This window comes from Pandoraea aquatica, from assembly GCF_902459565.1.
GTDB lineage: Bacteria > Pseudomonadota > Gammaproteobacteria > Burkholderiales > Burkholderiaceae > Pandoraea > Pandoraea aquatica.
Genome location: NZ_CABPSN010000006.1, coordinates 1 through 57671, shown reverse-complemented (window position 1 = coordinate 57671; position 57671 = coordinate 1). Strand labels below are relative to the sequence as shown.

39 protein-coding genes and 2 pseudogenes (1 of these 41 running past the window's edge) are annotated in these 57671 nt (G+C 64.5%); 16 read left to right on the top strand and 25 right to left on the bottom strand.

Annotated elements, in window-relative coordinates; all coding sequences use genetic code 11:
- The 8 genes and pseudogenes from dxs to PAQ31011_RS26765 form a co-directional block, all read right to left on the bottom strand.
- Positions 1-1684 carry the 5' portion of a 1-deoxy-D-xylulose-5-phosphate synthase gene (gene dxs, locus PAQ31011_RS19250; RefSeq protein WP_150577339.1) on the bottom strand. 221 nt of this gene lie to the left of the window's left edge, so the window shows 1684 of its 1905 coding nt (coding positions 1-1684); the start codon lies at positions 1682-1684; its stop codon lies beyond the left edge, outside the window.
- A 21-nt stretch (positions 1685-1705) separates the two neighbouring features.
- Positions 1706-2779 carry a 2-aminoethylphosphonate aminotransferase gene (locus tag PAQ31011_RS19245; RefSeq protein WP_150577338.1) on the bottom strand — a complete coding sequence of 358 codons (1074 nt, stop codon included), beginning with the start codon at positions 2777-2779 and terminating at the stop codon, positions 1706-1708.
- Positions 2780-2817: 38 nt separating this feature from the next.
- Positions 2818-4005 (bottom strand): phosphonopyruvate decarboxylase, encoded by a 1188-nt coding sequence (gene aepY, locus PAQ31011_RS19240; protein WP_150577337.1) that lies wholly within the window; start codon positions 4003-4005, stop codon positions 2818-2820.
- Positions 3998-5707, bottom strand: coding sequence for a phosphoenolpyruvate mutase (gene aepX, locus PAQ31011_RS19235; protein WP_150577336.1), 1710 nt, complete (start codon positions 5705-5707; stop codon positions 3998-4000). The genes aepY and aepX overlap by 8 nt, the downstream gene beginning before the upstream one ends.
- The gene (locus PAQ31011_RS19230; protein ID WP_039399729.1) at positions 5704-6468 is read right to left on the bottom strand and encodes a phosphocholine cytidylyltransferase family protein; all 765 of its coding nucleotides are present in this window, start codon (positions 6466-6468) and stop codon (positions 5704-5706) included. Before PAQ31011_RS19230 ends, aepX begins: the two co-directional genes overlap by 4 nt.
- 15 nt (positions 6469-6483) lie before the next feature.
- Complete coding sequence (locus PAQ31011_RS19225; protein WP_150577335.1) at positions 6484-7506, bottom strand: flippase-like domain-containing protein; 1023 nt, start codon at positions 7504-7506, stop codon at positions 6484-6486.
- Complete coding sequence (locus PAQ31011_RS26770) at positions 7507-8319, bottom strand: HalD/BesD family halogenase (protein ID WP_425495124.1); 813 nt, start codon at positions 8317-8319, stop codon at positions 7507-7509.
- Positions 8296-9012: pseudogene (locus tag PAQ31011_RS26765) on the bottom strand (CDP-alcohol phosphatidyltransferase family protein); the annotation flags it as partial. The gene PAQ31011_RS26770 and the pseudogene PAQ31011_RS26765, both read right to left, overlap by 24 nt.
- Before the next feature lie 390 nt (positions 9013-9402).
- Between PAQ31011_RS26765 and PAQ31011_RS19210 the strand changes: the two are divergent.
- Positions 9403-10158 carry an SDR family oxidoreductase gene (locus PAQ31011_RS19210; RefSeq protein ID WP_150577334.1) on the top strand — a complete coding sequence of 252 codons (756 nt, stop codon included), beginning with the start codon at positions 9403-9405 and terminating at the stop codon, positions 10156-10158.
- A gap of 109 nt (positions 10159-10267) precedes the next feature.
- Here the strand turns inward: PAQ31011_RS19210 and PAQ31011_RS19205 are convergent, their stop codons facing one another.
- From PAQ31011_RS19205 to PAQ31011_RS19180, 6 genes are all read right to left on the bottom strand, one after another.
- Positions 10268-10615 (bottom strand): hypothetical protein, encoded by a 348-nt coding sequence (locus PAQ31011_RS19205; protein ID WP_150577333.1) that lies wholly within the window; start codon positions 10613-10615, stop codon positions 10268-10270.
- Between the two features lie 211 nt (positions 10616-10826).
- Complete coding sequence (locus PAQ31011_RS19200; RefSeq protein WP_150577332.1) at positions 10827-11666, bottom strand: siderophore-interacting protein; 840 nt, start codon at positions 11664-11666, stop codon at positions 10827-10829.
- Entirely contained in the window at positions 11666-12262 is a 597-nt protein-coding gene (locus tag PAQ31011_RS19195; protein WP_246179666.1) for a PadR family transcriptional regulator, read from the bottom strand. The genes PAQ31011_RS19200 and PAQ31011_RS19195 overlap by 1 nt, the downstream gene beginning before the upstream one ends.
- Positions 12263-12588: 326 nt before the next feature.
- Positions 12589-13386, bottom strand: a complete 798-nt coding sequence (locus PAQ31011_RS19190) for a transporter substrate-binding domain-containing protein (protein ID WP_150577503.1) — start codon at positions 13384-13386, stop codon at positions 12589-12591.
- Positions 13387-13896: 510 nt separating this feature from the next.
- Positions 13897-14355 carry an HU family DNA-binding protein gene (locus PAQ31011_RS19185; RefSeq protein WP_150577330.1) on the bottom strand — a complete coding sequence of 153 codons (459 nt, stop codon included), beginning with the start codon at positions 14353-14355 and terminating at the stop codon, positions 13897-13899.
- Between the two features lie 346 nt (positions 14356-14701).
- Positions 14702-15778 carry a hypothetical protein gene (locus tag PAQ31011_RS19180; protein WP_150577329.1) on the bottom strand — a complete coding sequence of 359 codons (1077 nt, stop codon included), beginning with the start codon at positions 15776-15778 and terminating at the stop codon, positions 14702-14704.
- A gap of 403 nt (positions 15779-16181) precedes the next feature.
- Here PAQ31011_RS19180 and PAQ31011_RS19175 point away from each other — a divergent pair, with 403 nt between their 5' ends.
- Positions 16182-17438 (top strand): sugar MFS transporter, encoded by a 1257-nt coding sequence (locus tag PAQ31011_RS19175; RefSeq protein ID WP_150577328.1) that lies wholly within the window; start codon positions 16182-16184, stop codon positions 17436-17438.
- Here the strand turns inward: PAQ31011_RS19175 and pagP are convergent.
- Positions 17414-18022 (bottom strand): lipid IV(A) palmitoyltransferase PagP, encoded by a 609-nt coding sequence (pagP, locus tag PAQ31011_RS19170; protein WP_174990197.1) that lies wholly within the window; start codon positions 18020-18022, stop codon positions 17414-17416. The genes PAQ31011_RS19175 and pagP overlap by 25 nt on opposite strands.
- 948 nt (positions 18023-18970) lie before the next feature.
- Here pagP and PAQ31011_RS19165 point away from each other — a divergent pair.
- Entirely contained in the window at positions 18971-19915 is a 945-nt protein-coding gene (locus tag PAQ31011_RS19165; protein WP_150577326.1) for an acetaldehyde dehydrogenase (acetylating), read from the top strand.
- Positions 19916-19949: 34 nt separating this feature from the next.
- Positions 19950-20969, top strand: coding sequence for a 4-hydroxy-2-oxovalerate aldolase (dmpG, locus tag PAQ31011_RS19160; protein WP_150577325.1), 1020 nt, complete (start codon positions 19950-19952; stop codon positions 20967-20969).
- A 102-nt stretch (positions 20970-21071) separates the two neighbouring features.
- Here dmpG and PAQ31011_RS19155 read toward each other — a convergent pair whose 3' ends face one another.
- Together PAQ31011_RS19155 and PAQ31011_RS19150 are read right to left on the bottom strand one after the other, a co-directional pair.
- The gene (locus PAQ31011_RS19155) at positions 21072-21866 is read right to left on the bottom strand and encodes an IclR family transcriptional regulator (protein WP_150577324.1); all 795 of its coding nucleotides are present in this window, start codon (positions 21864-21866) and stop codon (positions 21072-21074) included.
- A complete protein-coding gene (locus tag PAQ31011_RS19150; protein WP_150577323.1) occupies positions 21866-22870 on the bottom strand; it encodes a flagellar brake protein in 1005 nt (334 codons plus the stop codon). The genes PAQ31011_RS19155 and PAQ31011_RS19150 overlap by 1 nt, the downstream gene beginning before the upstream one ends.
- A gap of 352 nt (positions 22871-23222) precedes the next feature.
- Between PAQ31011_RS19150 and PAQ31011_RS19145 the strand changes: the two genes are divergently transcribed.
- A complete protein-coding gene (locus PAQ31011_RS19145; RefSeq protein WP_150577322.1) occupies positions 23223-24785 on the top strand; it encodes a hypothetical protein in 1563 nt (520 codons plus the stop codon).
- Positions 24786-24788: 3 nt separating this feature from the next.
- Here the strand turns inward: PAQ31011_RS19145 and PAQ31011_RS19140 are convergent, their stop codons facing one another.
- The 4 genes from PAQ31011_RS19140 to PAQ31011_RS19125 form a co-directional block, all read right to left on the bottom strand.
- A complete protein-coding gene (locus PAQ31011_RS19140; protein ID WP_174990195.1) occupies positions 24789-25763 on the bottom strand; it encodes a Csu type fimbrial protein in 975 nt (324 codons plus the stop codon).
- Entirely contained in the window at positions 25760-28066 is a 2307-nt protein-coding gene (locus PAQ31011_RS19135; RefSeq protein WP_174990194.1) for a fimbria/pilus outer membrane usher protein, read from the bottom strand. The genes PAQ31011_RS19140 and PAQ31011_RS19135 overlap by 4 nt, the downstream gene beginning before the upstream one ends.
- A gap of 136 nt (positions 28067-28202) precedes the next feature.
- Positions 28203-28997 (bottom strand): fimbrial biogenesis chaperone, encoded by a 795-nt coding sequence (locus PAQ31011_RS19130; RefSeq protein ID WP_246179664.1) that lies wholly within the window; start codon positions 28995-28997, stop codon positions 28203-28205.
- Between the two features lie 13 nt (positions 28998-29010).
- Positions 29011-29538: a Csu type fimbrial protein gene (locus PAQ31011_RS19125; RefSeq protein WP_150577319.1), complete on the bottom strand. Its 528-nt coding sequence runs from the start codon at positions 29536-29538 to the stop codon at positions 29011-29013.
- 384 nt (positions 29539-29922) lie between these two features.
- On the opposite strand from PAQ31011_RS19125, the gene PAQ31011_RS19120 reads away from it, so the two are divergent.
- The 4 genes from PAQ31011_RS19120 (at position 29923) to PAQ31011_RS19105 (ending at position 46372) form a co-directional block, all read left to right on the top strand.
- Positions 29923-30624, top strand: a complete 702-nt coding sequence (locus tag PAQ31011_RS19120; protein WP_150577318.1) for a hypothetical protein — start codon at positions 29923-29925, stop codon at positions 30622-30624.
- Between the two features lie 2 nt (positions 30625-30626).
- The gene (locus PAQ31011_RS19115) at positions 30627-31193 is read left to right on the top strand and encodes an RNA polymerase sigma factor (protein ID WP_150577317.1); all 567 of its coding nucleotides are present in this window, start codon (positions 30627-30629) and stop codon (positions 31191-31193) included.
- Positions 31194-31400: 207 nt separating this feature from the next.
- Positions 31401-32408 carry a FecR family protein gene (locus PAQ31011_RS19110; protein ID WP_150577316.1) on the top strand — a complete coding sequence of 336 codons (1008 nt, stop codon included), beginning with the start codon at positions 31401-31403 and terminating at the stop codon, positions 32406-32408.
- 257 nt (positions 32409-32665) lie between these two features.
- A complete protein-coding gene (locus PAQ31011_RS19105; protein ID WP_174990193.1) occupies positions 32666-46372 on the top strand; it encodes a filamentous haemagglutinin family protein in 13707 nt (4568 codons plus the stop codon).
- A 122-nt stretch (positions 46373-46494) separates the two neighbouring features.
- Here PAQ31011_RS19105 and PAQ31011_RS19100 read toward each other — a convergent pair whose 3' ends face one another.
- The 4 genes from PAQ31011_RS19100 to PAQ31011_RS19085 all read right to left on the bottom strand — a co-directional run bounded on the left by PAQ31011_RS19100 (position 46495) and on the right by PAQ31011_RS19085 (position 52125).
- Positions 46495-48927: a TonB-dependent receptor gene (locus PAQ31011_RS19100; RefSeq protein WP_425495123.1), complete on the bottom strand. Its 2433-nt coding sequence runs from the start codon at positions 48925-48927 to the stop codon at positions 46495-46497.
- A 169-nt stretch (positions 48928-49096) separates the two neighbouring features.
- Positions 49097-50140, bottom strand: coding sequence for a FecR family protein (locus PAQ31011_RS19095; RefSeq protein WP_150577314.1), 1044 nt, complete (start codon positions 50138-50140; stop codon positions 49097-49099).
- Between the two features lie 45 nt (positions 50141-50185).
- Positions 50186-50683 carry a sigma-70 family RNA polymerase sigma factor gene (locus PAQ31011_RS19090; RefSeq protein WP_150577313.1) on the bottom strand — a complete coding sequence of 166 codons (498 nt, stop codon included), beginning with the start codon at positions 50681-50683 and terminating at the stop codon, positions 50186-50188.
- Between the two features lie 239 nt (positions 50684-50922).
- Positions 50923-52125 carry an ammonium transporter gene (locus tag PAQ31011_RS19085; RefSeq protein WP_150577312.1) on the bottom strand — a complete coding sequence of 401 codons (1203 nt, stop codon included), beginning with the start codon at positions 52123-52125 and terminating at the stop codon, positions 50923-50925.
- On the opposite strand from PAQ31011_RS19085, the gene PAQ31011_RS19080 reads away from it, so the two are divergent.
- From PAQ31011_RS19080 to PAQ31011_RS19050, 7 genes and pseudogenes are all read left to right on the top strand, one after another.
- Positions 52124-52429, top strand: coding sequence for a hypothetical protein (locus PAQ31011_RS19080; protein WP_150577311.1), 306 nt, complete (start codon positions 52124-52126; stop codon positions 52427-52429). The genes PAQ31011_RS19085 and PAQ31011_RS19080 overlap by 2 nt on opposite strands.
- Positions 52419-52718, top strand: a complete 300-nt coding sequence (locus tag PAQ31011_RS19075; RefSeq protein WP_039399708.1) for an antibiotic biosynthesis monooxygenase family protein — start codon at positions 52419-52421, stop codon at positions 52716-52718. Before PAQ31011_RS19080 ends, PAQ31011_RS19075 begins: the two co-directional genes overlap by 11 nt.
- Before the next feature lie 186 nt (positions 52719-52904).
- Complete coding sequence (locus PAQ31011_RS19070; protein ID WP_150577310.1) at positions 52905-53636, top strand: FadR/GntR family transcriptional regulator; 732 nt, start codon at positions 52905-52907, stop codon at positions 53634-53636.
- A gap of 65 nt (positions 53637-53701) precedes the next feature.
- The gene (locus PAQ31011_RS19065) at positions 53702-55114 is read left to right on the top strand and encodes an FAD-binding oxidoreductase (RefSeq protein WP_150577309.1); all 1413 of its coding nucleotides are present in this window, start codon (positions 53702-53704) and stop codon (positions 55112-55114) included.
- Between the two features lie 64 nt (positions 55115-55178).
- Positions 55179-56069: an amidohydrolase family protein gene (locus PAQ31011_RS19060; protein ID WP_150577308.1), complete on the top strand. Its 891-nt coding sequence runs from the start codon at positions 55179-55181 to the stop codon at positions 56067-56069.
- A 77-nt stretch (positions 56070-56146) separates the two neighbouring features.
- Entirely contained in the window at positions 56147-57376 is a 1230-nt protein-coding gene (locus PAQ31011_RS19055; protein WP_150577307.1) for an MFS transporter, read from the top strand.
- Between the two features lie 134 nt (positions 57377-57510).
- Positions 57511-57671 (top strand): annotated as a pseudogene (locus PAQ31011_RS19050) (electron transfer flavoprotein subunit beta/FixA family protein); the annotation flags it as partial.

The following is a 57671-nucleotide window of genomic DNA, read 5'->3' as shown; positions in this document are numbered from 1 at the left end:
CTTCGAGCGTCACCACGAGGTCGTGCGTACGCGCCATCTCCAGTACCGTCGCTTCGTCCAGCGGTTTGACGAAGCGCATGTTCACCACGCTCGCATCGAAGGCGTCCGCCACCTGTTCGGCCAGCGCGACCATCGACCCGAAGGCCAGAATCGCGACGCGCTTGCCTGCGGGCGCAGCGCTCTGACGTCGCACCTGAGCACGGCCGACCGGCAGCGTGGACAGACCCGCTTCGGTCTTCACACCGGGGCCGGTGCCGCGCGGATAACGCACCGCGCTGGGTCCGTCGATACCCAACGCCGTCTGCAACATCTGACGGCATTCGTTCTCGTCGGCCGGGGCCATCACGACCATATTCGGGATGCAGCGCAGATAGGCGATGTCGTACGCACCCGCGTGGGTCGCACCGTCCGCACCGACCAGACCGCCACGGTCGATTGCGAAGAGGACCGGCAGATTCTGCAAGGCGACGTCGTGGATCAACTGGTCGTAGCCGCGTTGCAGGAACGTCGAGTAGATCGCGACGACGGGGCGCAGGCCTTCCGTCGCCAGCCCGCCCGCGAACGTGACGGCGTGCTGCTCGGCAATGCCGACGTCGTAGTAACGCTCCGGAAAGCGCTTTTCGAACTCGACGAGGCCGGAGCCTTCGCGCATGGCGGGTGTCACGCCGACAACGCGCTTGTCTGCCGCTGCCGCATCGCACAGCCATTCCCCGAACACCTGCGTGTAGGTCTTGGCCGAGACGGTGCCCGGTGCGGCCGGACGAATGCCTTCGCTCGGATTGAATTTGCCCGGCCCGTGGTACAGCACGGGATCGGCTTCGGCCAGCTTGTAGCCACGGCCCTTGCGCGTCACCACGTGCAGGAACTGCGGCCCCTTGAGGGCTTTGATGTTCTCGAGCGCGGGGATCAGCGCGTCGAGATCGTGGCCGTCGATGGGGCCGAGATAGTTGAAGCCGAATTCCTCGAACATCGTGCCCGTGGGCGAGACGATGGCCTTGGCGTGTTCTTCGAGCTTGTGGGCGAGTTCGCGCATCGGCGCGGGCGCGTTGCGCAGCAGATTGCGCACGCTTTCCTTGCCGGCCGAGTAGAACTGACCGGACATCAGACGCGTGAGGTACTGATTGAGCGCGCCGACCGGCGGCGAGATCGACATATCGTTGTCGTTGAGCACGACGAGAAACGGCAGATCGTCGTAGACGCCGGCATTGTTCAGCGCTTCGAAGGCTTCGCCCGCCGTCATCGCGCCATCGCCGATCACGGCAATGGCGTGACGCTTTTCACCCTTGACCTTGCTCGCCAGCGCCATGCCCAGCGCTGCCGAAATCGATGTGCTCGAATGCGCCGTGCCGAACGTGTCGTACGGCGATTCGTCGCGCTTCGGAAAGCCCGACAGCCCTTGCCACTGACGCAGCGTCGGCATGGCTTCGCGTCGGCCGGTCAGGATCTTGTGCGGGTAGGTCTGATGACCCACGTCCCACACGATCCGGTCGTTCGGCGTGTCGAAGACATAATGCAGGGCGATCGTCAGTTCGACGGTGCCCAGATTCGACGACAGGTGCCCGCCGGTGCGCGAGACGTTCTCGAGCACGCAGGCGCGCAGTTCGTCGGCCACGCGGCGCAATTCAGGACGCGAGAGCGCGCGCAGTTCGGCAGGGGAGTGGAGGCTGGCTAGCAAATCTGTCATGGCTGAACGTCTGTCCCCGGCTTACTTCACCAGCCGGGCGAAGGAGGCCAGCAGGCGATCGATATCGGCCGCCGTGAGGTTGCCCATCGTCGAGATACGGAACAGTTCCTTCGACAGACCGCCCTGACCGGCATAGATGACGAAGCCGTCGGCCTTGAGCCAGTCGTGCAGACGCGGATAGTCGACACCGGCCGGAAGCTTGTACGCGCGCAGCACCACCGACGATTCGCCCGGCGGCAGCACGCTGTCGATGCCCAGCGCGGCCAGACCGGCGCGCGCTTGCTCGGCGAGCGCACCGTAGTGCGCGTGACGCTTTTCCCAGCCACCGGCGTCTTCCAGTTCACGCAGGGCTTCGACGAGCGCGTAGTAGGCCTGCACGGACGGCGTGAACGGCGTGTTGCGCTCGGCTTGCAGCTTGGCGAGGCGCGCGATGTCCAGATAGTAGGTACGGGCGAACGCCTTCGCGAGGGCGGCCTTGCGCACGAGCACGAACGACACGCCCGGCACGCCGTGCACGCACTTGTTCGCGGTCGCGGCCACGGCGACGATGGCCGAGTCGTTGAAGTCGATGGCTTCGGCGGCGAAGCTGCTCACGCCGTCGACCAGCAGATCGATGCCCCGCTCACGGCACACGCGCGAGAGGCCCGTCAGATCGTTCAGACGGCCGGTGGTCGTCTCGTGGTGAATGATCGCCACGTTCGTGTACGGACGCTCGCCTGCCGCGTCCAGCTTGGCGACGATCTGCGCCAGATCCGGTGCCTGCATCCATTCGAAATGGATGACGTCGTGATCGATGCCGTATTGCTTGGCGATCTGCGAGATGCGCTCGCCGTACACGCCGTTCTCGACGATCAGCAGGCGGCCGCCTTCCGGCACGAGGCCGGCCGTCATGCTCTCGACGGCAGCCGTGCCCGAACCGGTCATCAGCACCGGCGTCCACACGGCCGGGTCGAGGCCGTAGACGGCCGTCAGACGCGCGCGGGCTTCGTCCTGCAAGTCGAAGAATTCAGGCTCGCGGTGGCACAGATCGGGTTGCAGCAGGCTTTTGCGAACACGCTCGGTCAGGGTAACGGGGCCCGGATTCAGTAACAGCATGGCGAAGCTTCCTCGGCAGATATCGTAAGGGGGATCGCTCAGGCCGAAGCCTGTGCGCGTTGTGCAATATGGTCCATCAGTCGCGACTTCACGGCTTCCGGCGTGACCTTCGGACGCGGCAGACCGTCCGGTGTACCGGGGCGCGTCGTCAGACACGCAAAGCGCGGGCCGTCGTTCAGGCTATGGCTGCGGCCGTCGAACAACTGCTCGATGACGTCGAGCGTATCGCCTTCGAGCGCCACGGCATAACCGCTGGCAGCGGCCACGCCGGCGAACGATACCGTCGGCGAGACCGTTGCCTGCGCGCCGGTCGAGTCGTGCGAAGCGTTATCGAGCAGCAAATGGATGAGGTTCGACGGGCCGTAAGCGCCCAGCGTCGCAAATGCCCCCATGCGCATGAGTGCCGCGCCGTCGCCGTCGAGTGCGACCACGCGCAGGTCCGGACGCGCGAGCGCGAGCCCCAGCGCGAGCGTCGTCACGCAACCCATCGAGCCGACCATGTAGAGCTGATTGGCACGGTCGTCGAGGGCGTAGAGTTCGCGTCCGCAGAAGCCGGTCGACGCGAGCACCACGGTGCCTTCGAGCGGCGTGTGCGCGATGACACGGGCGAGGGCGTCGCGACGCGTCGGCATGTCCGACGGCGCAACACTGCGCATGACCGACACCGGTGCCGGCTGTGCGGGACGCGCCGGGCGCTCCGAGGGTTGCAGCGGGAACGGCGCCACGCTGCCCTTTTGCATCACGAGTGCGTAGGGGCGGCCGGTCTCGTCCATATGACGCACCGCACGCTCGAGCGCCGGTGCAATCGCGTCGGGCTCGGTCGGGAACAACTCCCAGGGCACTTCCATCAGGTCGAGCATGGCGGGCGTGATCGGGCCCATGAGCGCGTGTTGCGGCTCATCGGTAATGCCCGGCTGGCCGCGCCACGTCACGATCAGCAACTGCGGCAGACGGAACGTCCACGTGAGCGACGTGAGCGGGCTGACGGCGTTGCCGAGGCCCGAGTTCTGCATCATCGTGACCGAACGCGCACCACGGCCTTCACCGAGCGTCGCACCGGCCGCGATGGCGACCGCGTCGCCTTCGTTGGCCGCCGACAGGTAGTGCAGCGTCGGGTCTTGCAACACGTAGTTGATGAACGGCGTGAGGAACGAACACGGCACGCCGGTGTACCACGTGAAGCCGTGCTTGCGCGCGGCTTCGACGAACTGACCTGCCTCAATCACCTTGCGTCTCCGGAGCGGTGCCGCTGAACGGCGTCTGACCATGGGCGAAATCGGCCGCGCGGCGGAATTCTTCCATGTCGTTCACACCGCGCCAGTGACCGTGCACGTATTGCACTTCGATCTTTGCGCCATCGACCGCCAGCGCGTTGATCAGTTCGGGCATGCCGAGCTGGTCGAAGTCGGCGCGCGTCTGAAGCGCGGCGAAAACGCGTTGGAGTTGCGCGCGGCCTTCGTCGCCACGCACACCGAGCAGACCGATCCAGCGGCCGTTGGGCGTGCGGCCCGCGTCCGAGGCGTCGCCGCTGATCTTCTCGAGCAGCACTTGCTGACCGAACAGGCCACGGTCGTCGCCGGCCGAGCAATACGCGAAGTCGCGCACGCTGGCGTTCGCCGCATTGGCGGTGACGGCTGCGGTGGAGTCGACCACGACGGTAAAGTCGGCATCGCTCTCGACCAGATCGCGCACGATATAGCTGCGGAACAGCAGGTCGCCGTACGACACTACGGTGTCTTGCGCGAAGGCGTTGGCTACGCGTGCGAGCGAAGCCAGTTCGCCCGTTTCGGCATGACGTTCGTTGACGGCGAGTGTGATCCCGGCGGTGTCGATCGCGTCGGCACGATAGCCGCCCACGACCGTAATGTCGTTCACGTTCTGCTTCTTGAAGCCGTCGACCAGCCAGCGCAGCAGCGGCTTGCCCGCGACCGGCAGCATGACCTTCGGACGATCGGTCGTCACGCTTTCCAGGTTCTTGCCACGGCTGGCGGCCAGCACGATGGCCGAGCGCGGTGCGTTGGCGGCGGACAGGTAGCGGTCTTCGGCCTGCGTGTACTCGTCGGCGTCTTGCAGACGGAAGATCTCGTCCACGGTCGCGACGCGGTCTTCGACGTTGATCAGCGTTTCGTTGCGGTGAATCTCGGCGGCCACCGACTGCATGGCCGAGGTCGCGGCGCGCAGCAGATGGTTCGCCCAGATCACGAGGCTGATGTTGGCTTCGCGGAACACGTCGGTCGGCGTGCTGTAGTACTTCGTCGGCACGATCACCAGCGGGCAGCGGTTACCCCACTCGCGCGCGAATTGCACGATTTCATCGGCGCGCTTGAGCTTGCTGTGGATCAGGATGGCGTCCGCGCCGGCCTGATGATAGGCCTCGGCACGGCGCAGGGCTTCTTCCATGCCCCAGCCGGCGATCAGCGCTTCGACACGGGCGACGATCGAGAAATCGTCGTCGGCCTGCGAATCCTTACCGGCCTTGATCTTGCCGCAGAACTCGTCGATGTCGGCCAGGGGCTGACGTTCGCCACCGATGAAGCTGTTGGTCTTCGGGAAGACCTTGTCTTCGATACACACACCCGCGATGCCACGTTGTTCGAGCTTGCGCACGAGACGTCGCATGTTGTTGAAGTTGCCGTAGCCGGTGTCGCCGTCGAGCAGGATCGGCAGATCGCTGGCGTCGGCCATGAATTCGAGGTTGTCGACGACCTGCGTCCAGCTGGCTTCGTTATTGTCGCGAACGCCGAACTGCGCCGAAATGGTCAGACCGGACGCCCAGATGCCCTTGAAACCGGCTTCGCGCACGATACGTGCGGAGATACCGTTGTGGGCTTCCATCAGGAATTCGAGCTGATTGCTGAGCAGCATGGCGCGCAGTTGTGCTGCGCGCGTGGCCGTGGGCGGAAGGGTAAATGCGTCGGGAGCGTTCATTCGGACACCATCGTGAGCGGTTCGAGTTGCGGCAGCACCTGATCGGCGGCGCGCTTCACATCTTCAGGGTAGTCGATTTCGATCCACGGGAAGCCCGTGACATCGGCGGTTTCGAATTGCGCACCGCGCTCCAGCAGCAGATCGCGCACAGCTTCTTCGTGCGGCATCTTGGCGCGGCCCGATTCGACGTAATCGCGCGTGATTTCCGCCAGACGCGTTGCCGTCGCTTCGTTGAAACGGAAGAACCCGACGGACTCGCCGACGGTGTCGTATTCGAGGCCGACCATGACCTGCTTGCGCAGCTCGACCGGCACGCCGTCGCGCAGGCACAGCTTGACCGGCTCGTCGCCGACTTCGAAGTCGCGGTCGATGAGCAGACGGTTGGCGGTCTTGCCTGCGACGAGGGCGTTGAAAATGCGCTGGTCGTAGAGCACGTCCGCATCCATGACGAGCACGTCGCCGCCAGCGGTCATGGCTTCAGCCGTGGTGTGCAGCGTGAGCACGCTACCCAGGTTGAATTCCGGGTTGAGGTAAATCTTGGGACGCGGCGTCCAGTTCAGACGCTCCAGTTCCTCGCTCACTTGCTCGTGATGGAACCCGAGCGCGAGCACGACGTCCGTGATGCCGGCGGCTGCCAGCATGCGAAGGTGACGCTCGAGCAACGACATGCCGTCGAACTTCAGCAGGCACTTGGGCGACTGCTTGTCTTCGGGCTGGAGCAAACGCAGGCCCATGCCTGCTGCGAGAATGATGGCCCGCATGGTCGATATCCTTCTTTAGAGCGGTGCAGTATCCGTGGCGGTGGGCAGCGGCACGCTTTGTTGCGCAGCGCGCTGACGACGCCAGCCACGTTCGGAGAAATGCAGATAGACGAGGCCCGGCACGCCGAGCAGCAGCTCGCGCGTACGTTTGGCCAGCGACAGGGCCAGCGCGGCGTCGGCCGGCAAACCCACGAGCGGGGCGAGCAGCAGATACCCGCCTTCCTGCACGCCGAGTGAACCCGGCACGAAGAAGGCGGCACCGCGAATCGCCTGCCCGAGACTTTCAAGCAGCAGCGCATCGACCCAGCTCACCGGATGCCCGATGAATTGCAGGATCAGCCAGACTTCGACGGTGCCGACGATCCAGCCCACGAGGCTGAGCAGAAAACTGGCGAGCACCTGACGGCGATGACCGTACATGCGCTGCACGATTTCGTCGACGGCATCGGCGCGGTCGAGCAACGACGACCAGTCGCGCTTGGACGACATCTTCGAGAGCATGCGGAATGCCCAGCCGAAGATGCCGCGACGCTGAGCGACATAGAACGCGTAGAGCAGGGCGGAGACGAGCGCGGTGGCGAGCAACATCGGCAGCCACAGGCTGTCGCTGGTGCTCTGCGTCGCGCTGATGCCGAACACGGCCAGTCCCAGCAGGGCGAAGACGATTTGCGCCACGGCTTGCAGCGTGGTGCTGACGGTAATGGCGGCGGCCGCTTCACGACCGGCCATGCCGCGTTGTTTCATTTGACGCACCATCGCGATCGGTCCGCCGATCTGCCCGGCGGGCAGCAGGCTGTTGACCGATTCGCCGACCCAACGCGTGAGCGTGGCGCGCCCGAGCGTGCACGACTTCGACACCAGCACCTGAATGGCGGCGGCGTCGAGCACCAGCGGCACGAGGTGGAAGGCGGCGATGGGCAGCAGGCCCCAGCCGGCAGCGCCCAGCGTGGACATCACCGATCCCGTGCCCTGCCAGATCAGCAGGGCGACGAAAAGGGCGAAACCGAGGGTGAGTGAGACGATGGCGGTCCGGTTCATTTAGCGTTTCGTCCGTCCAAAAATCTGACGAAACACTTGCCGGAAACCGAAGTAGGCCACAGCGTCCTTCATGTTCGAGATGAAACGCTGCCAGGTGCCCATGCGCGGGTCGGTCACATACTCGAACGTGAGCGAGATACGCTCCTCGTTATCGCCGAGCGGCGTGATCCGGTGATGCAGCTTGTCCCCGTCGAAGAACACCAGCGCGCCCGGCGGATACGCCACTGCGCCGTCGACTTGCGTCGCACCGGGATTGCGCGTGTGCAGCCGGTATTCGAGCTTGCAGCTCGATTGGTCCACCACGCCGAGCAGCAGCGTGTAGCGGCGGCCCTTGTAGTAGGACGTGTCATAATGCCAGCCGATGTGGTCGCCCGGACGCGTGTAGTAATACAGTGCATACGCGTGCGGATCTTCTTGCGGCGACGGCAGCAGCTTCTCGCCCGCGAGTCGCTCAAGGAAACCGATCAGGGCAGGCGAGCGATACAGCTCGGCCACGAACGGCGCCAGCTCGTCGAGCGTATGACGGCTCACGCTGCCGCCCTGCTTATGGCCGGGCAGGTAGTTGCGGTTCACGCTCGGCGTGACGGCGCGTGCCGCGGCGATCAGTTGCTCCGTGACCGATTGCGGCAGGAACTTCTCCATATAGACGAAGGCGTCCTGCGACTTGAACTCACGCGTGACGCCATCGAAATCCACGGCATCGAGGGCGCGTTCGATCTCGGCGTCTGCGGCAAATGCGGCGGGTGCCATCGGGGCGACCGGTGCTGCCGGCGCCGCTACCCGACTCGTCTCAGCTTCGGCCTTCACCGGCAGCGGACGGCGCATCACACGCACGTAATCAGCAACGACCAGCAGCGCGAACAGCGGCGCGCCGATGGCCGCGGCGATCAGGAAGCCGCGCGTGCCGTCGAACAGCGTCACGAGCGGCATCAGATACAGCACGTCTTCCGTCTCGAAGCCGCCAACGGAGGCTTGCTTGGTGCCCGCCTTGCCCACGCGCTCCTCAATGCGCATGCGCAGGAAGAAGATGAGGGCGACGGCGAAGCCGGCGATCCAACCGAGTGCAGAAGCCGACAGCGGTACGGGCAGCGGGAAGTGACCCGGGGCCATGGCGTCGACACCCATGCCGATGCCGCCGAACAACAGCACCGTGACGAAGGCGTCGGACGCGAGATCGTAAAAGTGGCCGATCCGGCTCGTCTTGCCGCTGATGCGGGCAAGCTCGCCATCCGTATGGTCGATGAAGTTCGAGAGCACGAGCAGCAGTGCGCCGAGATTGGCCATCGCATAGCCACCCTTGGCGAATGCCCAGGCGCAAGCGAGCCCCACGACCAGACGAACCGTCGTGAGGTGATTCGGCGTTACCGCTGTGTTGACGAGCGGTGTGACCAGCCAGCGCGCGAGGCGGGCGTCGTATTGACGCGGGCGCGGCGGCACGGGACGTGCGGTTTTACTTGTGGCCGACGCAGCAGCAGGCGCCGAAATGATTTTCGGTATCGTTTCCATGAGGGGGGAATATATACCCATAAGACGGTAATGTGCAGTGCACTTAAAACACCTGTACTTACCGCGACAACCTTGGCGATTCAGGGCATTGACGCGCGATAAACCTTGCGCTGCACTGCGGGCTGAGTGTTCCGAAGGGTCTGCAAATACCCCTAATTACTACGTTAGGCGATAGGCGTTCCGAGTTCGCGATTATATTCCGCAATACTCTATTTCGCTTTAGAGCCACCCGGCGTCTATTTGACGCACCAGATTGCGCCGGATCGACGTAATCCCGGCCGTTTCGCCTTGAAAAACGACTTTTGGTCGGTATAGCGGCATTCGGGCGATACGCGGATAATGGCAATCCCGTCGCTTTTTTTGCGGTGTCTTCCGACCGCACTTCTCCCAATGTCCCAAACGATTGCCATTCTTACCGGTGCCTCCCGTGGTCTCGGCGCGTCACTCGCGCGTGGATTGCTCGCCCCCGGCACCCAACTTGTGACGCTGGCACGTCGCACGGACGACGAACTCGCCGCGCTGGCGAGCGCTAAGGGCGTCAAGCTCGAACAGATCGCCGTCGATCTCGCCGACACGACTGCCGCCGCACAGACCGCCGAGCGCATCTTTGCCTCGCTGCCGCGCGACGCCGGCCGTTACCTGCTAATTAATAATGCCGGTACCGTGCACCCGGTCGCCAACTCGGCGGCGCTGAACGACCCGGCCGCCATCGGCGCGGCGTTCGCGCTGAACGTGACGTCGGTCATGCTGCTGACGTCGCGCTTTCTCGCCGCCACGCAAGGGCTGACGGCCAAACGCCAGATCGTGAACATCTCGTCGGGCGCAGGCCGCAATCCGAACGCGGGTTGGGCCGTCTACTGCTCGACGAAGGCGGCACTGGATATGTATACGCGCGTGGTCAATGCCGAGCACCGAGAGCATGGCGTGCAGGCGATTTCGCTGGCCCCGGGCGTGGTCGACACCGGCATGCAGGAGACAATCCGCAGCAGCAGCGTCGAAAGCTTCCCGGCGCTGGCACGTTTTCAGGATCTCAAGGCGAGCGGCAAGCTGTCGTCGCCGGAAGACGTCGCCCGTCGCATTCTGGCCCTGACCGAGCGCGACGACTTCGGTCAGACCGAAATCGACGACATTCGCAACTACGCGTAAAAAACGACATCGGCCAGCGTTTCGGCTGGCCGGTGTCGTTTTCCTGCGCAGTGCGGGTTGACCGGGCGTCATGTGCGTCATGCGCATCACCTATTACGCGGCGGACACCCTATTGCTCGGTACTGGTGATGAAGACGCTGCCGTTGCGCTCCGGCGCGTAGAGAATCAGCGTCGGCGCATGAATATCGAAGGCGCGCTCACAGGCCTCGCTGAACGAGTCGAACTGCACGGCCCACGCACCATTGCGCACATAGCAGTGCGTGATGGTGTCGGTGCGCCGGTCGAACTCCTGCCCGAGAAACACGCCCTGCGTGTAGCACCAGACGACGAACCCGTGAAAGTCCGCCTGCTCCGGCGCGCGAAAGACACGCCAGCGGGCGTCGTCCCGTCCGGCCTGACGCGCCGTCGCGCCCGCCGCCCAACGTTCGAAACCGTCGTGTCGTTTGCGTTGCTCCATGTCGTCGTACCCCCTATGGGTGAACCGCCCTCCGGGTGCCGAAATTCGACATCCCCGGGCGCGTTTTCATAGTCGGAATTTGTTCCTGGCATTTCTATCAGGCAATTCCGAAAGACGGCAGGGAATTTCTCCAAAGGAACGAACGGGAGTACGCAACTAGCGGTGATATTGAACTCGTGGAGCGTATGGCCGAGCCGCGACCGATGCGATCTCAGTCGTCCAGATTTTCGTGGACGGCCGCGTCGCCACGCCGCCAGTAGGCCGCAGCCTTCACCCATTTCGGATTGAGCCCGCGCGCTTCGACCAGGTGACGGCGTACTGCCTTCGCCACGCCAGCTTCAGCCGCCACCCACACGTGCAGATCGCCGGCGGGCAGGCTAGCGACCTCAAGGGCATCGATCAGTGCGGTGCTCTGACCGGCGGGGGCTCCCTCGCGATAGATCCATTCCACGACGACATCCGCTTCGCTCGTGAAACGCAGGCGGTCGGCCGGGCTGTCGATTTCCGCGAAGACGAAGACCATGGCCCCCGCAGGCAACTCGGCCAGACGTCGTGAGATCGCGGGCAGCGCCGTATCGTCGCCGATCAGCACGTAACCGTCGAAGTTCATCGGAATGACGAACGAGCCGCGCGGGCCGCCGACACCGAGCTTGTCGCCCGGTTTGGCCGAGCGTGCCCATTGCGTAGCCGGTCCCGATTCGTGCATCGCGAAATCGATCACGAGCGTTTTCGAGACGGCGTCGTACTGACGCGGCGTGTAATCGCGCATGAGACGCGGGGCATCGCCCGGTGCGGGCTTCGCCATGCCTTCCGGGCCGATCTGCGGCACGGCCAGCTCGCCGGTTTCCGGGTTCGGGAAGAACAGTTTGACGTGATCGTCGAAGCCGGGGCTGTGGAAGCCCTCCAGATCGTCGCCGCCAAGCGTCACGCGCAACATGTGCGGCGTGAGCGTTTCGACGCTGCGCACTTCCAGCAGACGGAAGCGGAGTTCATGGCGCACGCGCTGCGGCGTGCGATCAAGGGTGGCGTTCGGTGCAGCGTTGTCTTGCATCAGAGTCGCTCCAGTTGTTGTGCGGCCGCGTCGAGAATCGCGGCAAACGCGTTGGCCTGTTCGGTCGAGAGCGGCTCGGCGCCCAGACGCAAATGCACGGCATATTTGAAGTTGTGCAGCGCGCGCATGACTTGCGGGGGCATGTCCTCCGAGCGCTCGCGACGCGTGGCCAGCCGTGCCAGCAGTTCGGTGACACCGTCCTCGTTCTCGGCCAGATATTCGCGGCCGGTGTCGGTAATTTCATACGACTTGCGCTGACTGTCGCCGGTGTTTTCCTGCACGCGGATGTAGCCCATTTCTTCAAGCAGCGTGAGCGTCGGGTAGACCACGCCGGCGCTGGGGCTGTAGGTGCCGTTCACACTTTCTTCGATGGCTTTGATCAGCTCGTAGCCGTGACGCGGCTGCTGCGAAATCAGGTGCAGCAGCACGAGACGCAGGCCGCCGTGGCTGAAGAGACGGCCGCCTCCGCGCCCACCACGACCGCCACGCTCACCACGGCCTTCGCCATCGTGTCCGCCAAATCCGTCACCACTGCCGCGCCGTCCATGACGCCCACCGCGTCGTTCGTCGCCAAAATCCATTCTGTCCAGGTCCATAGGGCCTCGGCCCATGAAATCGCCACGTGATCCACGCATGATGCGACTCCTTATCGATGTAGTTAAGACGTGTTTACGATATATCTAAATTGCATCGAAAGCAAAATTATTTTTGTGACTATGTGTCGGGAAATGAACGAAAGCCAAGTGGGATAAGGGGTTTGGCGGTTTTTCGTCAGCGCGTTGCGCAGCGGTGCTGTTCGAAAACTATATCGAAATACCTATTTCGATAGTGGGGGCGACGGCAGAGATGCATCGCCCGTCGCCGGGGATGTCCCGGGCGACAGGCGATGAAAGCGCAGGTGGTGGAGGGCGCGAGGCGGGACTTACTGCAAAGACGGCAGATCCGTCTGAAGCCACTTTCGATAGAGCTTATTCAGTTCGCCGTTGGCGGTATTGCGCGTGACGAAGTCGTTGACGCTGGCGAGCAGCTCCGGCTGATTCGGACGCAGTGCGATGCCCATCGCCTGTTGCAGCAAATTGAACTTTGGCTCGAACTGATCCGGCGCACGCGTATTGATGACGTTCGCGACCGTCACCGAGCAACCGATGGCATCGACCTGACCGGAGAGCAGCGCTTGCATGGCAGCCGCGTCATCGTCGAAGCGGCGGATCTCGGTGCCCGGCGGCGCTGTCTTCGTGACGGCAGTGTCTTGCGTACTCGCGCGCGCTACGCTCACCCGCAGCCCTTTCAGATCGGCGGCAGACTTGATCGATGTGCCTTTCTTGCCGAGCAACAGGATCGTCGCGGCTGCGTAGGGTTTCGAGAACTGCACCTGTTTTGCCCGCTCGGGCGTGATCGCGAGCGACGCGACGAGCACGTCCACCTTTCCCGAGAGCAGATACGGAATCCGGTTCGGCCCCGTCACCGGCACGATGTTGACCTTCACACCGAGATCGTGGGCGAGCAACTTGGCGACGTCGGCATCGTAGCCATCGGGCTGCGCCTGCGCATTGGTCGTGCCATACGGCGGAAAGTCGATCAGCATGCCGACGTTGATCGTGCCCTTCTTCTTGATGTCGGCCATGGTTTGCGCGTGCGCGGGCGTCACGAAAAACGAGGCTGTGCCCGTGAGCAGACTGCCAAGCGTGCCGCCCAGCGAGCCGACAAAACCGGCAGGCATCGCAGCAATCCCGAGTGTGGTGAGGAAATTGCGGCGCGACCTAACGTTGTGAGTGTTGGAAGCGTCGGGAGAATTCGGTTGCGCAGGGTGATTGGCCGGATGCGATGAACGCGATAGCGATGGCTGTGGGCTTGCCGGGTGACGCGAAAACTTGCGGGTCATGAACGGATCTCCTGAGTTCGCGAGGACGTCGTCGGCGAGCGAAGGGGGCGTGTGGTGCCGTGCTTTGTCGCGACGCGTCGTGTCCCGAGCGATGTTAGCGGTCGGTTCCCGATGCGTCCACTCAGCAAAAACCCCAGAGAAAACCCTTCGTGCAAGAGGGCCGATGCATGCTGCGCGCGTTGTTGAGGACGACGAAGTCAGTCGTCGCGGCGCGGTGAGTGTCCGACGAATGTCCGACGTCGGGGCGAAAAAAAACGGTGCCGAATAATCGGCACCGTCTTCCGGGACTACTGTCAGATCCTGTCGATTCGCGCCGCCGTGAAGGTCACGGCAACGCGATGGCAAGATTTACTGAGCGGCGTCCTTGACCTTCTTCAGCGGGCGAACCTTCACGCGCACCGAAGCGGGCTTTGCCGGGAACCAACGCTCTTCACCCGTGAACGGGTCCTTGCCGAAACGCTTCGCCTTGGCGGCGATTTGTTGCGACGTGACCTTGAACAGGCCGTGCAGCGTGAATTCGCCTGCGCCCTTCTTGTGCAGCGCGCTGACGATGGTGGTTTCGAGAGCGGCGAGCACAGCCTTGACGTCCTTGACGGCGACAGCCGAGGTTTCGGCGATGTGTGCTGCGAGCTGGGTCTTGTTGAGTGCTTCCTTGATCGGCGAAACCTTAGCGGCTGCCTTCGGAGCAGCCTTCGGGGCTGCCTTCGGTGCTGCTGCCTTTTTCGCTGCCGGAGCCTTCTTTGCTACCGGAGCAGCTTTCTTCGCCACAGGGGCCTTCTTTGCTGCTGCTTTCTTTGCCGTTGCCATATCGATCCAATCGATGAGAATAAGAAAGTGCCGTCGGAGAACGGCCACCCGAATGATACGTCTTGCTGCGCCGACGATTCTACCTAAGAAATCGCTTTATGCGAGTAGTGCGCGCATTATGTTGCGCGCTTGCCGCACAAGGCTGAGCGGCGAAAATCGCGACATTTCGATTCGCTGCTTTCACGTGCCGGGAATTTCTTCTCGCAACAGTGAATCGGTCGTCCGGTTTTTGCGCGTCTTTCAGCGCATTATTCGACGCGAATTTTTACGTGAATTTTGCGCGGCGTCTGCCGGATGATGCGATGCAAACGCCGCTTCGCGCGAATCTTCAATCGTCCCGAAACCCTCAGAAACGCTGCATTTCGCAGGTTTCGCAGCGGCCGTCGTCGTTGCACCAGGCGTCGGTGAGCGTGGTGCCGTCCGGGCCGAACGTGATGTCGTGCTTCGCGCCATAGCTGCCCGCGAGTTGCAGACGATCGCCCGCGAGCGTGCCCTGCACCGTGGTGTGAACGTTGGGTTCGACGTCGTCGACGCTGCCCGTGACTTGCGAGCCGTTGAGTGCGAGCGCCATCAGACGCGTCATCGGCTTGCCGAAAAGTCCCCACCACGGCGGTGCGTTCTTGCACAGACCGCGCCAGCGTCCCGACGGATTTACCAGGCGCAACGGTGCCGGTGCATTGGTCTGCACGACGACGGTGCCCGGCGGAATCGGCGGCGTCACTAGCGTTGTACCCGCGGGTGCAGGGGCGTTGATCGCCGCCACGTCGCGGGCCACTTCCGGAGAATCGGAAGTCCCGGCAGCGTTCACTGCCTTCAGGCCTGCGGTGTCGCCGATGGTGCTCGGCAGCGGCGTGTCCTGCGGTGCCGTCGCCGCGATGCTCGCATTTTGCGCGGCGGTCGCCGGCGGCGCGTAGGTACTCACTGCCGGTGCTGCGGGGGCCGAAGACACCGGGACGGCCGGCGCGGGCGCGACGCTGTACGTACCCGATGCGCCGTCGACACGTGCCATGTCGGCGCTCAGACCGTCGTTCGGCACGGGCGCTGCTGCGGCGGCACACACGTGGCACGACATGTGCGAAAGACTGTTGCGGGTCAGCGGGCGCGTGCCATACAGACGCTGACTGCCTTGCGTGCCGTCACGCAGAATCGTGACGTAGGGCGTGTCGTCGAGCTGGTAATCGACCTTGGCGCAGGAGGGCGCGTCCGTCATCAGCGTGACGTCGGCGGAAAACACGCCGTTGAGGGCGCGTGTCGGCAGTACCGATACCGACGCCGAACAGTCCGCGATGATCTGCGCGCAGTTACACGCGGCGACCGGCGCACGCGAGGTGCCGGCGGTCTGTGCCTGAGCGTGACCGGCTGCGCCGAGTGCGCCCGCGACGAGCCAACCCGTCGCTAATCCCAAAAACTTGAAACCCCGCATGTTGTTTCCCCAATGTCGCGGCATGTCCTATGCTGCGGATAGTCAATCAAAAGACGTCGGCTGACAATAGCCGAAAGCGGCGAAAAACAAGGAAGAACGGGCCCTGTTCGATGGATGACGAGCGGCCGCGCAACATCGTGGCGTCACGCAAATTTCGGATTCCTCTCGTATCCCGGCATCGATAGTGCGGTCTACACTGCGCAGACTGGCCCCCTTCATGGCGTTTTCAACGTGCTCTGCCGTTGTCCACTGGAGACCCTGCATGCCTGTCGACCGTACGCGCGACCCCGGCGCTTCTGCTCCCGCTTCTGCTTCTGCTGCCGATTCCGCTTCTCATCCCGCTTCCCGCACGTCTTCACCTGCTTCCGGTTCTGCTTTCTCTGTTCCTTCCTCTGTTTCCCCCATGCCTTCCGCGAATCGCGTACTCGCTATGCTCGCGGCGCTCTTCTTCGCAATGGGGCTCATTACGTCGCTGAACGATATTCTGGTGCCGCACTTCAAGGCGGCCTTCGATCTGACGTACCGCGACGCGGCGCTCATCCAATCGAGCTTCTTTGCTGCGTACTTCGTGGTGTCTTACCCGGCGGGGCAATACACCGCCCGCGTGGGCTACCGGCGTGCACTGGCCACGTCGCTCTGGCTGGCAGGCCTCGGCTGCGCGCTGTTTTTCCCGGCAGCGGCGCTCGTCTCCTACCCGTGCTTTCTCGCGGCGCTCTTCGTGCTCGCGAGCGGCATCACGTTGCTTCAGGTTGCCGTGAACGCCTACGTCGAGACCCTCGGCTCGCGTGGCGAAGCGGCCAGCCGTCTCACGCTGGTGCAGGCGTTCAACTCGCTGGGTACGACCGTGGGGCCACCGCTCGCGGCGCTCTGGATACTCGCACCGCAAGCCTCGGTGGCAACCGGTCACGCAGTGGACAGCGTACGTGTCCCGTATGGCCTGCTCGCGGCAGTGCTGGCGCTCGGCGGTGTTGTGCTTTGGCGTCTGACGCTGCCGGAGCAACGCGCGGACACCGCCGCCTCGCCGGGTTTGCTCGGCAACGTTCGTGGCCTGTTGTCGCACCGTCCCTTGCGTTACGGCATCGTGGCGCTATTTCTTTATGTCGGCGCGGAAGTGAGTATCGGAAGTTTTCTGATCGTCTATCTGACGCACACGGGCACGGGCATCGTCGATCACGCGCATGCGAGCCGCTATCTGGCGTTCTACTGGGGCGGCGCGATGGTGGGTCGTTTCGCTGGCGCGTGGTTGCTGCGCAAGGTGTCGCCGGGCAAGCTGCTCGGTCTGTGCGCGCTCTACAACCTGATGCTGATCCTCGCGTCGCTGACGTTGCCGGGCGCGATCGCCATGTGGCTGCTGCTGGCGTGCGGACTGGGCAACGCGATCATGTTCCCGACGATCTTCTCGTTGTCGGTGGGCGGATTGGGGGCGCGTGTGAGCGAAGGCGGTGGCTTGATCTGCATGGCCATCGTGGGCGGCGCGATCCTGCCTTATCTGCAAGGCGCGCTGGCCGATGGCGTTGGGATCGTGTTGTCGTTTCTGGTGCCCGCGCTGGCGTACTGCTACATCGCAGGCTTCGGGGCATGGTGCGCACGCACCATGCCGGAGATGGACGTATCGGGAGACGGGGCGGCTGAAAATCAGCCCGGCTTGCCGAACGTGTAGCGACCGAAGATGAACAGCACGTTGCCGTTGCCCTTGCCGCCGGGAACGTAGGCGGTGGCGACGGCAGCGCGTCCGAGACCGATTTCGGCCAGCGGCAGTGCGGCAGGGAAGGGCACACCGCCGAGCGTGTCCGAGCGCGACATCAGGAAGACGGTATAGCCCAGACCGAATCGTACCGGCCCCGCGTTCGCGATGTTCCAGATACGTCCGTAACCCGCCATCGGCGACCAGTCGTTGTGCGAGTCCTTGAAGGCCATCGCGTAGAGCATGCGTGAGCCGTTCTTGCCGTCGGAGAGTACGCGCCCGTAGCCCAGCCCCCACGGGTTCTCGTTGTACTGCGCGATCTTCTCGCTCGTGTACGCGAAGCGCAGATGATGGGTGTGTAGCGGCACGTACAGTTCGCTCGCCCCTTCGGTGGCGATCTCCCGAAACTCATCGGCAATGGCACCCGTCCACGTCGAGATGACGCCGGGGGATTCGTCTGCCTGTGCGGTGAGCGGCGTGAGTAGTGCGATGACGCCAGCAACGACGCCAGCGACGACGCGGGCGACGACGCGGGCGACGGCGTCACAGCGCGACGTCATCGAAAAGACGCGGGCGAAGCGCGATGGACGTGAAGGGCGCGAGGACTGCGAGGGCTCCGACGCGAGCGAACCCAGCGACGAATGAGGCTGCGAATGGAGCGGCAAATGAAGCGGCGAACTCAGGCTGAGTGCGCGGCGGTGGAGCGTCCGGGGGAGTGGGGCAAGCGATGCGAGTGAAATCGTTGGCGCGAGCCGCCCGGTGAATTGGGGGTTCGTAGTCATGGTTGAGTGAGTTATTGCGAGAGAACGTTTCGGTCGCGAGGCTCGCTGGGCCGAACCTGCGAATATCACCGGATGGTTAATCCAGTGTCTTCCGGAAACTGATCACTAGACCCCGTGGGCCACGCGAAAGTTCTCGCGCATGTGCCCTTTAGATCGATGCGACGTGAATGCCCGCAGCGAAAGCAGGCATTGACCGAACCTGCTGCGCGACAAAGAAGTCCTTTTGCGTCAACGAGATACTGCGGATATCGACGTGTTATTCACCGGGTTGTGAACATTTTCTGTGGATAACGCGGCGACGCACGCGTGTGACGCGAAGGCATCCCACCCGCCGTGGGAGATGTCCCAGCGTGCGCACGTCACGGCGCAGCAAATGCGCGCGACATTTTTTCTCCTTCCGATCAAGCACTTGAGCGAGCTATCCGCGAGTTGTCCACCGCCTTGCAAACAGATTCTGTGGATAACGAGGTGCGCTTGAAACCCGCGCCACGCCTCGTTTTGCAGCAAGTGGCACAACTTTCGCGCGCGGGAAATCTTCCCTGTCGGATCAGTCACTTGCGATGCTTTTCCGCAAGTTATCAACGGGCTTGTGAACAAAAAATGTGGATAAGCCGTCGATTTCATTAATCTCAATATATGAGATCAATGTTTACATATTGACATTTAAGTTGGAGCGGAATTACGATGCGCCTCATACCGGTGGACGGACACGTTCAGGAGACGACAGTGACGGAACGACGCAAACAGAAAGTAGCGATCATTGGCTCGGGCAATATCGGCACCGACCTGATGATCAAGGTGATGCGCAACAGCGAGCATCTCGAAATGGGCGCGATGGTCGGTATCGACCCGGCCTCGGACGGCCTGGCCCGTGCCGAGCGCCTTGGCGTACCCGTGACCGCAGGCGGCATCGACGGCCTGCTGGCCATGCCCGGCTTCGAGGACATTCGCATCGCATTCGATGCCACGTCGGCGAAGGCGCACGCGAATCACAACGAGTTGTTGCAAGCGCGCGGCGTGCAGGTGATCGATCTGACGCCGGCGGCGATTGGCCCCTACGTGATTCCGTCGATCAACCTCGACGCGCATCTCGACGCCCGCAACATCAACATGGTGACGTGCGGTGGTCAGGCCACGATCCCGATGGTCGCAGCGATCTCGCAGGTCGCGAAGGTCCACTACGCGGAAATCGTTGCTTCGATTTCCAGCAAGTCGGCCGGACCGGGCACGCGCGCCAACATCGACGAGTTCACGGAAACGACGTCCAAGGCGATTGAAGTGCTGGGCGGCGCGTCGCGCGGCAAGGCGATCATCGTGCTGAATCCGGCCGAGCCGCCGCTCATCATGCGCGACACGGTGTTCGTGCTGTCGGAGCCGGGCGATCAGGCCGCCATCGAAGCCAGCATTCAGGCGATGGTCGACAAGGTGCACGCCTACGTGCCGGGCTACCGTCTCAAGCAGAAGGTGCAGTTCGAGCTGTTCGACGCGTCGCGTCCGCTCAACGTGCCGGGTCTGGGCAAGCTCACGGGTCTGAAGACCTCGGTATTCCTCGAAGTGGAAGGCGCTGCGCACTATCTGCCGGCCTACGCGGGCAACCTCGACATCATGACCAGCGCTGCGCTGGCATGTGCCGATCGCATCGCCGCCACCCGCCTGGCGCTCGCGGCCTGAACGTCGCTCGCGCTAACAGGAGACACACCTCATCATGACCCAGAAAAAGCTCTATATCTCCGACGTGACGCTGCGTGACGGCAGCCACGCGATTCGTCACCAGTACAGCATTGCCAACGTGAAGGCGATTGCCGCAGCGCTCGATAAGGCCAAGGTCGATTCCATCGAAGTGGCCCACGGCGACGGCCTCGCCGGGTCGAGCTTCAACTACGGCTTCGGCGCGCACACCGATCTCGAATGGATCGCCGCCGTGGCCGAGACCGTCACGCATGCCAAGGTCGCGACGCTGTTGCTGCCGGGCGTGGGCACCGTGCACGACCTGCGCGAAGCCTATGACGCCGGCGCTCGCGTGGTGCGTATCGCCACGCACTGCACGGAGGCAGACGTCTCCCGTCAGCACATTGCCTATGCACGTGAGCTGGGCATGGACACTGTCGGCTTCCTGATGATGAGCCACATGACCACGCCGCAGCATCTGGCCGAGCAGGCCAAGCTGATGGAGTCGTATGGCGCAGAGTGCATCTACGTGGTGGACTCGGGCGGCGCGCTCGGCATGAACGACGTGCGCGATCGTTTCCGTGCGTTCAAGGACGTGCTCAAGCCCGAAACGCTGACCGGCATGCACGCGCACCACAACCTGAGCCTTGGCGTAGCGAACTCCATCGTTGCCGTGGAAGAAGGTTGCGACCGTATCGACGCGAGTCTGGCGGGCATGGGCGCAGGCGCAGGGAATGCCCCGCTGGAAGTGTTCATCGCGGCGGCGTCGCGTCTGGGCTGGAACCACGGTTGCGATCTGTACACGCTGATGGATGCCGCCGACGACATCGTGCGTCCGTTGCAGGATCGCGCGGTGCGCGTGGATCGCGAGACGCTGGCACTCGGCTACGCGGGCGTGTATTCGAGCTTCCTGCGTCACGCGGAAGCCGCCGCGTCGCGTTACGACCTGAAGACCGTCGACATTCTGGTGGAACTGGGCCAGCGTCGTATGGTGGGCGGTCAGGAAGACATGATCGTCGACGTCGCGCTCGACTTGATCAAGCGTCGCGCGGCCTGATCGGTATCACCCAGGCATTACTCATAGCTTTACCTATGTAGTGGCATCTCCGTGCCAGTGCCGGCCCCTCGTCAGACGGGGCCGGTTTTTTTATGTCCGCACTTATCCCCGTGCGTTCCCCGACCAACCCAACTGACGGCTGATCTGCGCCGCCGCGTTCTTCACGCTCGGCACGAGTTCCTGCATGCGCTCGCGGCTCATGTACTTGGTCGTACTCGACACACTGATGGCCGCGACGATGCGCTGGCTCGCGTCGTAGACGGGGGCGGCGACGCAACGGATCTGCGGCGTGTCGTCCTCGAGATCGAAGGCATAGCCCAGACGTGCATAGTCGTGCATACGTGCGAGCCATGCCGCCGTATCGACCGGATGCGACGGCATCTTCGATTGATAGTGCTCAAGCTGTGCCTGCCACTCGGCCTCGTCCTGATCGAGCAACAACGCTTTACCCACGCCCGTGACGCAAATCGGCTTGCGTCCGCCGATGCGCGAGCTGATTTCCACGGCGCGCTGGCCGGGGAGCTTGTCGAGATACATGACTTCCCAGCCGTCGGCGACCGCAAGATGCACCGTGTCTTGCGTCTCGCTCGCGAGTCCTTCGAGCGTCGGGCGCGCAACACGCGGCAGGTCGATCTGACGATAGGCGAGAAAGCCCAGTTCGATGAGCTTGTTGCCGAGCCGATAACCGCGACGCGGCTCGAAACGCAAATACCCGGCGTGTACCAGTGCCGACGCAATGCGATGCGTCGTCGACGAAGTGATGCCGGTGTGCGCCGAGAGCGCGGGCACGGTGTCGATGCCTGCGGCGACCGCTTCCACGATATCGAGACCGCGAAAGAGTGTCTGACTGGCGAGCGTGCGAGGGCGCTCGGCCTCCGATGCCTTCGGCTTGGCCATCAGGCACCTCCGAGCGCAAGCAGGCGCTCGTACACGTAGCACTTGAGCGCGACGTAATGGGACGGTTCGAGCACCGGCAGTTCGATACCGTGCAGATGACCGTCGTCGCCTTGCTGCACGCCGCGAATCGTGCCGGTCGCTTCGATAGGCATATCGATGTCGCCCACGCGCACGCGGAATGCCAACTGCACGTTGTCGCCGGGCGCACCGAGCGGCGTGTCGGCGAGCAGCGAAACGCCTTCGGCGCTCACGTCCTGAAGCAAAGCCAGATGCCGGGCCTCGGCAGCGCTCACGGAGACGACCAGTTTGGCCGGCACGCGTTGCGAGCGGCGCAGCACCTTGCGACGGATTTGTGCCGGTGCCGACAGCACCACGTAATCGAACGGCGAGCGCTCGACGCGCTCGACCGTGCAGACGAAGTGATAGATGTCTTCGCCGGAGAACGTCCACAGTTCGAGGCGTTCGCTGGCCTGCAGCGTCGGTGGGGCGGCGCGACCCGTGGGGGCCGTGACGAACAGCATCTGGTTCGGCGCATGGCCGATCACGCGCGTACGCACCCGCTGCGATCCGGCACCGGGCGGCAACTGAATTTGCAGCCAGTCGCCGGGGCGCAGATTGAGGTCGGTGAGTCCGTACTGCGGCGACGTGGTACCGCCGACCGTCGCCGCGTTGTCAGTGGGTACTTGCGTCGCCAGTGCCGCATCGGTGGGCGCGACGGCCGCCGCGTCGTCCTGCCCGAGCGTGGCCACGCGATGTGGCGCGAACGACGAGAACAGCCAGTCGCGACCGGCCTGCGTCGGCACGATATCGCCTTCAGCCAGCAGCGGCTCGCCGTTGCGGTCGACGATGGCCCAGGGCAGGGCTTCGCCCAGCGGGATCTCGTCGGGCGTCAGTGCGACAAGCGGGAGCCCCTGCGCCACGGAAGCGGGCGAGGCGGCTGCGGAAGTCGAGGCAGGCACCGAAGTCGAAGCGACGGACGGTTGAGCAGATGTGTTGGTAGACATATCGATTCAGCGAAGTGGGCGCTCGCCGGAGCGCCCGGGACGACCGCAGTCGTCAGGTGTGGCGAAAGTCTACCGCGACGCGTTGGCACTTGGCGAGAGGGGACGCGGTTCGTTCCTGCACAAACTGCGTAAGTGGGTGCTCGCTGGGGTGTCGGTCGAGGGCATTGCATGACGCGTAACAGTGCCGGTATTGCGGGGCTTTCCCGCGTATCCGCCCGACAGGACGCCGCGCGTTCGTTGTCGTCTGCCTATAGTCGGCGGTTTGCCGGGGTGACCGGCGACGTTCTGGCAGGGGGATGCGATGTGGTTTCAGCAGAGTTCCGGGGCTAGCGGCTGGGGGGCGGATTGGGGGATGAGAGAGCGCGCCGACGTCTCGATTGAGGCGGCGGGCATGCGCGAGGACAGGGGGTGCCGTCGTGCCGAGCGGGACGACTTCGGCAAGCGTCTCACGCAGGCGTCGAATGCGGCCCGCAATGCGAGGCTAAATGCGCAACTCGATGGACAAGTCGACGGCCATGTCATGTCGCGTCGCGTCGATCCACAGCTGTCAAAGGCATTTGCGCACGCGTGGGCAGGACTCTGGCTGACGACCGGGCCGTGTCAGCACTTCTATCGCAAGGAGTTCGATCTGGCCCACGAACGCGACGCACGTCTCGCACACAACACGCAGCAGGTCGATGCGATGTTGGCACCCACTCACGATGTTCGCAATGGCGTTTCCAGCGCAGCGGATGCGAGCATTGCACGTATCGGTGACGACATCTCTTCATGGCTGGACACCGTCGCCGCGACCGGCCGTAGAGGATGGCACTTTCGCGCGGCACGCGACGCCATGTCGCTCGTCGGCAATCTGTCGTTGCTCGCTGTGATTGCCGCATGTCTGTATCGAGAGCGAGATGCCGACGACGAGGCGTCGCAGGGCACCGCGCGCGGCATGACGACCGCCAACACGCCCTTCGGCGTACCGTGGGCCGACTGGTCGTTGCTCGCCTTCGAAGGGGCGAAGGGGGTACTCACACAGTCGCTCGGTTCCTCGACCCTGATCCGCCATCACGCCGTGGACGAACTTCTCAAACGCATGGACGCCGGTTGTCGTTTGCTCGAAGCGTGTGTGTTGCTACCGGCGAGGCCACAGACATCGTGGCGCGGCACGCTGAGCCACCTGACGCGTGCGCGCGACGTCGCAACGCTCTTCACGTTTGCTAACTCGGCCGTGCCGCCTGCCCGCCTGGGGCTGTGGGTGCCGTCGTGGTTCTCACGGCCATCACCTACCACCGGCGAATATCGCGGCATCCTGCGCGTGGCCGGGCTGATGCTCGACTCCTGCCGTGCAGTGACCAGTCTGCTTGGCACGTGGGCACGCAACGAAGCGTTCACGCTTGATGCACGAACGCTCACGCAACGTTGGGCGGCGCTGTCCCGTCGACTGGCAGACGTCGCACCGGACGACATCGCGACGGTCATCAGCCGCGCCACGCGCGTCACACAACTGGCCCGGCACTGCGACACGCCGCTGCTGGCGAAGATCGCGTCGCATCCAACCTTACGCGAGTGCTTACTTGCCGCTGCGCGAGACTTGTCGGCAAGCCAGATCACTGTGGCATGCAGCGAGTTCGACTTACCGTGTCATGCGTCGTGTGTCGATGGCCTGAGCTACCTGAGCCTGAGTCCCGCGGAGAATCCGTGGGGCCAACGCTGGACAGGCGACGCCTGGGAGAGCGGCGGTGCGACACCGGCCCGCGCTGCGTATCGCTTGTTGCTGCTGTATCAGCATTGGAGCGCAGCGCTGCTGGAGCGAGTCGTCGGCGCGTCATCGAGTCAGAGCGACGGGGAGGCCGTCGTCAAGGTGCGGGGGGACGATGCGTCGTCACACGCGGACGCGACACACGTCGAAATGGAGTCGACGTGGCTTTGAACCTCAGAACTGAATCGTCGCCGTGATGGAGTCTTGATAGGTGTCCGGTGCCGGGGTGGACGGTTGCGGAAGAATGCGGCCGTAGATCGGGATCGGTACCGCGAGCCCCGTGCCGGTGCCGAGATAGGTCGACGTGCCGCCGGTGCCGTCGCCCCACGCGGTGGCATAGCTCGAGTCGGTATAGAGCTGATACGGAATCGTCGCGCCATGGGTCTGACCTTTCAGCGTGCGCGCCCCCACTTGCCCACTGACGCCACTGCTCAGGAGAATCTTATACGCGTCGTTGTTCGTGCACTGCACGGAAAGCGCACCTTGCGCCGTCAACGTATTGCGCAGCGTGGTCGACGGTCCGAACGTGAGGCCTGTCGCGTTGATCGTGCACTTGTTGATGACTGTGACGTTCACGGTAAACCCGTTCGTCGTGCCGGTCGAAAAACCCGACGTGCCGCATGCAGGAGCCACCAGCAAATAGAACTGGTAGGACAGTACGACGGCGCTTCCCGCGTACGTCGCGGAGTAGACGGTGTCGCCGTTGTTCGTGCTCGGCACGGTGGTCTGGTTCGCCGCGATCTGGGTGTAAATGTCGAGGTTCCTGCTGTCCGTGCCGCCAAGGATCGAGTTGCTGAACGTGGTCGACAGGGCGGTGGCCGCCGTCGACCCCCACGGCGTTGCGTATCCGCTGTCGGTGTACATGTTGTACGAAATCGCGTTGCTGCCGTTCACCAGCGTGCGCGGCGACGCCCCCGTAAAGGTCACGCAGATCTTCACGTTCGGCACCAGATTGATAGCGCCCCAGGTACAGGTGACCTTGACCGTGCCCGTCGTCGTCAGTGCGGTGCCTGAGATCGGGCTGAAGGCGGGCAGGGCGATGGTCGGTGCTCCCAGTGAGCAGGTCTGGGCTTGCGCTTCGGGCGCTGCGAACCAGCCCATCAAAAACAGGATCAACGGCAGGATCAAGCGCAGGACGAAGCGTTTCATCGATTTCTCCCCGACGGTCTTGCTGAGGCGGGTTTGCCCTGCGGCGTGCAGACCAGCGGTCCGATGCGCGCCATCGCGCCTTGCACGGCCGGATCGTAGGCAAACGTCGCGACGCATGTGCCGTTGTCCTGCGAAATCACAAGCGAATTGTCGGGCAGCAAGGCGTCGACGAACGTCTGGCCGTCATAGCCGACAATCGTCTGCGCGCCCGTCTCCTGATGGATGACGCGTGCACCGACCTGCAACGGCGCGCCGTCCGGCGTGACCAGCGTAATGAGCGCAGCGCGGTAGCGATGCACGGGGAACGCGACGAGCACCCCGGCCCCGGACTCGGGAATGACCGTGCGCGCGGCGGGCGAGATGCGCATGTCGGCGGGCAGGTCCGTCGGGTCGACGCTCAGACGGTTGATCTGATATCCGTTGAGATCGGGGATGACGAGATTGCCCATGCCGTTGGTGCGTCCGACCGGGAGTTGTTCGCGCAGCACGGGCACGCTGGCGTCGTCGTCCGTCTTGACCAGCGCGAAGCTGTCGTAGATGCGTCGTGCCGGATACAGGCCGCCATCCATGGCGACGACCGCCCCCGACAGTCCGAGACCGACGCGTGTCTGCCCGTCGTACGTCTGCGCTTGTGCCGACGCCTGTCCGTAGCGCCCCAGATACTGAGCTTGTGCCTGACCGATGCGCACACTGTCGTTCACGCCACCGAGCACGTTCCATCCCCATCCGCCGCCGTAGTCGGGCGTGCGCGTGGCTCCGGCGATGGCCTGCGTCGCACCTTGTTGCCGGGCCAGCGACACCGACCCGACGGTATTCGGGCCGAGCGTAAAGCTGAGCATCGCGAACACCCCGTAGCTGCGCCGATTCGCCAGGTCCTGAAACGCCCCGAGGTTGAGCGAGCCCAAGACGCGCACTGGCCAGGAGACGTTGGCCGACAGCACGCGCGACGTCGGGAAGTCGGGGCCGCGCATGCCGATGTAGCTCAACGACAGCGTCCGGTTTTCCCAGAACGGTGTGGAGATGGTGACACGGTCCATGGCCGTCGGCACGCCTGAGCCGCCGAGTGTGGCGAGATCGCGGAAGTCGCCGAGGGTGCGCTGAAACAGCGAATCGAACGAGAACCCGCGCGACAGGTATTGGTAGCCCACGCCGATCTGCGCGCCGTTGCGCTTGCCCGTGGAACCGGACAGCGAACCGCTCACGACCCCGTAGCCGGACATCGACACCAGCGCGCCCACGCCCGCATTCACCAGTCCCGACGAGCCTTCTGCGTGATATTCGGTCGTCAGCCGGTCGGACACGCCATAGCGGTACGCCGCCGAGGCGGCCACGCGATGCTCATAGCCCCACGAACGGAAACCGTAGTCGGTGCGCGGCACGCCTGCTTCGAACGAATAACTCGACAGTCCCCCTGCCAGCATGCGGGTATCGATATAGAGCGGCACGTTGAGCACGCTCTCGCGCCCGAGCGCATCGCGCGTCACAACTGTCGCCTGAAGATTACCGATCAGCCCCGGCGTTTCGCGAATCACGAACGGACCCGCCGGTACGCTGCCGCCGAAGCGCCGGATACCGTCGAGATAGACGTCGACGGACGAGGGGACCGCGGCCGATCCGCCGAGCGTGGGCACGGGGAACGTGACGAGGTCGGGCCGCAGGGCGAAGTTCTTGCGCCATTGCACACCGGCCATGCGAATCGAGCGCGACCACGCCAGTGAGCCGGAGATCGTGTCACCCAGTTGCAGACTCGTCATCTCGACGGGATTATCGTGACGCCAGAACGTGTCGTAGCGCAGATAGGCCTGACTGCCCGAATACGTGTCGAACACGCCCGTCTGACTGAACACGCCGCCCGGATGAAAGTAGCGAAACTCCGTCCAGCTGGAGGCGCGCGTGAACCGGTCGCGCTCGATCAGCGCGTCGTAGTTGAGCACGAAGCCGCGCGACGTCATGGCGTTGGCCGCGCGCGGTGCGACACGGCCGATCTGGAACGGCACGCGCAGCGCGTCGGGCACATCGATATCGATGCTCTGCCGCGCGGCGTCGTAGCGGTATTGCACGCCGCCGATTCGGTCGAGCGGGACTTGTGCGTCACCGGAGACGCTGAGCCGGCTGACGTCGATGCCCAGAGATTGCAGGTCGTCGGCAGCGGCGCTGAAGCGTCCGTCGCGCAGGATGAAGTGTGCGATGGCACCGGTCGCTGCGCCGTTGACGGAGACGTCGAGATAGTAATCGGCGGGCGTGGCGTCGGCGGCGGTTGCGTCGGGCACAGGCGCGAGCGCACCGGCGAATACGCTCGCCAACCTAGCCAGCCTCGCCACCCATAAGGCCAACCGTCGTTTTCGAAGCGAGCGACTTTTCCGCGCACCGCACGGGATGGACGGCACGAAGGATAAAACGAGAGCGGGGGTGAGGGCGTTCGCACGGAGACGCGCGCGCTCACCCGCCGCCATCGATATTGACGACGAAGCGCGTGGGCACCGTGTTGATCGCAGCGTCGAGCGCCAGTGGTGAAGCCGGCGGTTTGCCGACCGGCCACGACACCTTGAACACGCGCCGTTGCCCGGCGAGCGCGTAGCCGAGCAGACCGCTGGTCAGTGGGTGCGACTTCCCCGCAGCGTCGACGAGACTGCTCGCGCCGATCTGCGCGCGGGTGCCGCCGTGGTTTTCGGCTTCGAGGTGCCACGCGCCGTCGATGCTTTTGAGCGTGAATCGCATGTCGGGCTTCGCGGGCGCAGTCGGCGGTGCGACGAACACGGGAATCGAATAGCGCATATGAATGGTGATGCCACTCTGCACGGGCTGGCCGGGTTCGGGCAGTTCGTCGACGAGCAGGCGGTAACTCTGTTCGGCGGCAGGCGGCGTGTTTGCCACCCGCACGAGCCGGATGATCTGCGAACTGCCCGCTTCGATGCGCAGGATCGGCGGGCTGGCCGCAATGGCGTCGGTCGGCGTGAGCTTGTCCTCGCCATCCACCTGCGTCCACGTGTAGACCCGGACCTGACCGTAGACGATCGTGTCTCCCGGATTGCTCAACGTCATGCCGATGGCGTTCTGTTTGGCTGCGAATTCGACATTGACGGGGGAAATCTGAAGCGTGGCGGCCGCAGCGGGCAGACTGACGAACGTCGCGGCAAGAACGAGGAGAAGCGGGGAGCGCAAGGCAATGTGGCGAACCAACTCCGCCGCGCCGGTCATGGCGCGTCGCTCCGCCCCGGGGCGGAAAACGGTCATCGTTGGCGCCCCGCTAGAAGTAAACGGTCGCGGTGATCGACGTCGAATACGTATCGGGACGGGGAATCGCGCCCGCCGATGTCGGCACCTGACCGTAGACGGTCAGCGTCTGCGCACTGCCGTTACCGGTGCCGCTGACCGTATCGACGCCCTGCGACGTTCCCCAGTTGGTGGTGTGCTGCGTGTCTTGAAAGAGCCCGAACCCGACCGTCGCCGTGTTGCCGCTCGTGCCCCCTGCCAGCAAGCGCGCGCTGGTCGTCGAGCCCGTGGTGGTGCCAGCGCTCAGACCGACGTTATACGGCGTGGTATTCGTGCACGTCACCGACAGGGTCGTCGTCGCCGTCTGTGCCGTCGACAGACTTGAGACAGTGCCGAAGTTCATGGGGGTGGACGTGATCGAACAACCCGCCTGAATGATCAGCGTCACAGTGAAGGCGCTGGTGGCGGTGCCGTTGCTGTAGACCGCAGCGACCGCAGGCAGCGGCGGAACAAGCAAGAGGCTTGCCAGAAGGACGGTAATGCGCGCAGCTGGTTTATGCATCGTCGGTTTCTCGAAAAAACGTCGGAAGGACCTAGCGGGCTCAAGGCGATGCAGCTGCCGTTGCCGCATACCACGTTGATACGTAAAGTACGTCGCACTACTTAGGACATAGTGTATATCGCGCGCTTGCCTTTGTGTCATGCGAGTGACGAACCGTCACGGCTTAGCTCTTTTATTTCAAATGACCGTTTAATTTCGGACGACCGGACGCCGTGTGCCTCAGACAGCACTGCTAACTGTCATGCGTCTGTCACGAGCGAACGGTAACTTTCAAGCCGATTCAGGTTCTGTGCTCACCCGAGGGCAACGCGCGCCAGCTCAGGTCGCGCAGGTCCAGCCGGGCCCGCAGGTCCAGCCTTCCCAGCCAACGCCACTCTCGACGACATGACAGGCAGCTTCGCGCCGCTGCGCGCGTTCGCGCTTGCCGGCTTCGTGTTTTGCGGCGGCACGCTCGCCATCGCACAGCCTGCACTACGCAGCGGCGACGCCTTTCTGTCCTTCGATATCCCCGCACAACCCCTGTCCGACGCCTTGCGCGAGTTCGCTCGCGTTACCCGGTTGCCCACGCTATATAGAAGCGAACTGGTCGACGGGCTGGAGTCGTCTCCCGTTCATGGGTTTCTGACGGCGCAAACGGCGCTCGCTCAGTTGCTTGAAAGCACGGGGCTCGTGGCGCAACGCATTGCCAGCGATACGGGACCGGCGTTCGTGTTACGCGCCGCCGACGGCGCAACCTCGGGCGCGGCCGAGCGCGGCGGTCTTGGCAATCTTGCGGGTTATCCGGCGTTCGTTCAGGCGCGTGTCATGTCGGCGCTGTGCGCGAGCGCCGACAGCGCACCCGGCGCGTATCGGGCGCTGCTGCGCTTTGGCGTCAGGCCGGGCGGTGCGCTTGAAAACGTCGAGTTGTTGAGCAGCACGGGCGACGCACGGCGCGACCGTGCCATCGTCGCCAGCTTGCAGCGTGTCGTGCTGGACATCGCACCGCCCGCCGACCTGCATCAACCGCTCACGCTGCTGATCGTGCCGAACGCGGCGCGCACGACTGGCGCGACGACCCCATGCACGACTGAGCGCCGGGATCGCTAGGCATGGCGCACGATTCCCAACCGGCCCTCTCCGAATATCTGATCCGTCACTATGGCGCGCTCAAGCGCCGCGTGACGCATCTGCTCGGCAGCAGCGAGCTGGCCAGCGACGCCTTGCATGACACCTGGCTGCGGGTGAACGCCGAACCGGTGCCGCCGGCGGACGACGCAAGCCACGCCGACGAACCCGGTGAAGCTGCGCCGGCCTTGCCGACGTCGGTGCGCAGCCCTGGCAGCTATCTGGTGCGCATGGCGATCAACATTGCGGTGGACGCCCTGCGTCGCAATAGCCGCGCCTTGCCCCTCGACGAAGTCGACGCGCTCATCGAGCTGGCCGACCCAGCGCCCGGTCCGGCACAGACGGTGCAGGCGCGCATCGAGATGCAGACGATGATGCAGTGGCTTGAGCGCATGCCCGAGCGTCGGCGTGAGATCTTCGTGCTCGTGCACTTCGAGAACCTGCTTCAGTCGGATGTCGCGCAGCGTTTGGGGTGCTCCAAACGCACCGTGGAGTATGAGCTCAAGCATGCGCACGACTACCTGGCGCGCAAACTGGAGCGCGATGCGTGATGGCTCACGAATGGGCGCAAGCCACAGCGCACGTAATGCCGCGTAAGAATTCGATCGGCGAAAAGTTTGCGGATTTCGCGCTCGCCATCCGTCTACCTACTGGCGGACATGGCAAAACCGCGTGCGGGCCTCGTCTGCGGGGCAGGCAGCACGCCCGCACGACGGTGATCGCCCCGGCGCTGTGCACCATCGAATAACAAGACAGACATGACTTCCATACCTGACGACCACGGCAACACCCCGGACGAGCTGCATCGGCAAGCCTGGGTCTGGTTGCGTCTGCTCAAGTCGGACACCGTCAGGCAATGGGACGCCGAGCGATTCAGACATTGGCTCGACGCGAGTCCGGCGCACAAGGCGGCTTTCCATGCTGCTCGCGTGCAGTGGGACAGTTACACGCCCGCGGCGGCGGCGCTCGGCCAGACACTTGGACGACGCACGCCGCCGGTGCGGGTCGCCCGTCGCACCGGCCGCCGCGCGTTTCTCGGCACGATGGTCGCGGGCGGTGCTGCGCTGGCGGTGGCTGCTATCGTTCACCCGCCCGCCGGGCTGTGGCCGTCGCCCGATCAGTGGGGGGCTGACTACAGCACCGCGACCGGTGAACAGCGGGCCATCCGGTTAGCTGGGCTGGCCGGGCAGGTCGACGTCACGCTCAACACCCAGACCCGTATTCGCACGGACGTGTCCGCCAGCGTGCCCGGCATTGAACTGCTGAGCGGGGAAGCAGCCGTGGATCTGCCCTCTGGCCGGGGGAATGGCACGGGCACAGGCTTTAGGGTGGCGGCCGCAGGCGGCACGAGTTCGTCCACGTCGGGACGATTCGAGGTGCGGTATCTCGACGGCCGAGTGTGCGTGACTTGTCTGTCGGGTTCGGTGCGCGTCGACCACCCGATGGGGCAACGCGTGCTGCACGCGGCGCAACAGACGGCGTACGACCGCCATCAACTCGCCGGTGTGACGCTCGCCGACGCCGTCAATGTGTCCGCATGGCGCAATGGCGAACTGGTGTTTCGTCAGACGCGTCTGGCGGTGGTGCTCGACGAGATCAACCGGTATCGTCCGGGCCGCATCGTGCTGATGAACGACAAGGTGCGCAACCAACCCGTGAGCGGCAGTTTCTACATTGCGTCGCTCGATCGCGCCATCGCTCAGCTGCAATACAGCTTCGATCTGCACGCCCGTCAGTTGCCGGGCGGCCTGCTCGTTCTCACCTGATCCGATTGTCTTCCGTGATGTGAATTTCGCGTCGACCGCGTGGTCGGCTCGCGTCGCATTCTCCAAAATGTATTGCCGCACTCGTCTGCAAAAAAATTTTGCGGACTCTATTCACCGGGTTCGTCTTAGCTCGTTACGACGTTTCTGCGACACCGTCACTCGGGTCGTAGTGCGCACAAATCTACGGGAAAAGCCGATTCGCACGCACGGGGGATTTCGCGTTGCGGGGCCGGCGCTGAATGAGGCGAGAGTTCCAGATGGTCACACGCGGACAGACGGGCAAGACGGTTCAGGCACGACATTCGACGCCAGGCGCACGACGTTTGCGTCTCTCGCCCATGACGCACGCCGTTGCACTGGTGCTCGCCACCGGCAACTTCTGGAGCGAAGCACACGCACAACAAGCGTTCAGCAGTGCGTGGTTCGCCGCGCGCGGTGCCGCGCAGACGACTGCGGCACAAACGGGACGTCTGCCGAACGGCATGCCCGTCTCGTCGTTGCAAAACCCGGGCGAGCAGCAGCAACGCGCCAATCAGGCGTTGCAGAACTCCATCGCCAATCTCGCGACCGCAGCGCAGGGCATCGCCGCGATGCAGGCTGCGCAAACGGCGGCGCGTCAGGCCGCTGCCGCGTCTCCTGAAACGATTCCCGACGGTCTTGCCGAAGGCGGCTTGAAGGTCGACACGAACAGTCTTACTGCGGGCTGGATCAACGCGAAGAAGGACATCGCGCAAACACGCGACGCCGCGGGCAACACCAACGTCAAGATCGAACAGACGGGCGAGAAGGCCATTCTGAACTGGGAGACGTTCAACGTCGGGCGTCGCACGACGGTCGAGTTTGCGCAGCAACCGGGTTGGGCGGTGCTTAACCGCGTGAATGATCCGAATGCGCGCCCCAGCCAGATTCAGGGCCAGATCAAGGCGGATGGCACGGTCGTGATCGTCAACCGCAACGGCATTCAGTTCACGGGCACGGCGCAGGTCGACACGCGCAATCTGGTGGCGGCTGCCGTGGGCATGACGAACGACCAGTTCAATCGCGGCATCTACGGCACGGCACTTGCAGGCGCGACGGTGCCGACGTTCGCCAACGATCTGAGCGTCACCGGCTCGGGCTTTTCGCACACTGGAGCTACGGCCAACGTGGTCATCGACGCGGGCGCGCGCATCAGCACACGCAAGCCGCAGTCGGTGACCGAAGGCGGCGGCTACGTGTTGCTGCTCGGCCGTGAGGCGCATAACCGAGGCACCATCGTCACACCCTCGGGCCAGACGGTGATCGCGGGCGGCGACGCGTTCGTCATCCGTCGCGGCATGGGCACCGACGGCAATCCGAATTCCAGCACGCGCGGCAACGAAGTCACGCCGAGCCTCCTCGCGGGATCGACGGCCGGACGCGTCAGCAACAGCGGTTTGATTCAGGCGCCGTTGGGTGACATCTCGCTGGTGGGGCGTCAGGTCGAGCAAAGCGGTGTGCTGGTCACGACGACGTCCGTCAACACGCGCGGCACGATTCACCTGACGGCGAGTGGCGACACGAACGCGCTGGTGCGTGTGGCACCGGGCGCACTGAATGCCATCGTGCTCGATACGTCCGGCGATACCGCGCTCGATGTGCAGCGCGCCAGCTTGCTCGCCGACACGGCGAAGGTGGCCGAATCCGGCTTGTACAACCGTCGCGACCAGTCGCTGGTACAGATCGTCTCGTCGGGCGATGTGCTGCTCGACAGCGACACGCTCACGCTTGCGACGGGCGGGCAGATCAACGTCGCTGCAACGCGACGCATGATTGCCATGGAACGCGCCAAACTTGACGTGTCGGGCGCGGTCGGCGTGCAAGTGGCGATGGCGTCCAACAATCTCGAAGTCAACATTCAGGGCAACGAGCAGCGCGACGCACCCACCAACCGCGACACCCAACGACTGAACAGTCTGACGGTCTTCATCGACCGTCGTTACCTGGTGCGCGTGCCGGCGGGCATGCAAGGCTACTCGACCGATCGCTGGTACACGTCGGGCGGCTTGCTGGAAGTCAGCGGCTATCTCAACACCGCGCAGCACGGCGTTGGCGAATGGGCCGCGCAGGGTGGCACGGTGCAATTGGGCGGCGCACAAGTCGTCACGCGTGCCGGTTCGCTCATCAATCTGGCCGGCGGCACGCTCGACGTGCAGACGGGCATGATCCGGCAAAGCTGGTTGCGCGCAGAAGACGGCCAGTTCTATCGCGTCGACAACGCACCGGGTGACCTGCGCTACCTCGGCGTGTATCGCGGCTTCGAAGTTGCCCACGCGCGCTGGGGCAAGAACACGACCGAGGCGTATGCCACGCCGTTCATCGCGCCGGGCGAGCGGCTGGAGAACGGCTACACCGTGGGGCGAGACGCCGGACGTCTGATCGTCTCCGGACAGTCGGCGGTGCTCGAAGGCGACGTCGATACCACCGTCTACCAAGGCTCGCGTCAGACGCAAGCAGCGGATCGGGGGCTGTATGACGGTTACCTGCAATCGCAACTCGCCGCGCCGCGTGGCGGGCAGTTGATCGTCGGCAAGCTCACGCCGTATTACGACGACACGTCGCTCACCTTGCGCGACAGTCCGAACGCCGTCGTGCGTACGATCGATGTCGGCGATATTCAGGCGTTGGCGGCGTCCATTGCGCTGGATGCCGACATCGATGCGCAACGCGCGGGGAAGATTTCGCTCGACGCCGGCTGGCTCAATCGGCAGCACTTCGGCGGCGTGAAATTGCTCGCGACCGAGCGCGTCGGCCTCTCCCGCGATCTGCGTGTGGTGGATGGCGGCGACATCGGCCTGCATGCGACGCGCGTAGACATCGACGCGAACCTCACCGCGCGAAGCGGCACAATCAACGCCGGCAACATGCTGCGTCGCGTGAACGAGAATCAGGGCGGCGGGTTATGGCAAGACCTGCCGGTCGTCGACACCGCCAGAGTCGCGGGGACGCAATACGTGAAGGTCGCGAGCGGCGCAACGCTCGACGCGCGCGGGCTGTGGAGCCGGGCCATCGACGGTGAGGCGGGCGTTCACGGCATGCCGTATCTCGATGGCGGGTCCGTCGCGCTATCGAGCACGGGCGACGTGATCCTGTCCACGGGCAGCGCTATCGACGTCTCATCCGGGGCCGCGCTGCTGGCCAACGGCACGGTACGCGGCGGCAAGGGCGGCAGCGTGTCGTTGCTCGCGAGCCAGTACGACACGAACGGCACCCGCGTGGGCGCGCTGCATGTCGACGGCGACCTGCGCGCCTTCGGCGTGAACGGCGGCGGCACGCTCAAGATCGACACCGGTAACGGCGTGATCGTCGGTGCCCCGGGGCTGGTCAAAGACGGTTGGCTCGGCGTTGGCGAAACGTCGCCGGTCGCGCTCACGCTCTTGCAGGAGTACGTGATCAAAGCCGGCACGGTCATGTCGACGGACTTCGTGCAGACCGTCTCCACCGTGCGCGCCGGCGAAGTGCTGACGACGCAGCCGGTCTTCACCACGGCAGCACCCGGCGTGCTGTCGGCCCCCTGGACGGTGCCCGCCGGCGTGAACGGCACGGCTTACGTCGTCTACGATCAGTACGGGAACGCGTTCCGCTCAGGCGACGTCGTGCCCGTCGATCGCAAAATCTCCCGCGGCGAGGGGATGATTGCCAGCGGTTATGTCGTGCCCGCGAACGTGTTTCCAGCCGGTTGGACGATAGTGGCTTACGACGTCGTCGCGAAGGCCGGGCAACCGCTTCCTGCGGACGTTCGATTGGAAAAAGGCGCGACGATTCCGGCCGGTCTCTCGCTGGTCGATGCCGTGCGTGTTGCTTCACCTACGTCGCTCGGCACCGGTCTCTTCTCCAGCGGCTTCGCCCGCTACGACGTAAAGGGACAACTCGGCTTGGTGGTTGCGGACAACGTGCGACTTGACGTCGCGATGCCGGTCTTCAACGTCGACGTACAAGCTGCGCGCAACGCCCAAAGCGGCACCGATCCGCGACAGATGCTGTCCGTCTGGCTGCCGCCGGAATGGCAGGCCGACGCCGCGAAGGGCACTGTGTCGCAACGCGGCGGCGCGGACATTGCGCTGTCGGCGGGCGCGTCGTACAAACGCGCAGACTTGCGCCTGGGCAGCGGCTCGCAAATCTCGGTGGACGCCGGTCGCAGCATCACGCTTACCGGCAATCGTCAGATGACGTTGCTTGGCGGCCTGCATGCGGCGTCGGGCACCCTGAGCGTGCTGGCGGGCGAATTCCTCACCGAAGGCTCGAATCTGCCCGAAGGTCGTCTCACACCGACCTCCATGTGGATCGGCGAGAACGCCGTACTCGACGTGGCGGCGCGTCCGTTCGTGGCGCGCTCGGCTGCCGGCACTTACACCGGCAAGGTGGCCGATGGCGGCACGATCCAGATCGGAGCGAAGTATGTGCCCGGTGCGACTAAGTTGGTCGGGGCCGACGCGTTCATCGTCGTGCGTTCGGGGGCGACACTCGACGCTTCCGGCGCCGTCGCCGACATCGACCTGCCGGGGCTGGGCCGCACACGCGTCGCCAGCAACGGCGGCGTGATCTCGCTGGCGTCCGGTCGCGGCCTGTATCTGGACGGCGACATGAAGGCCGAGGCTGGTGGCGCAGGTGCGGCGGGCGGCACGCTGAACGTGGCGCTGGACACGCCGCTCTACGGGCGCGTGGATCGCACCAGCCTCAAGGGGGCCAACGTCGACGATGCGGTACGCGTCGCGCGGGAAATGATCCTCGCGCAAACGCAAGGCCCGAGCGAATTGTCGGACGCATTGCTGCCCGGTCAGATGGGCGGGGCCGGAGGGCTGGTGCTCGGACGCGCGCGTATCGGCGTCGACCGCATCAAGGCCGGTGGCTTCGACAACCTGTCGCTGACGGCCAACGGCATGCTCGATTTCGCGGGGGACGTGAGCCTGTCGATGGGCCAGAGTCTGCGCATCGCGGCAAGCTCACTGGGGCTGGCAAGCGGCGCGGCACCTGCCACGCGCGTGAAACTCGCCGCACCCTACGTGCAAGTCGCGTCGGCGGGGGGCGGTCAGGACGACAACTTCATCCTGCCCAATCCGGTCAACGGTTCGAAGAACGGCGGGCGCGGCATCGGCGTGCTCGGTGTGCCCAAATTCGCCCCTGACGCTCGATTCGACATCGACGCGTCGCTCATCGATCTCACGGGCATCGTCCAGTTCGGCACTGCCGGGACCATCGAGACGAACAGCGGGACACCGGTCAAGGTGGAGCGTCTGGCGTTCGGCAACGTTGTGCTACGCAGCGCCGGGGACATACGTCTGCTTGGCAAGCAGGAACTCTACGTGCCGGGCGACCTGACGCTCGCCGCCGCGCAGATCTATCCGGCGGCGAACGCGAGCGGCAAGTTCGTGGTGGGCCAGTACAGGACGTCGAACGGCGCTATCGAACTCGACCCGAAGCGCGTACTGACGATCGCTCGCACGACCGAGGCGCTGCCCGAGCAGCCCTATTCTCTCTTCGGCAGTCTCATGCTGGTCGCGCCGACGATTCGTCAGGGCGGCGTGTTGCGCGCGCCGATGGGCACGATCACGGTCGGTAGTCAGTTTGGCGGTGAGAGCGTCGGCATGTTTCATCTGCTGCCCGGCAGCGTGACGTCGGTGAGCGCGAACGGTCTCGTGATGCCTTACGGCGGCTCGCTCGACGGGCTCAGCTACATGTACGCGGGCAACGACGTGCAGACCTTCTGGCCGGGCGGTGGCCCGTCCGTCATCGTCACCAGTCACGCCGTCGCGGTGGAAAAGGGGGCCGTGATCGATCTGTCGGGCGGCGGCGAGATTCGCGGCGCGGCGTTCCTGGCCGGACGTGGCGGCTCCGTCGACGTTCGCCTCTCGCCGCTCATGCAAGTCTTGCAGACCGGCAACAAGGGAAGTTTCCGTTTGCCCGCGCTGTCGACCAATCCGGTCTACGCCATCGTGCCGGGGACGCAACCGGCCTACGCCCCGGTGCTCGGCGAGCGCGGTGCAGGCGACCCGCTCATCGGCCAGCGGATCACGATCGGCGCCGGTGTACCCGGATTGCCGGCGGGCACCTACACATTGCTGCCGTCGACGTTTGCCCTGCTGCCGGGCGCGTTCCGCGTCGAATTGCAGACGCAGGCGAGCGTCGACGCTTCGCTCGGTCCGGTCGCCATGCGCAACGGTTCGCTCACCGCACCGGTGACCCTGAGCGTGAACAACACCGGCATTCGCAATGCCGCGCCGACGCAAGCCGTGCTGAGCCCGGCGAGCGTGCTGCGCACATATGCGCAGTACAACGAAATGACCTACGCGGACTATGTCCGTGCGAGTTCGGCGCGCAATGGCGTGTCTCGCTCGCTTGTCGAAGCCGATGCCAAGCGTCTGGATCTGAAATTCCTGAGTGACAGAGAGGCGGGCAAGGTGGTCGATGTGCCCGCGTTGCGCTTCGACGGACTGATGGCGGGCGCCGCGGCCAAGGACGGTTACGGCAGCAGTCTGCTGATTTCCTCGCTAGGTGAGCGCGTGGAGATACTCGGGCCACGCGCGACGCCGACCGTGGGCGACCGGACGCTCATCTCACTCAACGCCACCGATCTGAACGCCGTCGGTGCGGCGCGTATCGGGATCGGCGGGTTGCCGGAGGTGACGACGAGCGCCAGCAGCCTGTTGGCGTCGGCCATGAGAGCGTCGATCAACGGTGCGCTCAAGTATGTGGTGCTACGCGGCGGCGCGATGCTGCGCGCCAGCGAAGTCTTCATTTCGTCGAACTCGCCGCAGGACGGCATTCGTATCGAGCAGGGCAGCGGCATCAGCACGCTCGGCTACGGCAAGCCGATGTGGGATTCCACGCTCGGCTATGTCTACGCGCCCGGCTCGAAGGCCGTACTGGCCGTCTCCAATGGTCGATTGACGATGTTGGCACCCGAGGCGGGCAGTCCGACCGAGGGGGCGGGCGCCATCGATCTGGGCGTGTGCGCGCCGGGCGCGACCTGTTCGGGCGAGACGCTGCTGCTCTCCGAAGGCAGTATCGCCGTGTCGACGGACAAACGTTTCACGATCACCGATGCGGTGCGCTACGGCGCGCGTCAGTTGGCGCTGACGGTCGGCCGGGTGAACGTCGGCAGTCAGGCGTCGCTCGACGCACTCGCCGCCAAGGGACGACTGGCCGACGGGCTGACGCTCGACCAATCCATGCTGAGCCGCCTGCTGCGTGGCGATACCGCGTACGGCACGCCCGCGCTCGAGAGTCTGTCGCTCGTCGCGCGCGACTCGATCAACTTCTTCGATTCCGTCGAACTCTCGACCCTCGACCCGGCGACGGGTAAGTCGCGCATCGACACGCTCGTGCTCGGCACACCGGCCATCTTCGGCTATGGCTCGGCCGACGCGCTCGCGCGCATCCGTACCGATCGCCTCGTATGGAGCGGTTCGAAGTCCCCGGCCGGTGCGGTGACGGCCGACGGCGCGGGCACCGGCAGCGGGCGCTTCGTCATCGACGCGAAGGAGATCGTGCTCGGCTACGGGCCCGCCACGCAGCCGGACAGCAACAACGACCAGAACCGGATGGCGCTCGGGTTCTCCACGGTGAATCTGAACGCCAGCGAGCGCGTGAGCGCCAATTACAAGGGCGGTCTGTCTGTCTACCGGTCGCAGCAAGGCTGGAATGCGCAGACGAAGGATTACGACTACAGCGGCGGCGACCTCGTCATCGATACGCCGCTGCTCACAGGCGCTGCCGGTTCGACGAGCCGCTACACGACCGGGGGTAACCTGACGGTGACCAACGCCAGTGCCCGTGCCAAACCGGTGCTGACCAATGCCGACTTCGTGGGGGCTTTGGGCGCGGACGTCTCCCTCAAGGCCGGTGGCACGGTGAACCTCGACACCGGTGTGGTGCTGCCGAGCGGTCGACTGAGCGTGGCGGCGCAGGGCGAGCTGACGCTGGGCGATAACGCGCAACTGGATCTCGCAGGTCGCAAGCTCGATTTCTTCGACGTGAGCAAGTACAGCTGGGGCGGCGACGTCCTGCTGTCGAGCGCCAACGGCAACGTGCGTCAGGCGGCCGGATCGCGCATCGATCTGTCGGCGATGGAAAACCGTGCGGGCAAGCTGTCGGTGGTGGCGCTGGGTGCCTCGGGTGGCAACGTTTCGCTGCTGGGCAAACTGTTGGGCAGCGCGACCGGCCAGTACGATGCGGGCGGCACGCTCGTTCCGTTCTCCGCCGGGGGGATCGATGTGCGCGCGCAACGCATCGACGATTTCACAGCACTCAATGCGCGCCTGACCGACGGCGGCGTGTTCGGCAGCCGCAGCTTCCAGATCAAACAAGGCGATCTCGTCGTCGGCGACGAACTCAGGGCGCGCGAGATCACGCTTTCGGTCGACGGCGGACATCTCGAAGTCCGGGGCCGTGTGGACGCCAGCGGCGATCAGGTGGGGACGATTCGCCTGTCGGCGCGCGATGGCGTGAGCGTGAGCGGCGCAGCCGTGCTGGATGCGCACGGCAAGGTCGCTCGTCGCGACAGCTATGGTCAGATCATCGAAGCGGCGAATCGCGCCGTCATCGAAATCAACGGCAACGAAGGGCGCGTGGTGCTCGCAGACGGCGCACGTCTCGATGTGCGGGGTGGCACGAACAGTATGAACGGTAAGTCGCTCAACGTTGGCACGCTGGAGATCAGCGCCAAACGTCTCGGTGCCGGAGGTGGCGCGATGGGCAACGATATTGCCATCGACGCGAGCGGCAATGTGGTGATCGACGGCGCGCGCGCCATCACCGTCAACGGGATGTATCGCGATCTGGATGCCCCGCCGGGCACCGATACGGCGGTCGATGGCCGCCCCTATCAGGTTGTCAATCGGGCATACCTCGACGCACTCCACGAGAAGAACGAAACGTTCATGACGAACGCGCTCGCCAACGGGGCAATGCTCGCACGGCTGGCGGGGCTGCGTCGCTATACGGACGCGTTCCATCTGCGTCCGGGCGTTGAGATCATGAGCAAGACGCCGGACGGCGACATCCATCTCGACGGCGACATCGACCTGTCTCGCTATCGCTACGCGAGTCTGAACCCGCATACGCAGAAGACAGGCGTGTACGGCAGCGGGGAGGCGGGCGCGTTGACGATTCGGGCGGGGGGCGACCTGAAGGTTTATGGCAGCGTGAGCGACGGCTTCGACACCACCCGTCTCACGCCGGGCACGGACAGCAAGGGCTGGGTGCTCACGAGCGGCGTGGCCGGTTGGGGCGACGATGCGGTCGTGCCGGTGGGCGGGCAGGTGAAGCTGGCCGCAGGGACGGCATTCCCGGTCGGACGCGCACTCAACTACGACATCCCCGTACAGGCGACGACGCTGCCGGTCGGCCTGCGCTTACCGACGCGCGTCTCGCTCACAGGCACGCTGACGTTGCCGGCCGGTACGGTCCTTGGCGGCGCGGTGCGCGACGCCGCAGGCAACGTGATCTACGCCGCAGGTGCCGTGTTGCCGTCTGCCGTGACGCTGCGCAGCACAACGCAACTCGACGCCGGTAATGTGCTGCCTGCTGCGACTGCCGTGGCGGCGCTCACGTGGCCTGCCGGTGCCGTCGTGCCGGTAAAGCTGGTGCTCGCGAACGCCGTGGATCTGCGCAAGGGCGCGATCGTTCCTGCGGAAACGGATGTGAAGTTGCCGGGCGGCGCGACGGTCGTCAAACTGCGTCCGGCGGACGCGGACGGCGTGCAGGGCAACTTGCTCGCGATCGCACCGATGCTCGCGCCGGGTTCGGCGTCATGGTCGATGAGATTCGTGGCGGGAGCCGACACCACAGCGGCCGATCCGCGCGCATTGCAGCCCGACAGCAAGCGTGGGCATCTGGTGCTTTCCGACTCGCACTACGGCATGGGGGAAGAGCGGGTCAAGGTGCCGGGCAGCGGGTCGCCGGGCGTCTTCAGATGGGGCGATTACGGCGACTGGTACGGCGGCACTCCCGGCGAGATCGTGACGCAGGCCGAGCTGGAAATGCTGGGCATTGTGGAAGACGGCGACATCGACGGCATCAACGGCGGCTACGACGTGATTCGTCTCGTCACGCCAGGCACGCCGCCGACGTACACCTTCAATTCGCTGCCGGCACGCGAACCGGCGTTCAGCGTGTTGCGTACCGGGACCGGCGATCTCGATATGCTCGCGGCGGGCAACTTCACGATGACTTCGCCTTTCGGCGTCTACACCGCAGGCACGCAAGCCGCCGACGTCACGGGGGCGTACAACCTCGCTCGCGGCAAAGTGAAGGGCGCGAACGTGCTCGGTGCCGACGGCGCGACGTTCGAGAAATACGTCGACGGCAAGACAGACAGTCTTTACGGCGCGTGGTATCCGGAGCATGGCGGTAACCTGTTCGTTCGCGCGGGCGGCGACATTCGCGGCGACATCGCGGCGGACGGCACGGGCTTTCGTCGCACGACGAGCTTCGGGATGCCGCGTGCAGCGGCCGACATGTCGAACGTGGGCAATTGGCTCTGGCGACAGGGCTCCGGTTCGGCGATTGCCGACGGCGGCATGCCGGGCGCGTGGTGGATCAACTTCGGGACCTACACCGTGGGTCCGTCCGAAGGTTACGACGCCTTCGCCAAGATGCCGTATCTGGTCGGCTTCACCGGGCTGGGTACGCTCGGCGGCGGCAACCTGGTCATGGAGGCCGGTGGCAACGCGGGGATGCTTGAGTCACGCATGGGCCCGAGCAATTCGGATGCGACGAAAGTCTTTGCACGTAGTCAGGGCGTGAACGTCGCGGTGGCCAGTACGGGACGTGTGTCTGCCGACGGATCGCAGATCGTGCTGACAGGCGGCGGCGATCTGGACGTTCGCATCGGCGGCGGACTTAATCCGGTGCGAGACGTGCGCGCGATCGCACCCGCCAACAACGAGATCAGCGAGTCCACGGCGTGGCGCAATGCCAATCTGTCCCTCTATGGCACCTTTACGAATCTGCGCGGCGCAACGCGCGTAGAAGCCGGCGCACTGGGTGGCAGCGGCGCGGTTGCAGGCGGGGCCGATCTGCGTGAGTCGCGTGCGACGAGCCCGTTCGTGGTGTCGGGCGGCATGGCCAGCGGTGGCCCGACGCTTGTGCTCGGGGATTCGGGGGCGCGCGTCGAAACCCGTGGCGATCTCGTCATCGGCGGCTATGGCGACGCGACCCGCACGAAGCAGCGCAACAACGGCACACCGTTCTCGGTGGGCGGCGTGGATTACAGCGGCGAGGGTTTCAGTTGGTTCACGCTGTGGACCCCTTCGACCGCCATCGATCTCTTCAGCGCCGGGGGCAGCGTGGCACCGCTCACCGCCATCGCCGATCGCACCCGTGTGGGGGGCAACCATTCACCGACCGACGGCCGCTTCGTTCTGCCCGCCACGTTGCGTGTGACGGCGGGCGCGGGCAACATCTTCAACGGTCCCGCCGCGACTGACAGCTTCTTCGCGAACGGCGCACAGACAACGGCAGATACACCGATGCTGCTCGCGCCCGAGCCGGTCAGCAGTTTGTTCAAGGTGAGCAGCGACGGTGGGGCGCTCGAAATGCTCGCGGGGCAATCGATGTTCGGCGGCGGGTTCCCGATCAGCCGCTCGGCGGCCGATCCGCGCGCGTTGCCCACGCCGCAATCGCCTGCGTTTGCCGGGGGTGTGGCCGATATCCCGGGCAATCGTTCGTATCTCACGAACGTACGGCAGGACGCGCTCGCGCCCGATCTTTTCTACTACTACGGTGCTTCTGGTGCCAACGTGTTCCCCATGTTCAGCCTGACGCCGGCCACCGTTTCGGGTTATGACGTTGGCCATGTGTCGCCGGCACGCTTCTACGCGGTAGCAGGCGACATCGTGGGCCTTCAGACGGGCGGCATCAACTACCGGGCGTCGTTGTCCCCGAAGCAGGGGCTGGAGGCCACGTGGTACGAGGGCAACGGGGCGGTGGCGATTCGTGCGGGACGCGACATCGTGAATTCCGGCACGCCGCTCGGCACGTATCTGGTCTCCAACAGCGACTTTGCTGGCTGGTCGATGACGCGCGACGTGCTCGATCCGTCCAAGCCGGGCACGCCGAGCCGGCGCAACGGTGTGGCGACGCAAGGCAACGTGATCGTTCACAACCGCGCCGACGACGTCTCCGTGGTCTCCGCCGGACGCGACGTGCGCTACAGCACGTTCTACGTCATCGGGCCGGGCGCGCTGGAGGTGACGGCGGGACGCGACGTGTTCATGGGCGACACGGCGGAGTTGCGCAGCCTCGGTGGGGTCGTCAACGTTAAACCCGGCGACCGAAGCAATGGCGCTGCGATTGCGGTCGCGGCGGGCGTCGGTCCGAAGGGGCTCGACGGCGTCGACTTCAAGGCCTTCGCCGCACGCTATCTCGACGCGTCCAATCTGGCCGATCCCGGCCGCGCTCTGTCGGATCAACCGGGCAAGGCCGTGGTCGTCTACGGTGGCGAACTCACGCTCGTGGGGTGGCTGCAACAGGAGTTCGGTTATCGCGGCGACGCAGCCGGTGCCGACGCCTTCCTCGTGAGCAAGCAGGCCGAGCTGAACGCTGCGAACGCCGCCAACGCGGCGAGTCAGGCGGGCAGTGGCGCGGCAAAGCGCGACCTGCGCAACGAGTACGCGCAGCAGAGCCAGTTGCATCTCGTGAACTGGCTGACGACGCGCTACGGTGGGCCAAACAACGCAGGGTTGCATTTCGATGCGACGTCCATGAACGCGCGTCAGTTCTTCGACGCGCTCGCGCCGGAGCAACAACGCACTTATCTGCGCGACGTGTACTTTGCGGAGCTGCGGGCGTCCGGGCGCGAGTACAACGAGACTGGCGGCGCGCGTGCGGGCAGTTATCTGCGCGGACGCGAAGCCATCGCCACGCTGTTCCCAACGCACGACGCCGCGGGAAACCCGCTGACATACGAGGGCAGCGTCACGATGTACAGCAGCGCGAAGTATTACCTGCAAAACCTGAATCGCGAGGCGACAGTGCGTCCGCTGCCGGGCGTTCAGTATCTGACGCAGGCGCAATGGATTGCCCGTGGCAGCCCGCAATACGACGTGCCGCATTACGAAGTGCAGGACGCTGGGATTCACACGGACTTCGGTGGCGGGATCAGCATCGTCACGCCGGGCGGACGAACGCTGGTCGGCGTGGACGGTGGTTTCGTACCGGGCGACGGCTCGGGGGTGCTCACGCAGGGACGCGGCAACGTCGATCTGTATTCGCGGGACAGCATTCTGCTGGGGCAGAGCCGCATCTTCACGACGTTCGGCGGCAACGTGCTGGCGTGGTCGGCGCAGGGCGACATCAACGCCGGGCGCGGCTCGAAGTCGACGGTGGTCTACACGCCGCAGCGTCGCGTGTATGACGAGATGGGATTGGTGTCGCTCTCGCCGAGCACGCCGAATACCGGTGCGGGCATCGCGACGCTGAACCCGATTCCGGAGGTGCCGCCGGGCGACATCGATCTGATTGCGCCGCTCGGCACGGTCGATGCCGGTGAGGCGGGCATTCGCGTGTCGGGCAACGTCAACATCGCAGCACTGCGGGTGCTGAATGCCGACAACATTCAGGTGCAGGGCAAGTCGGTGGGCATTCCGACCATCGCGGCGGTGAATGTGGGGGCGTTGACGAACGCGAGCGCGACGGCGGCGCAGGCGGCTGCGGCAGCGCAGGATGCGGTGTCGCGCGACCGCGCCAGTCAGCGGGCCGGACAGTCGTCGATCTTCACGGTGCGGATGCTGGGCGCGTCGGCTCAGGGCGCGCACGGCGAGGCGGAAGGTAAGCCATCGGCGGCCAACGGCGACGCAGCCCGCTACGGGGCAGGCTATCGATACGATGCATCAAGCCCGGTGCAGATTCTCGGCATGGGTGGCAAGGTCGATCCCGCACTGTGGCGCAGTCTGAGCGACGCCGAGCGCAAGCGGATGCAACCGGCGGCGGCGCAGAGTCACTGATCGCTTGGCTGTCGATGAACGATCGATACGGTCATGCACGAGCTTGCCGCGTGTTTTTTAGTATCGTGATCGCCAACGGTGCAGGTGTGCAGTCCCGGAGGACCGCACACCTCACCGCTTGATTACCACCGGTGCTGGTACGTAGCGGTGAGCGTGATGCCCGGCGCGGGCAAGTGGCTCGTGTTGTTGCTGTTACGCATCAACTGGCTGTAGAGCGGGTAGTAGTACCGGTTGAACAGGTTCTGAATGCCGACGGTCGCGGTGTCGTTCTTCGTGACTTCGTAGCGGCTGATCACGTCGACCGTGGTGTAGCTGGTCGCGTCCATCCGGCCGAAACCGTTCACACCGTTCAGGCGGTAGTCGCGTGCGGAAAAGTACGTGACCTGAAGGCGATTGCTCCACTTCGGCGTGGGCTTGAACTGGACATAACCCGTGAGTTTGAGCGGCGGAATGCGGTAGCCGCTCATGTCCTGACTGTTCGCGCCTTGCGGCGTTTCACGTCCCTGTATCCAGGTAAACGTCCCACCCAGTCCCCAGCGCTCGTCTTCCGACAGGTAGTCCGCTGCGCCTTCGACGCCAAAGATGTGCTCCGCCGTGCGCGTGAGGATCAGGCCGTTATTGAAGCTCTGCACGTCGCCGAGGTCCGACGTCGTGTAGAACACGGCAAGCGACGTGAGCGTGTTGCCGAAGACACCGCGCCATCCCAGCTCGTAGTTGTTCGTCTTGACCGGACGCAGGTCCGACGAATTGATGTCGAAGCCCGGTCGCGCGTTACGCACCTGCACACCGATGTCGGGCAGGCTGAAGCCCTGACTGAAGGCGGCGTAGAACTCGTGGCCCTTGACCGGCGAATACGTCACGCCGAGATTGCCGAGCACGGCGCTGTAGTTCACCGTACCGCCTTTCACGCCGACGGGATTGGCGACTTTCGACTGCGACAACGGCACGAAGTCGTTGAAGCTTGCCGTTGCGTACTGATAGCGCAAGCCGCCTTCCGTCGACCAGTGATCGTTGAACTTATGCTGAAGCTGCGCAAAACCGCCCAGGCTGCGCGTGGTGAGCGGCGGCAAATACGTGGCTTCACCGATCTTGCGGAAGACGCGGCCGCCGCTCGCGTCATACAGCTTTGGGTCGAAGATATCGAGCGGCATATCGCTCTTTTCCTGCTCGAAGTCCATACCCCAGACGAGTCGCGTCTTCTTCTGCGCGCCGAACGGCGTCTTGATCGTCAGACGACTGCCGAAGACGGTGGAATCCTGCATCGTCTGGTCGACGTTCGCCCCGCGTGTGGCCACGGCACGCGCATCGAACGGCGTGAATCGGGTGAAGTAATCGCGGTAGTAGAACTGTGCCGAGAGCTGGCTGCCCAGCAGGTCGCGGTGTTCGTACTCCAGATTCACGAGCGTATTGCGAATCTGGTTCTGATCGTCGAGCTGAAGTCCGTCAATGCCGCGTGCAGGCACGCTACCCGCCGGCAGGCGCGCGACGGAAGGGTCCGACGCGTAGCTCGTATCCTGCGACGAGTTGATGTGGCTGACCGACAACTGCACGCGCTGGTCCGGTGCGAAACGCAGGCCGAGTTTGCCGCCGATGTTGTAGTTATTCGACGAGAACAGGTCGCCCTGACTCGGCTCGGGGGCAATGCGATTGCCACGCGCGTCGTAGCTGTTGCCGATACGGCGGCCACCGACATCGAATGCATAGTCGATCATGTCGTGGCTGCCGGAAAAGTGCTGCTGAATGTCCGCACTCAGGCCGTCTGCGCGCAGTCGCGACAGGGGTGAACTCAGCGAGACGGTGGTATCCGCCTTGGGCTCCCCGCCCGCGGGGCGCGTCGTGATGGACACGATACCGCCTGTCGCGCCGCCGCCATAAATGGAGCTACTGCCGCGCAACACTTCGATGCGCTCCACCAATGCCGGATCGACATTGGCGAGATTGCGTGACGAATCGCGGTTGGTGTTCAGCGGCACACCGTCGAGCAACACCAGCATGCCGCGTCCGCGAAGCGTCTGCCCGTAATCCGTCACCGTGCGGCTGGAGTCGGCCATGCCCGGCACGACCTTGGCCAGCACGGTCGCGAGGGTGCCCGACGCCGCCTTGAGTTCGTCCAGCTCGGCGCGTTCGATGACCGTCACCTGACGTGTTGGCCGTACCAGATCGCTCGACGTACGCGACGCCGTTACTTCGACCGGTGCCAACGCCAGCGGACTTGCAGGCGCGGCGGCGGGCGTCTCGGCCTTCTTCTCCGAGGCCGACACCAGCGTGTAGCCCTGATTGCCGCTGCGGCGGTAAGCGATGCCGCTGTTCTGAAGCAGCGCGGACAGCGCGGCCTCGGCGGTCATGGTGCCGCGCACGGCGGGGGCGGTCTTGCCGCTCACCAGATCAGGGGAAAAGAAGAGTTGCAGATTGGCCTGACGCCCGAGAAGCACGAGCGCGTCGGACAGCGACTGCGCTGGCACGTTGACGTCAATCGCAGCACTGGCCTTTGCGGCGGTGCCACCGTTCGCAGTTTGCGCAGCGGCGCGCTGGGGTTGGGTGCCCAGGGCAGCCAACGCGGCAAGAAAAATCAGTGACGCGGCCGTCTGCGGACGGCGCGATCGGGAACGGCGGGCGTGTGTAGAACCTTTCACGGCTGTTGGTCTCGTTTCGAATTTTGATGGATTCGCCGCTCTGCGACTAAGGCGAACTATCGGAAGACGAAACGCCGGACCAAAACCTGAATTATTTCGACGAAATTTTTACGGTGCCGTCGGAGAGCGTCTGCACCTTGACCGGCAGGAACTGGGGCAGCGCCGCGAGCAGTTCGTCGGTGTTATCCGCGCTGAAGACGCTGGTAACGCGAAGCTGCCCGACTGCGTCGTTGGCGACGACCACCGGCGATGGGCGGTACAGCGTGACTTCGCGCACGACGTCGGCCAGCGTTGCGTTCTGGAAGATCAACTTGCCGTCGCGCCAGGCCAGCGCCGTCGACAGATCCACCGGGCGGGCCGATGCGACGGTGCCGTCCGGACGAATGGTCGTGCCGAGCCCTTTCGTGAGCAGTGCGGACGTTTTTCCCGTTGCACCTGCCGCCTGTGCGGGCACGCCGTCCACCTTCACCGATCCGGATTCGACGGCCACGGCCACATGCTTCTCGATGCGGCGCACGTCGAAGCGAGTCCCCGTGACCGTGACACGTCCGGTACCGGCATCGACCACGAAGGGGCGCGAGGCATCGTGCGTGACGGAGAACATCGCCTCGCCGTCGAGCAACGTCACGTTGCGCTGTGCGGGGGTGAAGCTCACCTGAATGTGCGTGCGGGTATTGAGTTCGACTACCGTGCCGTCGGCAAGCGTCACGCTGCGTCGCTCACCCGGACGGGTGGCAATCTCCTGCGTCTGAGCGGCCGGGGGGGAGGATGGCGTGAGTTGTGCAACGTGTTCCGGTGACCGGGTCACGGAGGGCAGCATCATCGCGCCCAGCGCAACGCCGAGCACGCAAACGCAGGCGACGGCAATCCATCGACCCGCGGTACTGCGGCGCATCTCGCGATGACCCGCCCCGGCCTCGGCGATCCCAGGTTCGGCCAGCGCGCGCAGACGCGCGGCTGGCACGGCCGCTGCTGCCTGCCATACGCGATCGAGTGCAGCGTATTCTGCGCGGTGCAAAGGGTCGGCAGACAGCCACGCGTCTCGCGATGCGCGGTCGGCATCGGAAAACGCGCCGCTGTGCGCTCGCGTGAACCAGCGCGCGGCTTCTTCGCGAATACGTTCAGAGGCGGGCATCGAAAGAGACGGAGAGAGAGGGCAGACGGGACATAGGCGTGCGCGTCACTGAGGCGCCAGAGGGCCGAGACGTTCGCGCAAATGTTTCATCGCCCGAATCATATACTTCTCGACCATGTTTTTCGAAAGATCGAGCCGCTCGGCGATCTCTTGCTGGCTGCAACCGTCAATGCGCTGCCAGACGAAAACCTGTCGGCACTTCAGCGGAAGTTCGGACAGCGCGGCTTCGATGGCGTGCGCGAGTTGTGCGGCGTGGACTTCTTCTTCCGGATTGCCTGTCGGCGCTTCGAACGCCGAGAGCGCATCGAGCGTCGTCTGTTCTCGTCCGCGCTCGCGGCGAAAGGCGTCGATGGCGATGTTGCGTGCGGTCTGATGCAGATAGGCGCGCGGCTGCTCCGGCGGGGTTTCCAACTCAAGTACTCGCAGCAGCGAGTCCTGCGCCAGATCCTCCGCCTGATGCCGGTTGCTGAGTCTTCCCGTCCACGTGCGAAGCAACTCGTCGTAGTAGGCGAAGATTCCGCGAGGGCGCGTCGAGCTTGCCATCAATCGAGTGGCGCAAAGCGCCCGGAAAGACCGGCCCGGCGGGCGACGCGATGACGGAAGGAATGGGAAAGCACGAGGAAGTCTGGGACCGAACCTGAAGGTTCGGAGTGCCGATACAGTCGTTAAATGCGAGTGATTATCATTCCATTTGTTGCGTGGGTCAATACCGGAAAGCGTGGGGTGCGACGGACGAATCGGGTCGCCGCGTCGCGTATGGAGATTTGATCAAGCGTTGCCGCTTACCAATTCGTTTCCCGCTCCGGCGTCGCCGTGATCTTGTGGATCGAGAGGTCGGCGCCGTAGTACTCCTGTTCGTCGTCGAGCCGCAAGCCTGAGATGCGTTTGATGACGCCATAAACGAGGTAGCCACCGGCGAAGGCGATCGCCACGCCCATCACCGTGCCGACGATCTGCGCGACGAAGCTCACACCGCCGAGTCCGCCGAGTGCCTTCTGTCCGAAGATGCCGGCCGCCAGTCCGCCCCAGATGCCGCACACGCCGTGCAGCGGCCACACGCCGAGTACGTCGTCGATGCGCAGACGGTTCTGCGTCACCGTGAACAGCCACACGAACAGACCGCCCGCGACTGCGCCCACGACCAGCGCGCCGAGCGGGTGCATGACGTCCGAGCCCGCACACACCGCAACGAGTCCCGCAAGCGGGCCGTTGTGGATGAAGCCCGGGTCGTCGCGACCCACCCACATGGCGACCAGCGTGCCGCCGACCATCGCCATGAGCGAGTTCACGGCAACGAGCCCCGAGATGCCACCGACGCGCTGGGCGCTCATCACGTTAAAGCCGAACCAGCCGACGATCAGAATCCATGCGCCGAGCGCGAGAAACGGGATCGACGACGGCGGATGCGCGGCGACCTGACCCTGACCGTTGTAGCGCCCGCGTCGCGCGCCGAGATGCAACACCGCAGCCAGCCCAATCCATCCCCCCACCGCATGCACGACCACCGAACCCGCGAAGTCGTGGAAGGGCGCGCCGAGCGTTTGGGTGAGCCAGTCCTGAATGCCGAGATGCCCGTTCCAGGCGATGCCTTCGAAGAACGGGTAGATCACGCCAACGAGGAAGAACGTGGCCACCGACTGCGGATGAAACTTGGCGCGCTCGGCAATGCCACCCGACACGATGGCCGGGATAGCGGCCGCGAACGTCAGCAGAAAGAAGAACTTGATGAGCGCGTAGCCGTTGTGTTCGGACAGCACCGTGGCGCTCGACCAGAAGTCGACGCCATAAGCGAGCGGATAACCGATGAAGAAATACGCGAGTCCCGAGACGGCGAAGTCCGTCAGGATCTTGACCAGTGCGTTGACCTGGTTCTTCTTGCGGACAGTGCCCAGCTCTAGAAACGCGAAACCGGCGTGCATGGCAAGCACCAGGATCGCGCCGAGCAGCAGGAACAGCACGTCGCCGGGTGTATTGGAATTGGGCATGAATGTGCTCTTTTGGTGCAAACGTGAGAAGAAACGAAGATATGCAAGAGCGATGCCAGAAATCACTAGTGCATTGATATGTATGAGAGTTTTATCTGGTGATGTGACATTCGGTGCTTCGGAGTGCACGGTCGTGGTGCCGCAAGCTGATGCGCGGGCGTTCTTCGTGCATGCGGACATGGCGGAGGGTGGAAAAGGGGTGAAAGGCGAGGGGATGTCACACGCGATGCGTGTCACCGGTACGCGGTATAGAATCCATCAGCAAAACCACGGACCCATCTCTGAGGAACCCCATGATTTTTGAAATCGCCCAGATCGAAGTGAAGCCCGGCAAGGAAGCCGAGTTCGAACAAGGTGTCGCCAAGGCCGCGCCGCTGTTCAAGGGATCGAAAGGCTGCCACGGCATGCGTCTGCTCAAGTCCATCGAGCAACCGACGCATTACAGCCTCGTCGTGACCTGGGAAACGCTCGAAGACCACACCGTCCACTTCCGCAACTCGGAAGCCTTCCAGCAATGGCGTGCGCTCGTGAGCGATTGCTTCGCCGCGCCGCCGAACGTCGGCCACGTGACGGAAGCGCTGATCGGCTTCTAAGTCAGGACGGGAGCTGCGCCCGATCCGAATCGGTGCGCAACCCATGAAGCGGTGATGGAGTCAGTCTCCACCACCGCTTTTTCTTTTTAGCGGGATGACTAGGGCTAACTAGGGTTAACGCGATATCAGGCAATAAAAGTTTTCAGATAACATGCAAACCAGAAAAGCATTGAGCGACAGGAACGGATGACCACCAAGCCCAGAACCCTGACCGAGCAGGTCGCGCAGCAATTACAGGAAGCGATCCGGCAGGGCGTCTATCCCGTCGGCACCCGGTTGCCGACCGGCAAGCAACTCTCCGAATCGTATGGCGTGAGCCCGGCGGTGATCCGCGAGGTGACGGAGCGTCTGCGGGCGCAGGGGCTCATCGACAGCCGTCAGGGCGCAGGCGTGACGGTGAAGGCGCGCACGCCGCAAAGCGGTTTTCAGGTGCCTGTCGGGCAGGATGCGGCCGATCTCGCGAGCGTCTACGAATTGCGTCTGGATCTGGAAAGTACAGCCGCCGCGCTCGCCGCCGTTCGCCATACCGACGAGGACATCCGTCAGCTCGAAACGATCCTCGGCAATCTCGAAAAGCATCTGTATCACCCGGAGAACGGTGTCGAGTTCGATACCGCTTTTCATGCCGCCATCGCCCGCGCAACGCACAACCGCTACTACGCCGACCTGTTGCAGTACCTGAACCTGCAAATCCGGCAGGTCGTGCAGGCAGCGCGCACGAATACGTTGCGTCACGAAGGGCTCGCGGCACAGGTGCATCAGGAGCACGTCGCCGTGTTCGACGCCATCAAGGCGCGCGATCCGATCCGCGCGCGTGAGGCGTCGCTCTCGCATCTGTTGCGCGCTTCGGGGCGTCTTGGCTTGACGCTGCCCGGGCGCGACATCATTACCGGCGCGGTTGCGCCGACACGCCATTGATCTGCGAGCGGCCAAGCCATCGTCAGATGCCATCCCCCACACCGTAACCCCCGACGCGTGACCTTATGACCATCACCGCTTTTGCTCAACGTCTGATCGATGCCATAGGCGCCGACAGCGTTTTCACTTCCACTGAAGACGTCGCGCCGTGGCTCGCCGACTGGCGTGGCATGTATCGCGGGCACGCGCAGGCCGTCGTGCGTCCGCGCTCGACGCAGGACGTCGCCAAAATTCTCGCGCTGTGCCAGAGCACGGGCACCCCGGTCGTGCCGCGCGGCGGCAACACCGGGTTGTGCGGCGGTGCGACGCCCGACAAGTCGGAGCAGAACGTGGTGCTGAGTCTCGACCGCATGAACGCGGTGCGCAGCCTCGACACCATCGCCAATACGCTCGTAGCCGAAGCGGGGTGCATTCTCGAAGACCTGCAACGCACCGCGCGCGACGCGAATCGTCTGCTGCCGCTGAGTCTCGCGGCCGAAGGATCTTGCCAGTTGGGCGGCAATCTCGCGACGAACGCCGGTGGCGTGAACGTGGTGCGCTATGGCATGACGCGCGATCTGGTGCTTGGCGTGGAAGCCGTGTTGCCGAACGGGGAGATCCTTCACGGTCTTCGCACGCTGCGTAAGGACAACACCGGTTACGACCTCAAGCAGTTGCTCATCGGCTCGGAAGGCACGCTCGGCGTGATTACGGCGGCGGCGTTGCGTCTGTATGCGCCTACGCCGGTGCGTCAGGTGGTGATCGCCGCCGTCACGTCGCCGCGTCAGGCGCTCGAACTCTACGAACTGCTGTTCGCCGAATGCGGCCCGCGCATGCAGGCGTTCGAGTTCTTCACCGGCGAGTGTGTGGATCTGGTGATGGCGCATGTGCCGGGCGTGCGCGCCCCGTTTGGCGAGCGTCACCCGGGCTATGTGCTGGTCGAGCTGGCCGATACGGCGGACGAACAGGCCCTCGGTGCATTGCTCGAACGGGTGATCGAGGCCGCCATCGAGCGCGATCTGTGTGCCGACGCCGTGGTGTCGTCCACGCTGGGTCAGGTCGAAGAGATGTGGAAATTGCGTGAGGAAATCTCTGAGGCGCAACGTGCCGACGGCCCGCATCTGAAGCACGATGTCTCGCTGCCCATTGAATCGATTCCAGAGTTCATGACGAGCGCCGAGGCGCGCGTGCGACGCGTGTGCCCGCAGGTGCGTCCGTTCATCTTCGGCCACTTCGGCGACGGCAACCTGCACTACAACCTGTCGCGCCCGGCAGGCGAGGCGGCGGATTTCATGGCGAAGCACGGTGAAGCGATCACCGCCGAAGTGCTCGACGAAGTCGCCCGCTTCGGTGGCAGCATCAGCGCCGAACACGGCATCGGACAGCTCAAGCGCGACTACTTCGCCAAGTACAAATCGCCGCTCGAACTGCGTCTGATGCGCGAGATCAAGGCCGTGTTCGACCCGGCCGGCATCATGAATCCGGGCAAGCTGCTGTAACGGTTTTCCGCTTCGCGGACGCCGTGCACCGGCGTCCGATGACGTTTTCCCCTGAGGAGTCGACATGACCGCAACTTCCGCCGCCGGTGCGCCGCTGTGTCTGGGCCCGCTGCCGGAGATCGATCCGCCCACGTTCGAAGTGCCGTTCGGCGCTGTCGACACGCATGCGCACGTGGTTGCCGCGAGCGACGCGTATCCGATGGTGCCCGAGCGCAGCTACACGCCGCCGCCCGCGCCCGAGGACAAGTACCTCGCCATGCTCGACGCGACGGGCATGACCTATGGCGTGCTGGTACAGATCAGCGTCTACGGCACCGACAACCGGTACATGCTCGAAACGCTGCGCCGTCACCCGGATCGCCTTCGCGGCATTGCGGTGGTGTCGCCGGACGTCACCGACGCCGAGCTGGAAGCGATGCACGCAGCGGGTGTGCGCGGGTTGCGCATCAACGTGCTGTTCGGTGGCGGCATCGGCTTCACGGCGATGGAGACGCTCGCGCATCGCATCAAGGATCTGGGCTGGCATATGCAGTTCCTGATGGACGTGAATGCGTTGCCTGACCTCATGCCGCGCATGACGTCGCTGCCGGTGCCGGGCATCGTGGATCACATGGGCCACACGCCCGTGGCACAAGGACTGAACTCGCCGGGCTTTTCGGCGCTGCGCTCGCTGGTGCGCGACCACGGTTACTGGGTAAAGCTCTCTGGCGCGTACCGGATCAGCGAGCGTTTTCCGACGTTCGACGACGTGACGCCGTTCGCACAAGCGCTCATCGAAGACGCGCCCGATCGCATGGTGTGGGGCAGCGACTGGCCGCACGTGTCGCTTACGCGCATGCCGAACACCGGCGCGTTGCGTAATCTGCTGCCGCAGTGGGCACCCGACGCCGAGACACGTCAGCGCATTCTGGTGGACAACCCGGCACGTCTGTACGGTTTTCCGAAAACGGTTTGATTTCTGATTTGATTTCTTTCACCCATTCCCGGCGCGTTTAGCGCTCATGTAGTCCACGAGGTTCAGGAGGAGACAAGATGGATTGGTATCGCCAGATGAACAAGACCGAGCGGCACACGTTTATTGCCGCGTTCGGCGGGTGGGCGCTCGATGCGCTCGACTTCATGGTGTTCACCTTCGTGATCTCGACACTGATCACCGTGTTCAGCATCGACAAGGGGCAGGCCGGCATGCTGGCCACCGTGACGCTGCTGTTCTCGGCCATCGGTGGCTGGCTGGCCGGGGTGTTGGCCGACCGTTACGGACGGGTGCGTATCCTGCAGGTGACGATTCTGTGGTTCTCCATCTGCACGGTGCTGATCGGCTTCGCGCAGAACTTCGAGCAGATCTTCGTGCTGCGCGCGTTGCAGGGGCTGGGCTTCGGCGGCGAGTGGGCGGTGGGTTCGGTGCTCATGGGCGAGATCGTGCGCACCGAGTATCGCGGTCGCGCTGTGGGGACGGTGCAGAGCGGCTGGTCGATCGGCTGGGCGGTGGCGGCGCTTTGTTATACGGCGTCGTTCTCGTTTCTGCCGGAAGAGTATGCGTGGCGGGTGCTGTTCTGGATTGGCGTGATTCCGGCATTGTTCGTGCTTTTCATCCGAAAGAACGTCCCTGAGCCCGAATTGTTCCAGCGCACGCGCAAGCGTGAGGATGCCTTGGAAAAGCGCACGTCGGCGTGGGCGATCTTCTCGCCGGCGCTGATCAAGACGACGGCACTTTCGGCGCTGCTGTGCACAGGCGTGCAGGGCGGGTACTATGCCGTGACGACGTGGCTGCCCACGTTCCTGAAGACGGAGCGCCATCTGTCGGTGATCGGCACGGGCGGCTATCTGCTGGTGATCATTCTCGGTTCGTTCATCGGCTATCTGACGGGAGCGTACCTGACCGACCGTCTGGGGCGTCGCGCGAACCTGCTGATTTTTGCCGTGCTCTCTGGCGTGAGCATTTACGTCTACACGCAGCTTCAGCTGAGCAACGACCAGATGCTGATTCTCGGATTCCCGCTGGGGTTCGCGGCATCGGGCATTTTCAGCGGCATGGGCGCGTATCTGACGGAGCTGTTTCCGTCGGCGGTGCGTGCGAATGCGCAGGGCTTCGCGTATAACTTCGGACGCGGCATCGGCGCGTTGTTTCCGAGCCTGGTCGGCTATCTCGCCAAGACGAGCGGTCTGGGTTCGGCCATCGGGATGTTTGCCGGTGGCGCTTACCTCGTCGTTCTGATCACCGCGTTTATGTTGCCCGAGACGAAAGGGCGCGAGATCGAGTAAGTTCGCGAGTCAGCTCGCAACTGAGTTCGCAACTGAGTTCGCAGAATTCGCAAGACAGTTTTTGTATGTTCGAGGACGGCCGTTGCCGTAGTGTCGGCAGGCCGTCCGGTTTTTTTGATTCAAGGGAGTTCCGCATGAAGATCCTGGTACCGGTCAAACGGGTAGTGGATTACAACGTAAAGGTTCGCGTGAAGAGCGACGGCAGTGGCGTCGACATCGCGAACGTGAAGATGTCGATGAATCCGTTCGACGAAATCGCGGTGGAAGAGGCGGTGCGTCTGAAGGAAGCGGGCGT

What these genes read in the sequence shown, in the direction of transcription:
- PAQ31011_RS19245 (WP_150577338.1), bottom strand. Translation starts at nt 2,779, where the DNA reads ATGCTGTTACTGAATCCGGGCCCCGTTACCCTGACCGAGCGTGTTCGC.
- aepX (WP_150577336.1), bottom strand. Translation starts at nt 5,707, where the DNA reads ATGAACGCTCCCGACGCATTTACCCTTCCGCCCACGGCCACGCGCGCA.
- PAQ31011_RS19230 (WP_039399729.1), bottom strand. Translation starts at nt 6,468, where the DNA reads ATGCGGGCCATCATTCTCGCAGCAGGCATGGGCCTGCGTTTGCTCCAG.
- PAQ31011_RS19225 (WP_150577335.1), bottom strand. Translation starts at nt 7,506, where the DNA reads ATGAACCGGACCGCCATCGTCTCACTCACCCTCGGTTTCGCCCTTTTC.
- PAQ31011_RS19210 (WP_150577334.1), top strand. Translation starts at nt 9,403, where the DNA reads ATGTCCCAAACGATTGCCATTCTTACCGGTGCCTCCCGTGGTCTCGGC.
- PAQ31011_RS19205 (WP_150577333.1), bottom strand. Translation starts at nt 10,615, where the DNA reads ATGGAGCAACGCAAACGACACGACGGTTTCGAACGTTGGGCGGCGGGC.
- PAQ31011_RS19200 (WP_150577332.1), bottom strand. Translation starts at nt 11,666, where the DNA reads ATGCAAGACAACGCTGCACCGAACGCCACCCTTGATCGCACGCCGCAG.
- PAQ31011_RS19195 (WP_246179666.1), bottom strand. Translation starts at nt 12,262, where the DNA reads ATGGACCTGGACAGAATGGATTTTGGCGACGAACGACGCGGTGGGCGT.
- PAQ31011_RS19190 (WP_150577503.1), bottom strand. Translation starts at nt 13,386, where the DNA reads ATGCCTGCCGGTTTTGTCGGCTCGCTGGGCGGCACGCTTGGCAGTCTG.
- PAQ31011_RS19185 (WP_150577330.1), bottom strand. Translation starts at nt 14,355, where the DNA reads ATGGCAACGGCAAAGAAAGCAGCAGCAAAGAAGGCCCCTGTGGCGAAG.
- PAQ31011_RS19180 (WP_150577329.1), bottom strand. Translation starts at nt 15,778, where the DNA reads ATGCGGGGTTTCAAGTTTTTGGGATTAGCGACGGGTTGGCTCGTCGCG.
- PAQ31011_RS19175 (WP_150577328.1), top strand. Translation starts at nt 16,182, where the DNA reads ATGCCTTCCGCGAATCGCGTACTCGCTATGCTCGCGGCGCTCTTCTTC.
- pagP (WP_174990197.1), bottom strand. Translation starts at nt 18,022, where the DNA reads ATGACGTCGCGCTGTGACGCCGTCGCCCGCGTCGTCGCCCGCGTCGTC.
- dmpG (WP_150577325.1), top strand. Translation starts at nt 19,950, where the DNA reads ATGACCCAGAAAAAGCTCTATATCTCCGACGTGACGCTGCGTGACGGC.
- PAQ31011_RS19155 (WP_150577324.1), bottom strand. Translation starts at nt 21,866, where the DNA reads ATGGCCAAGCCGAAGGCATCGGAGGCCGAGCGCCCTCGCACGCTCGCC.
- PAQ31011_RS19150 (WP_150577323.1), bottom strand. Translation starts at nt 22,870, where the DNA reads ATGTCTACCAACACATCTGCTCAACCGTCCGTCGCTTCGACTTCGGTG.
- PAQ31011_RS19145 (WP_150577322.1), top strand. Translation starts at nt 23,223, where the DNA reads ATGAGAGAGCGCGCCGACGTCTCGATTGAGGCGGCGGGCATGCGCGAG.
- PAQ31011_RS19140 (WP_174990195.1), bottom strand. Translation starts at nt 25,763, where the DNA reads ATGAAACGCTTCGTCCTGCGCTTGATCCTGCCGTTGATCCTGTTTTTG.
- PAQ31011_RS19130 (WP_246179664.1), bottom strand. Translation starts at nt 28,997, where the DNA reads ATGACCGTTTTCCGCCCCGGGGCGGAGCGACGCGCCATGACCGGCGCG.
- PAQ31011_RS19125 (WP_150577319.1), bottom strand. Translation starts at nt 29,538, where the DNA reads ATGCATAAACCAGCTGCGCGCATTACCGTCCTTCTGGCAAGCCTCTTG.
- PAQ31011_RS19120 (WP_150577318.1), top strand. Translation starts at nt 29,923, where the DNA reads ATGACAGGCAGCTTCGCGCCGCTGCGCGCGTTCGCGCTTGCCGGCTTC.
- PAQ31011_RS19115 (WP_150577317.1), top strand. Translation starts at nt 30,627, where the DNA reads ATGGCGCACGATTCCCAACCGGCCCTCTCCGAATATCTGATCCGTCAC.
- PAQ31011_RS19110 (WP_150577316.1), top strand. Translation starts at nt 31,401, where the DNA reads ATGACTTCCATACCTGACGACCACGGCAACACCCCGGACGAGCTGCAT.
- PAQ31011_RS19105 (WP_174990193.1), top strand. Translation starts at nt 32,666, where the DNA reads ATGGTCACACGCGGACAGACGGGCAAGACGGTTCAGGCACGACATTCG.
- PAQ31011_RS19095 (WP_150577314.1), bottom strand. Translation starts at nt 50,140, where the DNA reads ATGCCCGCCTCTGAACGTATTCGCGAAGAAGCCGCGCGCTGGTTCACG.
- PAQ31011_RS19090 (WP_150577313.1), bottom strand. Translation starts at nt 50,683, where the DNA reads ATGGCAAGCTCGACGCGCCCTCGCGGAATCTTCGCCTACTACGACGAG.
- PAQ31011_RS19080 (WP_150577311.1), top strand. Translation starts at nt 52,124, where the DNA reads ATGAATGTGCTCTTTTGGTGCAAACGTGAGAAGAAACGAAGATATGCA.
- PAQ31011_RS19085 (WP_150577312.1), bottom strand. Translation starts at nt 52,125, where the DNA reads ATGCCCAATTCCAATACACCCGGCGACGTGCTGTTCCTGCTGCTCGGC.
- PAQ31011_RS19075 (WP_039399708.1), top strand. Translation starts at nt 52,419, where the DNA reads ATGATTTTTGAAATCGCCCAGATCGAAGTGAAGCCCGGCAAGGAAGCC.
- PAQ31011_RS19070 (WP_150577310.1), top strand. Translation starts at nt 52,905, where the DNA reads ATGACCACCAAGCCCAGAACCCTGACCGAGCAGGTCGCGCAGCAATTA.
- PAQ31011_RS19065 (WP_150577309.1), top strand. Translation starts at nt 53,702, where the DNA reads ATGACCATCACCGCTTTTGCTCAACGTCTGATCGATGCCATAGGCGCC.
- PAQ31011_RS19060 (WP_150577308.1), top strand. Translation starts at nt 55,179, where the DNA reads ATGACCGCAACTTCCGCCGCCGGTGCGCCGCTGTGTCTGGGCCCGCTG.
- PAQ31011_RS19055 (WP_150577307.1), top strand. Translation starts at nt 56,147, where the DNA reads ATGGATTGGTATCGCCAGATGAACAAGACCGAGCGGCACACGTTTATT.